The sequence below is a fragment of the Arthrobacter sp. MYb23 genome (assembly GCF_002979775.1).
GTDB lineage: Bacteria > Actinomycetota > Actinomycetes > Actinomycetales > Micrococcaceae > Arthrobacter.
In genome coordinates this window covers 57,254-113,384 of the sequence record NZ_PCPR01000012.1, presented here as the reverse complement: position 1 = coordinate 113,384, position 56,131 = coordinate 57,254, and the positions used below count along the sequence as shown (strand labels likewise).

Here is a 56,131-nt window from a genome sequence, read left to right as displayed (position 1 = left end):
GGGCCGAACACCTGGTCCTGACCCCCGCAACCCCGCTCAAGGTGGGCCAGCAGTTTTCCCTCGAGATCCGCTACGACGGCAACCCCCAGCCGCGCCGCGGCCTGTGGGGCGATGTGGGCTGGGAGGAACTGAACGACGGCGTCCTGGTGGCCGGACAGCCCAACGGAGCGGCGTCCTGGTTCCCCTGCAATGATCATCCCCGCTACAAATCCAGCTTCCTCATCTCCGTGACCACTGACGACAACTACCGTCCGGTGTGCAACGGGCGCCTCGTGTCGCACTCCCGCAAGTCGAGCAGGGAGACGTGGGTCTACGAACAGGCCGAGCCCATGGCCACCTACCTCGCCACGGTTCAGATCGGCAGGTACACCAAGGTTCCCCTGCACGTTGACGATACCCACCACAGGGTGCCCCAGTTCGTTGCAGTCACGCCCGAGATGGCGGTGGACGCCCTCCAAGGCCTCCGCCGGCAGCCGGACATGATGCGCACCTTTGAGGATTGTTTCGGCCCGTACCCGTTCGCCGACTACACCTCTGTGGTGACCGAGGACGAGCTGGAAATTCCCCTCGAAGCCCAGACAGTCTCGATCTTCGGCCGAAACCATATGCGTGATGCCTGGGATGCTCAGCGCCTGATCGCCCATGAGCTTTCCCACCAGTGGTTTGGTAATTCCCTGACAGTCACCAGCTGGAAAGATATCTGGCTACACGAAGGCTTTGCCTGCTACGCGGAGTGGTTGTGGTCCGAGGAATCCCGCACCATGACGGTTTCTGCGCGGGCAACGGCCGCGTGGAAAAGGCTCGACGCCGGGCCACAGGACTTGCTGGTGGGTGATCCCGGCCCTGAGCTGATGTTCGACGACCGCGTCTACAAACGGGGAGCCCTTGCTGTGCATGCCTTGAGGGTGGCCGCCGGCGACGAAGCGTTCTTCGGATTCCTTCAGCATTGGACGGCCGCTAACCGTCACGGCTCGGTCTCGACCAGGACGTTCGTCGAGGCTGCGGATTCGTTCATTCCCGGGCTGGATGCTGCGTCGATTCTCCGGCCGTGGCTGTACGAAGCGTCGCTTCCGCCGCTCCCTTCGGTGCGTTAGCCGAGGGCCAAGGCGGCAACGAGGCCTTCCGGTAGATCACGATTTCTGACAGTGTTCACGTCCTGTAAGCCCGGACGGTCCAACGCACCCACCTCCGCTGGGTTCCTTCGCAGACCCTCGCCCGTCATCTTCAGCCAGGCTTCTTTGCGCGCCCACAGGCGGGCGCGTTGGCTTGCTTGATCTTGTTCCGGGACGGAGGCCAGAAAGTCCTTCTCGGCTGCGGTCAAGGCGACGTCGTCGAAGCCCTCAAAGACAACCCCGCTTATCGATTCAAGGTCCACACCCAGCCGCAGGCCTTCCGCTGGATTTACGACGGCGGCCAGCAGCACCCAGCCCGACGCCCGGGACGCGCTGAGCACCAAAGGTGCGGGGACGCCGTCGAGCAGGAAACCGGGGCGACCGTGGTCCTGCCCCGGGCCGCACTGCGGGCAGCGATAGTCCGGCACGAGGCGCGTGGGATCGACATCGAGCAGCGAAGCGGCGAAGTGCCACAGCGCGATCCGACCGGCAACGAACTCATCTCGATCCTCGGGTTTGGCCAAGCCGTTGGCACGCTCGAGGGCGGGCAGGCCGAGTTGTTGAAGCGGACCGCCTGCGCCGGGCGCGTCACTGAGCTTCCGCAGCTCAAGCACCGGACGATCCATCTCGGCCTTCCTTGCACTTTTGCTCGTGAGTTGAAGCCAGCATTCTCCATGAACAGCTGATCGGGCGCCTTGCCACCCAGCTAAACGTCGCCGGTCAGCCCGCTTCTTCGGCGGTTCATCACGTGCCGGCCCACGACGGACCCAACCACGACGATGACCGCCATAACGAGGCTGATTCCGAGACTGTAAGGTGCAGTGAGAACAACCTGATAAATGAACTGTCCTACGAGGAATGCAGCGCCGGCGATGAGTCCGGCTTTGACCTTCGAGTACTTCATCAGAACTCCTTTCACGCTGCCCATCAGACTATTGGCGGGCCCAAGCAGGACGCCACATGTAAAAGAGTTGGTGGAGCACCAACTCCGAGCACTACTGTAGCCCTCCTATACGACGTTCCACGCCGCGTTGCTGTCTGTAGCGGATGAATCTGAGTCCTACATTCCAGTTTTGACCAAGCGCGTACGTGCCAACTTGACCGTCACTCGCCTCACACAGCAGTGTTCCCCGCAACCATGAAGACGCTGCGGGGAACACTGCTTTTTGGCTTAACTCACCCCTGCTACTTCACCGACGTCAGGTAGTTCGCCAGCGTGGGAGTGATGCGGGTGCCGGAGTTGGAGCTGCCACCGTTGGTGTGGATGGCAACGATCGTGTTGGAGCTGTTGTAGACAGGGGCGCCACTCTGGCCCCCATAGGTGTCCATCTTGTAGAAGACCTTCTCTGTCTGCGTACTCTCGATGGGGCCGGTCATGGACCACATGGTGCCGAATGCCTTGTCTCCCGGATATCCGCGCACCGTGGTGCTGGTGCCATTCAGGCTGGCAGTGGTACCGATGTAGTTGAGCCAGCCCGTGGTGTTGCCGATGGTGCAGTCGAGCTTAATGACGCCCCAGTCAGCATTGGTGTTCGCCGAGTCGATCCAGCGCTGGTCCGTGAAAATCTCCGTTGCACCGCATGTGCCGTAGGGGTCGGTTGAGCCATTGCGGCCCGGCGCTACTTTCACGCCCCAGGAGTAGTCGGCCGTTGAACCCGTGCCGCCCTCGTGCACGCAGTGCCCGGCAGTCAGTACGGTGTCATCGGAAATCAGGGCACCGGAGCAGATGTAGCCGCCGTTGAATTCGATCTGAACGATGGACTTGTTCGGTGCCGCCGTGGTGTTGGTGATCCGAACGCGGCCATCAGCGCCGATGACTGAGTCCGTGGAGGCGCCGCCGTTCTTGGTGGGGGCGGCGATGGTGTACTTATCGGCCAGAGGAGATGCTGCCGAGCCCGACGTCTGCGTCTTGTCCACCAGATGCGATACGGGCTGAACCTCGGCAGCGGCTGCTTGGGGCGTCGACTCTGACGCCACTGCAGCTCCACCAAGTGAGGACGTCAAAGCCATTACTGCAGCCCCGACAAGCAAAGCAACGTTCTGCTTCTTCATGGGTACCTTTCAAAGGACGGCTCTCATGGAACCGTGCGAGGGATGTGATACACATGTTTCACATGTGCATGACAAAACTGTCATACATGTGTGAATAGTCTGTCAAGATGCTGGGAGCTCAATCTCGATAAAAGAAAATCCCCGGAACCAACAGGTCCCGGGGATTTACTCGAACAAGGCGCTTAGCGCTGGACTGCTCCGAAGCGCTCGGCCGTAACAGCAACAGCTGCGGCACGGGCTTCAGAAGCCTCATCCGCGGTCAGCGTGCGGTCGTCAGCACGGAAGCGGAGGCCGAAAGCCAGTGACTTCTTGCCTTCGTCGATCCCGGGACCCGCGTAGACGTCGAACAACGCGACGTCTTCCAGGAGTTCGCCTGCACCTTCACGCAGAGCGGCCAGAACCTGGTCCGCTGGCACGTCCTGCGGAACCACCAAGGCAACGTCCTGCGTCGCTACTGGGAATCCGGAGATGTGCTTGGCCACGATCACGTCAGCAGCAGCTTCGAACAACGCTTCCACGTTGACCTCCAGTGCCACGGAGCGTGCCGGCATGTCGTGCGCAGCCAGGAGCTTGGGGTGCAGCTCTCCGGCGTAGCCCACTACGTCGCCGCTGCGCAGCGCGAGCTGAGCTGCACGGCCAGGGTGGAACGCTTGGTGGCTTCCCTGGGTGACAACCAGCTCGACGCCCAAAACATCGGCGATCAGGCGTGCAACATCCACTGCATCTGCCCAATCCCAGGCCCGCGGCGTGTGCGTCGCTGCGGCCGGTGAATCATGTCCGGTCAGCACAGCGGCGATGTACAGCGGCTGGTGCGGAACGCCGTCGTACAGTGCGTCAAGAATCTCATCGGAGGGCTTCACTCCAAGCGGCGGAATGGAATCCGTGCCCAGCGTTTCGCCCGGGAGAAAGACCAAACCGGCCTCGTACACAGCCAAGTCGCGGAAACCGCGCGAGTGGTTGCGGCGGGCAACCTCGATCAGACCCGGCAGGATGGACGTCCGGAGGAAGCCGTTTTCCTCGCTGATGGGATTCGCCAGCTTCAAGGCAGGACGCGCTTCACCCTCGGCGGCAACACCGAAAGTATCGTTTGCTGCCTTGGAGACGAATGGGTAGGACAGCACCTCGGTGAGCCCTGCATCCGCCAGCGCCTGGACAACCCTGCGCTTCTGCTGCTGGCTGCGGCTCAGACCGCGGCCCGGAGGCGCCACCGGAAGCGTCGACGGGATGTTGTCGTAGCCGACCAACCGCGCGATTTCCTCGGAGAGGTCTTCCTTGGTTTCGAGGTCATTGCGCCAGCTCGGAGCCGTCACCACGTAACCCGACGACGTCTTCTCCACAGTTGCACCCAGGTCCACGAGGGACGTGGTGATCTGCTCGTCAGTGAAATCGATGCCGATACGGGCCGAGGCGAACTCTGCCGGCAGGTCAATGGTGACAGCGTCCGGGGCGGTTCCGACGTCGGTCCCGGCCTCGTCCGCCGTACCTCCGGCAAGTTCCACCAGGAGATCCACGACGCGCTGTGCGGCGATGTTGGCAACGTGCCAGTCAACGCCGCGCTCGAAGCGCTTGGAAGCTTCGGACGGCAGCTTGTGCCGGCGGCGGGAGCGGGCAATCGATACTTCATCGAAGTGCGCGGCTTCCACCAGGATGTTCGTGGTGGAATCGGACACCTCGGTGTGGGCACCACCCATGACGCCTGCAATGCCAATGGCACCCGAGTCATCCGTGATCAGGAGATCTTCGACGTCAAGCTTGCGCTCCTTGTCATCAAGAGTGGTGATCTTCTCTCCCGCCACGGCACGACGCACCACGATGTCGCCCGCGAGCTTATCGAGGTCGTAGCAGTGGTTCGGCTGGCCGAGCTCAAGCATCACGTAATTGGAGATATCAACCGGCAGTGAGATGGAGCGAACGCCGGCAAGGCGAAGACGCGAGGACATCCACGGCGGGGTGGGACGGGAAGCATCCACACCACGGACCGTGCGGGCCACGAAGCGGTCACAACCGGGCTTGCCGTAGATGGGGGCGTCGTCGTTGAGCTTGACGCCGTAGCCGCCCTGCAAGGTAGCCGGTGCGTTGACCTTCGACGCCGGGTCCACGAAGGTGGTTCCGGTAGCGTGGGCATACTCGCGGGCCACACCGCGGATGGAGAACGCATAACCGCGGTCCGGGGTGACGTTGATTTCCGCTGCTTGGTCATACAAACCAAGGAGTTCCATCGCGTCGGTGCCGATTTCCGGGTCCAGTCCGATGCGCGAGAGCACCAGGATGCCGTCGTGGTCATCGCCGATGCCCAGTTCACGGACCGAAGCGATCATGCCCGCGGAGAGGTGACCGTAGGTCTTGCGCGCCGAGATCTGGAAGTTTCCGGGCAGGACAGCTCCCGGCAGGGTGACAACCACTTTGTCGCCCTCAACAAAGTTGTGGGCGCCGCAAATGATGCCCTGCACGCCGGAGGGATCAATGCCCTCGCCGGTGAGGGTCTGTTCCTGACCCTCGGGAACGACGCGTACCTGGCACCAGTTGATGGTCTTGCCATTGGTTTGCGGTTCTTTGACCAGGCTCAAAACCTGGCCAACCACAACCGGACCCGTCAGCTCATCCGTGGGGCGGTGGACTTCTTCTTCTTCAAAGCCAACCTTGACCAGGTCAGCCATGACGTCTTCGGCCGTAGCATCGGCCGGAACCTGCGCGAATTCACGCAGCCAGGAAAGTGGGATACGCACTGTTAGATCTCCATCCCGAAGTGCTCGCTGAAACGTACGTCGCCTTCGATCATGTCGCGCATATCGCCGACCTCGTTGCGGAACATGAGCGTGCGCTCAATGCCCATACCGAAGGCAAAACCTGAATAGATGTCCGGATCGATCCCGGCTGCCCGGAGGACGTTGGGGTTGACCATGCCGCAGCCGCCCCACTCGATCCAGCGGGGACCGCCCTTGGCGCCCGGGTGCCAGATGTCCAGCTCCGCGGACGGCTCGGTGAACGGGAAGTAGTTGGGGCGCAGGCGGATGGAGGCTTCGTCACCGAACATCTGGCGGGCGAAGTGCTCCAGCGTGCCGCGGAGATCCGCCATGCTGAGGTTCTTGTCGATCGCCAGTCCCTCGAACTGGTGGAAGACAGGAGTGTGAGTGGCATCGAGTTCATCAGTGCGGAACACCTTGCCCGGGCACAGCACGTAGATGGGCACTTCGCGTTCCAGCATGGAACGGACCTGCACCGGCGACGTGTGCGTACGCATCAGCAGATGGGCTTCAGGCGGCTCCACGAAGAACGTGTCCTGCATTTCGCGGGCCGGGTGGTCCGGCTTGAAGTTCAGGGCATCAAAGTTGAACCACTCGGATTCCACCTCGGGGCCTTCAGCAATTTCCCACCCCATGCCAACAAAGATGTCCGAGACGCGGTCCTGCAGCGTGGACAGCGGGTGACGGGCACCAGCGCGCCGACGACGCGGACCCGCAGTGACATCCACGGTTTCCTCGATCAGGATGCGGGCGTCGTTCTCGGCTTCGAGAACCAGGGTCCTGGCTGCGAGCGCCTGGTTGACCCGGCCACGGGAAGAACCCATGAGCTTGCCGGCGGCAGCCTTGTGCTCCTTGGCGAGGCCACCGATTTCACGGTTGGCCAAGCTCAGCGGCGACTTCTCACCGGTGTGGGCGAGGCGGACAGCCTTGAGTTCATCAAGGGAGGAAGCAGCCTCAATAGCGGCAATGGCGTCCTCGACGGCGGCGGTGATGGCGGCTTCATCCAGCGGATTCGGGATGGCAGCGCCTGGCAAAGTGTCAGTCATCTACTGTTCTTAGCTACGAGTAGGGAACGGCCCGGCAAGGCAGGCCTGCAAAACGAAAGGGTAGTGCTCGCCGCGGACGGCAGACACTACCCTTCAGTCTAGTTGAACCTCACAGGCGGGATTGCCTAGGCGCCGGAGGCCGGCGGTGCCGACGGCGGCGGAGGTACCGGGCCGTCGTCGTGCGTTTGGTTGGGCGGCTGGTGGGTGCCCGGCGGTTGGGTGGGCTGCTGAGTCGGCGCTGTCGGTGCACCCGGCGTGTAGCCTTGCCCGGCCCAGTCTTGCTGGGGGCGCTGGGCAGGATGTTGGGGCTGGGACGGATAACCCTCATGGCCCGGCTGGGTTGCATTGCCTGGCTGGGCCGCATAGCCCGGCTGGACTGCATTGCCTGGCTGGGCCGCATAGCCCTGCTGGGCCTGATTACCCGGCTGGGCTGCATAGCCCGGCTGTCCGTACGGAGCTGCACCGGCGAGCGCCGGCTCCTGCCGGGACGACCTCTTTCGCAACAGGACGAACAGCAGGACCAGCGCGGCGGCAACGACGAGGACTGCTATGAGGATCCAGATGATCCACATCGGAATTCCGGCGTTGGCCTCGGCCTTGGCTTGGACCACTGACTCATTGACTGACAGCATGTCGAACGTGGCCGTGTTGCCATCAACTGTGGCGCCTTTGGCCTCTACTACTTTGCCCGGGAAGGTGAATTTCACGGACGCTTCGTCGAACATGGACTTCGCCATGGCTGAGGATGAGGAGTCGCCGCTTTCACCACCGGTCACTCCGCCCATGGAGATGACGTAGAAGTCCCCGTCCCTTTTCAGTTCGAACGGACTCTCGGAGCTGGACGACTCCGCAAGTTTGGCGGGGTCCAGGTTGGCAGCGGTGATCCGCTTGCCTTTGTACTTATCGTCCTCGTAGTCCACCACGGTGGCACCGTCGGGGATGTCCATCCCCTCGCTTCCGGTGCCGTTGGACTCCATGAATTCGTCGAAGGACTTGTCTCCCAGTACGGATTTTTGGATTGCGTAGACCACCTCGTAGTCCACGCTCTTTTCATTGTTGACCTTCACGGACATGTTGAGCTTGACGCAACCTGTCAAAGCCAGCATGAGTGCGAGCAATACACCGACGACGCCCAAGGCGCGTTTCGCGTTCATTTTCCCTCTTCCCCCAATGTGAGTGCGGCACCGGCGGGTGCCCGATCAGCGTATCGCCGCCACCCGTGCCGCGCCATACGCCCCGGGGCTAGCATTGCTTCATGACTCCCGCGCAACGCTTACGGCAGATCGCAAACGTCCTCAACCTGTCCACGCCACTGGGGTTGGTGGTGGCAGCGGCATCCGGGTGCGCCGTCTCTCACGGCCCGCGCGGGCTTCTGATCGCGGCCGGCTACCACTGGACACTCCCCCACGCTGGCGCTTTCACCCTGGGAAACGTCATCCTGTACCGGGCGCCGCAGGGCGTGGCCGGAACCAACACAGTGCTTTTGGGGCATGAGGAGCGGCACAGTACCCAATACGCGTACTGTCTCGGACTTCCTTTCCTTGCCCTCTACGGCATTGCCGCCGGTTGGTCCATGCTTCGAAGCGGAAATCCGGCGTCGAGGAATTTCTTTGAAAGGCAGGCCGGCCTCGTGGCCGGCGGCTACGTAGACACCCACCACCGCCGAACGGGCAGCCCTGCGGACCAGCGAATCGAGGCCACATCATGAACCGAACCATCACTGTTACCGGGACCGCGAGCGCAAAAGCTGTTCCGGACCTGGTGACGTTAACGCTCGGTGTGGAAACGCGCCGCGGTACAGCCGCCGAAGCCTATGACGACGCCGGCAAAGCGGCCAACGCTGTCGCGGCCAGTTTGCAGGAGGCTGGTGTTTCTGCCGTGGATCTTCGAACGAGCGGGTTGAACCTTCGCGCTGATCTGGTCTGGGTGGAGGGGCAAGGTCAGAAAGTGACAGCCTATGTGGCTTCCACCAATCTTCTGGTGGGCATCCGTTCCCAGGCGGACGCTCCGGCTGCGATTGCTGCCGCGGTTGCTGCCGGCGGAGATGACATCCGGATCAACGGGATCGAACAGGGCTTTGCGGATTCTTCCTCCGTCACTGCCCAGGCGCAGGAGGCTGCATGGCAGGACGCCGTGGCACGAGCCGAACAGTACGCTTCGCTGGCTTCCGCCCGGCTTGGGAAGGTGGTCTCCATCTCCCAGGAGCCGCTGCACGGCGGACCCATACCCTTGGGTGGAATGGTGAGGGCTTCCTTCGCCGCGGAGGCCATGCCCGTGGAAGCAGGCGAGTCCTCAGTTTCAGCGAGCATCCGGGTTGAATGGAAGCTGGTTTAGCGGATAGCCCCGGCTGAAAGTTTCACATCGGCCCGCGTGTGCAGGGCCGTCCTGACGATAACGGCGATTCCTTCCGCCATCGTCTCCAAGGGCATGGACGGCGTGCCGCTGCTTTCCGGCAGCTGTTCCGGCAGATAGGGGACGTGGACGAATCCGCCGCGGATGCCGGGTGCCGATGCCAGGGAGTGCATCAGCGCGTAGAAGATGTGATTGCACACGTAGGTGCCCGCAGATTGGGAGACTTCTCCCTTGATTCCCGCGATCTGGAGGTTTCGGAGCGCAGCCTTAATGGGCAAGCTGGAGAAGTACGCCGCAGGCCCGCCCGGGATGACTTCCTCATCGATGGGGCGTTGGCCCTTGTTATCCGGTATTCGAGCGTCATCGCAATTGATGGCGACGCGTTCCAGGGAAATCCTTCCACGGCCTCCGGCCAGGCCAGTGCAGACCACAATGTCCGGAGTGAGACGGGCTATGGCGTCGGTGAGAACCTTTGCCGACTCACCAAAGACGCACGGCAGCTCCACCGCTTCCACGGTGACGCCTTCAGCGGCGAGTAACTCCCCCGCCCGCGAGGCTGCCAGCCACGAAGGATTGACAGTGTCCTCGCCAAACGGTTCGAAGCCAGTCAGCAGAATCATGGGCCAACCCTAGCAACGTACGGCGCCGCAATCACCGGCCCCAGCTGGATGACCTTGACATTCATTCGAACATACCTTCGAATAGAGTTCATGAGATGGGACGCACAAGCACTTTCACCAACGCGTGGGCCGGCGTCAGAGACCAGTGGAATCAAGGCTCCGGGCCCTGCCCCGGCCTTGGATGCCTTGCTGCCACTTGCCGGACTTGTGCGTTCCATCTCAACACCCGAATTCTCCGGAGTCACCTTCCATGAGGTCACCGCAAAGTCAGTGCTCAACAAGGTGCCTTCCGGTTCCAACATGCCCTTTGAATGGACCGTCAATCCGTATCGCGGATGCAGCCATGCCTGCGTGTACTGCTTTGCCCGCAAGAGTCACACGTACTTGGAATTCGACGCCGGACGAGACTTCGACTCTCAAGTGGTAGTTAAGATCAACGCCGCGGAGGTACTCCGCAAAGAGCTGGCCAAGCCATCGTGGGAACGGCCCCAAGTTGCCCTCGGCACCAACACCGATCCCTATCAGCGCGCAGAAGGTCGCTACGCTCTCATGCCCGGAATCATCCGGGCCCTCGCCGATTCCGGCACCCCCTTCTCCATCTTGACCAAAGGCACACTGCTTTCCCGCGACATCCCTTTGCTCAAGCACGCCGCTACCCAGGTTCCCGTGGACCTTGGTATCTCGCTGGCCATGACCAATCAGGATCTTGCGGAGCTCATTGAACCTGGGACTCCATCCCCCAAGGCCCGCCTCAAGCTCATAGCACGGCTTCGTGATGCCGGATTAGGTTGCGGGGTCATGGCCATGCCCATCCTGCCGTGGCTCACGGACTCGGACGAAGCTCTCGATTCCCTGTTCACCGAACTGACCAAGGCGGGCGCCACAGGAGTCACTGCCGGCGCTTTGTACCTCAAGCCCGGAACACGAGAGTGGTACATGCAATGGCTGGCCGCACAGCACCCGGAACTGGTGGGCAAGTACCGGCGGCTCTATGGCCAAGGATCCTATGCCTCCAAGGAGTACCGCACCTGGCTCACTGGAAGGATCACCTTCTTTAAGGCGAAGTACGGCTTCACCGGGACGTCTGGATTCAGCCATAGGAATGCCCGCGGCGTTTCCGGGCCAACGGCGGCCCCCGCGGGAGTCACTTCTCCCCTCCCGGGGCAACAGCCGCTCTTCTAAGCGTTTGTTGTCACGCTGGAGCGGCAACCCGATCCAGCAGTGCACGGACTATCGGCAGGTCCGCCGGGATCCACGGAAGGCTCAGAGCCTGGTCATGGTCAGCCAACGACACCCAGCGCAGTTCATCGTGATCTTCCAGAGGCTGCGGCTCCCCCGCGGTCAGTTCGGCAAACCACACCCGCATGGCAGCACGCTCGTTGAGCGTCCACCCGGCAGTGTTGCCGGACTCAAGTTCCGGCCCCAGGTTCACGTGAACACCCAGTTCTTCAGCGAGTTCACGGTGCAAGGCAGCCTCCGCTGTTTCTCCGGTTTCCACCTTGCCGCCCGGAAATTCCCACATCCCCGCAAACTGGGGTGGTGCTGTGCGACGTGCGGCCAGCAGTCGGGTGGGGGCTTCCAAGGAGTCGACGACGGCGGCGCCCACGACGTTTATCAATGCAGTCACCGCAACAGTCTATGGTGGTCCGGGCCATGGGCATCGTCACAAACCGGCACCACGGCGCCGTCCCGGGACTAAGATTGTTATCGGATTTTCTCCGCAGTTCCCCGGCCCACAAGGCACCTTCAAGAAGCAGGCTTATGACTACCACCGTGTCCCCTTCCGCCACCGCGAAAGCAGCCAGGAACCACCTTGGCCTGGCCATCCTGGCGTTGGCCATGGGCGGGTTCGCCATCGGTACCACCGAGTTCGCCATGATGGGCCTGCTCAAGGAAATCGAGGAAGGGCTGGGCATCACCACCCCTGAGGCCGGGAACCTCATCTCCGCCTATGCCTTGGGCGTCGTTATCGGGGCCCCGGTCTTCGCCGCTTTCGGAGCAAAGCTCCCAAGAAAACACCTGGCCCTGGGCCTCATGCTGTTCCTGTCCTTGGCGAACCTGACATCCTTCATCGCGCCCGACTACGGCTTCATGCTGCTTTCCCGCTTTGCGTCAGGACTGCCCCACGGCGCATTCTTCGGAGTGGCAGCCGTCATTGCCGCCGGCCTCGTAGCCCCCACCAAGAGGGGCTGGGCAATCTCCATGGTGATGGCAGGCCTCACGGTCTCCAACGTCATTGGCGTCCCTGCAGCTACCTGGGTGGGCCAGACCTTCGGCTGGCGTCTCCTCTTCGTCATCGTGGGAGCCATCGGGTTGCTGACCGTTGCCATGGTGTGGAAGTTCGTCCCGTTCGAGGCAGCCCACCCCGAGGCGAGTATCCGGCGCGAACTGGGCGCCCTCAAGCGACTCCAGGTATGGCTGGCGCTTCTGATCGGCATCATTGGGTTCGGCGGCTTCTTCGCCGTCTACACCTACATCGCCCACACCATGACCTCCGTGGCAGGGATCCCGGAAAACCTGATCCCCGCCGTTGTGGCCCTCTACGGACTGGGAATGGTGGTGGGCAACATCTTCGGTGGACGCCTTGCTGATAAGTCCGTGATGGGCACCATCTATTGGGTCATGCCCGGAATCGCCGTGGCCCTGGTGGTCTACGCCATTGCCGCGCACTGGGCGTGGGCTGCTTTCATCATGGCGTTCGTGGTGGGCGGCGTGGGCTCCATGTTGACGCCTGCGCTGCAGACCCGGCTCTTGGACGCCGCACCGGGCGCTGCCTCACTGGCCTCCTCGCTGAATCATTCAGCCCTCAACATCGCCAACGCCCTCGGAGCCTTCCTCGGCGGGACCGTGATTGCCTGGGGTTGGGGCTACGTTGCTCCTGCCTTGGTAGGGGCGGTGCTGGCCATTCTGGGCCTCGGAGTAGCCTTGCTCAGCGGCCTGCTGGAGCGCAAAAGGCCACTGGCCAGCTGATCGCCCCAAGCACCACGAAACAGCTGCGCCGCCGGACGCTGTAGCGCGGTAGAGCTGGACAGGACAGCCAGCAACGAGACACCTGGAACAGAGACGGGCTCCGCCGCAGCGGAGCCCATCTTTGTTCTGTCAGTTTTGCGTGCTTTACCTGTAGGACCTACGTGCTCAGGAACCTAAAGCTGCGTTGCCTGAACGCGCTCGATGTCGGGTTCGAGGTAGATGACCCGCGCAATGGGGACGGCTGCCCGGATACGCTGCTCGGCGTCGTCGATTCCCCTGGCGATCTCTTCCCCCGTCTCGGAGGCTCCCATGGAGATTTTTGCGGCCACCAGAAGCTCTTCCGGACCCAAGTGCAGGGTCTTGAGGTGGATGATGCGCGTGCCGCCGGCTTCCAGGGCGGACCTGATGCGCTGGACGTCTTCCTTCGTGGCAGACTCCCCCAAGAGCAATGACTTGGTTTCGAGCGCCAGGATCACTGCGATGGCCACCAACAAGAGGCCGATCATGGCGGTACCCATGGCATCCCAGACACCATTCCCTGTCACCAGGGTCATGCTGACGCCGAAGAGTGCGAAGACCAGACCAAGCAAGGCGCCGAAGTCTTCCAGGAGAATGACCGGCAGTTCAGGCTGTTTGGCGTTGCGGACAAATTTGACCCATGATTGCTTGCCGCGGGTGTGGTTCGACTCGATGATCGCGGTGCGGAACGAGAAGGACTCAGCAATTATGGCACCAACCAGTACCGCGAGCGGAACCCACCAGAAGGCTCCCTCAATACCGTGCGGGTGCTGGAATTTCTCCCAGGCCTCATACAAGGCGAACAGACCACCAACACTGAACAGCACGATGGAAACGATGAAAGCGTAGATGTACCGCTCGCGGCCGTAGCCGAACGGGTGCTCCGGGCTTGCGGCCTTCTTGGCGCGCTTACCACCCACAAGCAACAGGATTTGGTTGCCGGAGTCAGCCACCGAGTGGATGGCTTCGGCGAGCATGGACGATGACGCCGTCAGGAAGAACGCTACAAACTTCAACACAGCGATGGTCAAGTTGGCAGCGAGAGCCGCCACAATCGCTTTGGTACCGCCACCTGCAGCCACGAAAGCTTCACCTCTTCGGGTTTGGGAACGTCTGGAATTGGCCAAGAAGAGTCGTCATCGTCTGATCTTGCAAGCAATACCGTACCCGTGGACGCACTGTTTACGCATTCCCCACTCTGGCGCCTTGCTGGGAACGCGCACTGGCGTAGAGGCAAACAGTAGCTGCCGTGCCCAGGTTCAGGCTCTCGGCTGCCCCGTAGACCGGCACTGCCACCCTGTGATCAGCCAGCGCAAGCTCAGCCTCCGACAAACCCTGCGCCTCATTGCCGAACAGCCACGCTGTTGGAGACTCAAGGGCATAGGTAGAGGTCACTGAGTCATTCCCCAGTCTCCGCGCAGCGTTCTCGTCCTGGAGTTTGTCCAGGTTGACAGTTCCGTAGCCGTCCGCGGCCAGGACACCGATGCCGCGCTCGCTGCACCGCGCAACAAGCTCCTCAACATCGGCACCCAGCACAACCGGGAGGTGGAAGAGGGAGCCGGCCGTGGAACGGACAGCTTTAGGGTTGTAGATGTCAACGCTGGAGCCGGTGAGGACAACGGCATCGGCACCGGCGGCATCGGCCGCACGCAGCACCGTACCGGCATTACCGGGGTCACGCACTTGGCACATGACCGCAATCAGGCGGGGACCGGCGTCGAGCACCGAATCAAGGCTGACGTCCACGAAGCTGCACACAGCCACGATCCCCTGCGGATTGACGGTGTCCGCCATGGCGGCAAGGACTTCGTCACTGGCCAGCCGGAGCAACGTTGCCTGCGCGAGGTCGGCAAGCTCAGGAAGACGCTCCAGGCACGCTTCGCTGGCAAAAACTTCATGTACGACGGCGGGACCTCCCGCCGCCATGCGCTCACGGTGCAGGGTCAACGCCTCACGGACCGCTTGCGGACCCTCTGCAAGAAAGCGTCCGCGCTTTAAACGGGCCGGGCGCCCGGCAAGCTTGGCGACGTCCCTCACCCGATCAGCTCGGGGGTTGGTCATCGGAAAGTCTTGCGGGCGCCCGGTTTCGTTCATATAAAGAACTTTAGTGGCAGTTGCGACTAGTTCTTGATCTGCTGGCGGGCTTCGCCGCCTGCAGGCTCAAAGCCAGCAGCCTTTGCAGCCTCAACGGTGGAGAACCAGTACTCAGCAGCGGTGGTGTTGTACCAGGTGGAACCCGGAACGTGGTACTTCTTGGACTCGGCGTTGCCCTTGATGGCGTAGCCTTCCGGAGCTTCGTCGCCGTTAGCAGCGACCGCACCGTCGATAGCCGGCTTCTCGGAGACTACAGCCTGGACAGCCGTTGCGGTGGCAGCGGCCGGAGCAACCTTGGCAGCCTTCGGAGCAGCAGCCTTGGGAGCTGCAGCAGCCGGAGCGGAGGTGTCAGCCGGAAGTGCAGCCTTGGCGATGTTCACCAGAGCGGCGAAAGCGTTGGCGTCGGAGACGGCCAGCTCGGCCAGCATGCGGCGGTCAACCTCAACCTCAGCGGCCTTGAGGCCCTGGATCAGACGGTTGTAGGTGAGGCCGTTGGCGCGGGATGCAGCGTTGATGCGCTGGATCCAGAGGCGACGGAAGTCGCCCTTCTTCTTGCGGCGGTCACCGTAGCTGTACACAAACGAGTGCAGCAGCTGCTCTTTGGCCTTGCGGTACAGGCGCGAACGCTGTCCGCGGTAACCCTTTGCGCGTTCGAGGACAACCCGGCGCTTCTTGTGGGCGTTTACCGCCCGCTTCACACGTGCCACGTGCGTACTCCTTCAGAAATCTTTATCCCAAGCTGCTACTGCCGGAAACCCGGCCGGCCTGAGAAGGCTTTTGGTGTAGTCGGTCCCTGCCGGATGGCAGTAACCAAAGAACTTGGAACTTAGACGCCGAGCATCTTCTTGATGACCTTGGCATCGCCCTTGAAGACGAGCTTGTCACCGGCGAGGCGACGGGTCAGCCTGGAGGACTTGTGCTCCAGGTAGTGACGGCGGTTGGCCTGCTGACGCTTCAGCTTGCCGGTACCGGTCAGCTTGAAGCGCTTCTTAGCACCGCTGTGGGTCTTCATCTTCGGCATGGGAACCGATCTCCTTACGTATCCACGGACAAGTCCGCGATTCTTTCGCGCAGCCGGCCTACGAGGGCCAGCATGCTGGTTGCTTGCCGATGGAGGCGGGGCCTCCACGGCGTTGAACTAGTTGGTCTTGCGTGATGCAGGCTTGGGCGCAGCCTTGGGGGCTGCGGGCCGAGCTGCCGGCTTGGGAGCTGCCGGCTTGGCGACGGGCTTCGGAGCCGAAGGAACTGCAGGCTTCGGGGCAGCTGCCGGAACAACTGGCTTCGGAGCTGCTTCTGCTGGTGCAGCCTTGGCTGCAGGTGCCGCCTTCGCCGGAGCCGGTGCTGCCTTAGCGGGAGCTGCCTTAGCCGGTGCCGGTGCTGCCTTGGCTGCAGGAGCCTCGACCACGGGAGCTTTCTCAACAACCGGAGCAGGTGCTTCTTCAACAACCGGAGCTTCTTCAGCCACGGGAGCTTCTTCAGCCACGGGAGCTTCTTCAGCAGCCGGAGCCTCTTCGGCAACCGTGGCTTCCTCAGCAACCGGTGCCTGAGCCTCGGGGGCTTCAGCAGTTTCCTGCTTGGTCTCCTCTTCAGTGACCTTGAAACCCTCGGGAAGAAGGTCAGCAAGGCTCTGCGTCAGCGGAGCCTGCTCGCCCGTGGTGTCAACGCGTCCGGATGCCTTGGCCTCGTTCTGTGCCTTGGCTTCAGCACGCTGCGTAGCGCGGCGGGCTTCAGCCTTGGCTTCAGCCTTGTTCTTCAGCGGGCCGATCACCATGACCATGTTGCGGCCATCGATGCGCGGGCTGGACTCGATGATGCCAACCTCGGCAACATCTTCAGCGAAACGCTGCAGCAAGCGGATGCCCATCTCGGGACGCTGCTGCTCACGGCCACGGAACTGGATCATGGCCTTGACTTTGTCGCCGGCGCCCAGGAACCGAAGTGCGTGTCCGCGCTTGGTTTCGTAGTCGTGCTTGTCGATCTTAAGGCGGAAGCGGATTTCCTTAAGAACCGTGTTTGTCTGGTTCTTGCGGGCCTCGCGGGCCTTCACTGCTGCTTCGTACTTGTACTTACCGAAGTCCATCAACTTGCAAACAGGAGGCTTAGCCTGCGGGGCAACTTCAACGAGATCGAGATCGGACTCAGCAGCAAGACGCAGAGCGTCCTCGATGCGGACAATTCCTACCTGTTCGCCGGCAGGACCGACCAACCGCACCTCGGGGACGCGGATACGCTCATTGATTCTTGGCTCGCTAATGTTAAAGCTCCTGTGGTTGTGGTGATGTCACCGGCAAATAGAGAAGGCCCCCAATTGCTGGTGCAATCGAAGGCCTCGAAGATCGGCTGTACTTCCTCAAGGAAGCACGCACTTCCGGAAGCCATACTTCCACAAGTGTCCGACCAGGTACCCGGCAACCTCTTGTCCCGAAAGGGATCCTGTCCCCTAAGGGAACGGCTGACGCGGGTGGGAGAGAACTCCGCTTGCAAACTGAAAGATAATTCTACAGAAACATCCCGCCAAGCGCACATTGCGGAAGGCGGGAACGTTGACTGCGGTTATTAACCGTGAATAACGACTTCCAGTCGGTCTGTGACAAGCTTACCAGTATGAGCACTGAAGACAGCAATTCCCGCAACTCCTACAGCGAAAACGCCGCCCCGGCCGCCGATGCCGGCGTATCCCAGCAGATCCGCGACATCGCTGAAGTTCCGGCTGTGGAAGTCATTACCACCGGCGCCGTTCACCTCATGAGTGCGGCAGCCGTCAAGGTAGGCCTGGCCGATGACCCCAATGCCGAGGACCTCAAGGACCTGGACGAAGCCCGCAAGCTGATCACGGCCCTCGCCGGCCTGGTCTCCGCAGCCGCGCCGGAGATTGGTTCACAGCACGCCGGCCCGTTGCGCGATGGTTTGCGCTCCCTGCAGCTGGCCTTCCGCGAAGCTTCACTTATTCCCGACGCGCCGGGCAAGGGTCCGGGTGAAAAGTTCACCGGACCGGTGAACTAGCCCCAACTACGGCAAGAACCAACGACGGCGGGTCGACCACAAGTGGTCGACCCGCCGTCGTTGTTATCTGAGCTTTTCAGACCCGCGCTGCCCGGCGGCGCATGGACGTCAGGATGAGTCCGGTAGCGCAGAGCACGACGCCGGCGATTCCTACGGCTGCGAACCCACCGGAAGGACCCACGGAGTCAATGAAGACCCCTGCCAGAGGTGCGCCGAGTGCGACTCCAGCTGTCAGTGCGGAGCCGTACCAGCCCATGGCTTCACCCCGGCGCTCCTCCTCTACGAGGTCAGCCACCTTCTCGGAAGAGGCCGATAGGACCGGAGCGCACAGCAGGCCCGGCAGGAGTGACAGGAACGCCAGCGTCCAGGTGTCCTGCGCAAAGCCCATCGGAATGGTGAGTGCGGCCATGCCCAGCAGCAGGAGCATGGGCGAGATGGACCGCTTCATTGACCCGTAGATGAGGCCACCAACCACCGACGCTGCGCACCAGAAGAAGAACACGATGCCAATTTCGTTCTCGTGCCCACCACGTTCCAAGAGTCCTACGATGCTGACATCGGAACCGCTCAGAACCATGCCGGATCCGGCGGCCACCACGAAAAGTGCCGCAACAGAGACCGTGAACCAGGTGAAGTTCCTGGCGACGCGACTCCGCAGAGCTGCCGTTCGGGACGTCGAGGACGCCATTTCCGACGCCGCTTCCTGGACGTGGGCCGGTGCTGACGCCACCATGGCAGCCTCAGCAGCAGCAAGATCGGCTGCAGCCCGGTCCGCGGACTCCTGCGGGGTGCACACCGCTTCGCTGCGGGTGGGCGGGTTGAACCACATGAGGAACAGCCCGGCCACGGAGACGGAAACGCCCACGGCCGTGAGTCCAATTGCCGAGAAACCGCTGGTGGCGACGATTGCGCCCACAGCCGGCCCAATCATGAACACCAGCTCGGTAGCGATGGAATCGAGGGCGAACGCCGAACGCCGCTGCTCGCCGTCGACCATGACGCCCAGCGACTGGCGGACAACACTGAAGATCGGCAGCGTGAAAAGGCCGCCGACGAACACCAGCGGCAGCAGCCACTCATACGAAACGTGCGGGACTATTGACCAGATGACAGTCTCAGAGACAACCGAAGGAATCAATGCCTTCCGCAGGCCCACCATGTCTACCCGGCGGCCACGCCACGGGGCTCCCAGCGCAATGCCAATGGTCATGACGGCAGCTGCTGCGCCCGCGGCCGCGTATCCCTGGCCGAGGGTCAACACGATGTGCAGGGTGAGCAGCACGCCTGCTGCCGAGTGTGGAATGCGGGCAATCATGCCCACTACGAGCAGACGCCGGACAGGGCGTATGGACAGCATCTCTTTGTAGAGAGCAAAGTTCACTGGCTAATTCCTCTTGTTCCCCAGGGCAGCCCCGGGAACCGGCACCGCCATTAATGCCGCGCGGGCTCCTGTGCGGCGCGCTGCAGTTTTACTTCCATGGAATCAACGCCTTCGGCAAAGGAATCCATCCGTGCCCAGGCATCGTTCAGTTGAGCAACGAGCGTCTGCACAGCCACGGCGTCGAGTCCATCTTCAAGGAAGAGCACCACACGCAGTTCCGGCCCTGCACCGCCCCCGGACACCTGGCGACCGTCAGCTGTCAGCGACGCAACGCCTCCACCGGGCTGCGTCTCAAGGCGACGGACCGTCCGAAATGACGAGACCGTTGAAGCGAGAGCTGTCTCCAGTTGATCATCAAGGTATGACGGCGTCCAGTTCTTCTGCTGGGCCAGGGCCCACATCGCAGGGCGCCGCACCACGAATGCGAAGTCGGAGCCAGGGTCCATGACCAACAGCTGCGCGCCCTCCGAAACCGCGGATAGGGCCGCACGCGCGGCGTAAACGGCCACGGGACGCGCCTCCGCATGCCATGCCTCAAGGGCGGCAGCGGACGAAAAGACCGGCATGGCCGTGCGGCCATCAGGAGCTTTGAGTGTGACCAATGCCATATCGGCTTGCTTGTCAGCGTGCAGTCCGTCGACGCCTTCTGCTTCCTCCGCCAGCTGGGCAACGACCGGAACGAACACCCGTGCTGTAGCCAGGGAAGCTACAACGCCAGCCTCGCTGCCCGTCCCCTCGATCAGCGCCTCAATGGCGGCAACATAGCCAGGATCCGCCGAGCCATCGTCGTCTTCGAAGTTATGAATCTTGGCGTCATCACCGCTGAGGCTTCTACCGGACCACGGCTGGCCGGCAGAGTCAGCCGCTCCCCCGGCACCGGCCAATGCGGCCGCGATGTGGCCGGGAAGCTCGCGCCTCGCATGGCCTCGATCCTCCTGCTGATGACCTTCGTCGTGATGCATCAGCGGCGGCCGGCAACGTCCAGCGCTTCGGGCAGTGTGAAGGCGCCGGCGTAGAGAGCCTTGCCAACGATCGCGCCTTCAACACCCAGCGGCACCAGTTCACGGAGAGCACGGAGGTCTTCCAGGCTGGAGATACCGCCGGAGGCGACCACCGGCTTGCCGGTCTTCTCCACCATCTGCCGGAGTAGTTCCACGTTCGGGCCCTGAAGCGTGCCGTCCTTGGTGACGTCGGTGACAACGTAGCGGGCACAGCCTGCATCTTCAAGGCGTGCCAGAACCTCCCAGAGGTCGCCGCCTTCTTTGGTCCAACCGCGTCCGGCAAGCGTTGTGCCGCGGACATCAAGGCCGACGGCGATTTTGTCACCGAAGCGGTCGATTGCCCTACGGGTCCACTCCGGGTTCTCCAACGCTGCCGTGCCGAGGTTCACGCGCGCGACGCCCAGTTCCAGTGCACGCTCCAGGGACTCGTCGTCCCGCAAACCGCCGGAGAGCTCCACCTTAACGCTGAGCTGCGACACGACATCGCTGATCAGCGCGGCGTTGTTTCCACGCCCGAAAGCGGCGTCGAGGTCCACCATGTGAACCCATTCCGCACCGGCGTTCTGCCAGTTCAATGCTGCTTCCAGCGGTGTCCCGTAGCTGGTTTCCGAGCCGGCTTCTCCCTGCAGGAGGCGGACCGCTTGGCCGTCAACAATGTCAACGGCGGGCAGGAGTTCCAGAACGGACTGGGCGGAGGAGGTCATGTGTGTCCTTGGAGTTTGAAAGGTGACGCGGGCTTGTTGAGCGCCTGGTTCAGTTACCCAGCGTCAGGAGATAAGCGGCCAGCAGGGACATCCCTGCCAGCACGTAGAAAGAAATGGAAACCCACCGCGGCTTTTTCTGCTGGTGGAAGGAAATACCCCCACCCACCAGCAAGCCCGCGAGGCCCATAAGTATTACAGACCACCACATTTAGGCTGCACCGCTTCCGGATGCTTCCTGAGCGGGCTTGCGGAGGCTGTCCACCCAATTCCGCAGGAGCTGTGCTCCGGCGTCGCCTGACTTCTCCGGGTGGAACTGTGTGGCGCAGAGGGGGCCGTTCTCCACTGCGGCAATGAAGCGTGCACCGTGCTCTGACCACGTCACCATGGGAGGAGCCATCCGGGGCTGAACGACGTCGAAATTCCATTCTTGAACACCGTAGGAGTGCACAAAGTAGAAACGTTCCTGTTCAACTCCGGCAAAGAGCTTGGAGCCTTCCGGGACGTCCACGGTGTTCCAGCCCATGTGCGGAACCACGGGAGCGGGAAGGAGCTCAACCTTGCCGGGCCATTCGGCCATACCTTCGGATTCGGTGCCATGCTCAACACCGGCTTCGAAGAGGACCTGCAAGCCTACGCAGATGGCCAGTACAGGACGACCACCGGCAACCCTGCGTCCGATCATACGGATGGCATCAACGGACTTAAGTTCCTTCATCACAGTCTCGTAAGCACCGACTCCGGGCACCACCAGACCATCAGCATTGAGGACGTCCTCAGGCTTTGAACTGAGCACCACGTGGGCGCCGGCGCGTTCAAGAGCGCGCACAGCGGACCTCACGTTGCCCGATCCATAGTCGAGGACGGTGACAGTGGGCTTGCCCTCAGGCGACTCCGGCTTTACGGACGCTATGGCGTCGGCCACAGCTCCGTTGTTCAGAATCTGGCCGCTCACAGCGCGCCTTTGGTGGACGGAATGCCCTCCACACGGGGATCGGACTCAACAGCTGCACGCAGCGCGCGGGCAAAGGCCTTGAACTGGGCCTCAACGATGTGGTGGGGGTCGCGGCCAGCCAGCACATTCATGTGGAGACAGATGCCGGCGTGCAGCGTGATGGCTTCAAAGACGTGTCGCGTCAACGATCCCGTGAAGTGTCCGCCGATCAGGTGGTATTCCTGTCCGGCCGGCTCGCCACCGTGCACCAGGTAGGGACGTCCGGAGACATCGACGACGGCGTGCGCCAAGGCTTCGTCCAAAGGAACCGTTGCTTCACCGAAGCGACGAATGCCGGCCTTGTTGCCCAAGGCTGTGCGAAGGACCTCGCCAAAGGTGATGGCAACGTCTTCCACGGTGTGGTGCGCGTCAATGTGGGTGTCCCCAGTGGCCTTGACGGTCATGTCAATCAGGGAGTGCTTGCACAGGGCCGTCAGCATGTGGTCATAGAACGGAACCGAGGTGCTGATATCCGAGACACCTGAACCGTCCAGGTTAATCTCCACCAGGACCGACGATTCACTGGTGGTGCGCTCCATGCGCGCGGTGCGGGCAGCGGTCGGCATGGCGCCGGTTTCGCTCATTGGGACGTCCTTATACACGAAGGGTGGGTTGGGTCTAGGAACAAGTTTAGGCGCGGTGTGGCGTGGCGCCGTCCAGTAGGGTTTCCAAAGCCTCCAGGAAGGCAGTGGTTTCCGGCTCCGTTCCTGCGGTGACACGCAAATGCCCGGGGATGCCGACATCTCGAATCAGCACACCGGCCTCGAGCAGGCCCTGCCAGATGGCGTGCGGCTCCTCCAGTCCGCCGAAGAAGACATAGTTGGAGTCGGAAGCAGCAGGCTTGAGGCCCATGCGAAGCAGTTCAGTAACAATCCTGTCGCGTTGGACCTTGATGTCTTCGACGTCGGCCATGAGGGCTTCGCGGTGGTTCAGCGCAGCGAGGGCGGTTGCCTGGGTAACAGCAGACAGGTGGTACGGAAGGCGAACCAACCGAATAGCATCGGTGACTTCAGGAGCCGCCGCCATGTACCCGAGCCTGGCACCGGCAAGGGCGAAGGCCTTACTCATGGTGCGCGAGACAATCAGCCGCTCACGTCCGGGCAGCAGGGTCAGGGCGCTCGGCGTATTGTCGTGCGCGAACTCGTGGTAGGCCTCGTCCACGATCACTATGGCCTGGCTGGCTTCGCCGGCCTCGTAAACGGCCTCGACGACGTCCAATCCCAAGCCCGTGCCCGTGGGGTTGTTGGGCGAGCACAGGAAAACAATGTTGGCACCCGTTTCGCGGACCTGGGCAGCGGCCGATTCGGCGTCCAGCCCGTAATCGTCCGCGCGGACTCCGGAGACATACTCAGTGTCAGTGCCACTCGCTAGCAGGGGGTACATGGAGTACGTGGGAGGGAACCCCAAGGCTTTGCGGCCAGGTCCACCAAAGGCCTGGAGGATCTGCTGCAGAACTTCATTGGAGCCATTGGCGGCCCAGATGTTATCCGGAGAGAGTCCGTGGCCCAAGTATTCGGCAAGGGCTTGGCGGAGTTCAGTGAATTCTCGATCCGGGTAACGGTTGAGTCCCGTGGCCGCGGCGGCGACGGCCTCAGTGATAGCGGCCTGGACGTCGGCAGGGACACCATGAGTGTTCTCGTTGACGTTGAGCAGGACGGGGACATCAAGCTGCGGTGCGCCGTAGGGGCTCAGTCCACGCAGGTTGGTCCGAAGGGGAAGTCGGTCAAGTCGCTCAAGCTGGTCACTCACCAACCCAGTTTAAGGGGCGGCCGGGACTGCCGACTAACTGTGACGCCCGACCATCGGTTTTCGAAGACGCTGAGCGGATCAGTTTGCAGGGACGAACAGCTGCTGGCCGGGCAGGATACGGCCGCCCCGGAGGTCGTTCAGCTGGATGATCTCGGCGATGACATCACGGGGGTCCCGCTCCGGGGCAGCCGCGCCTGCGATGCCCCACAGTGACTGGCCCGGCTGGACCGTGACCGTGACCGCAACAGGCGGACGCAGTTGAGACTGCGAGTCTGCGGCCTTTGCCGGGGAGTTGATAAAACCGGCAAGACTCAGCAACGCCGCCACCAACAGCATGGCTGGGATGCCGAAGAAGACGATCCGTCCACGGCGGGTGAGGCGCAGGCGAGCTGGCGCCTGAGTAGTGCGGAAATCAGCGAACGTAGTGACTGCGGACATGAGCTGAGCCCTTCTGAGCTATTGCCAGGCTCCGGAGTGCCCGGTGCTTGGCTGCCAATTCTTGGTGTTCCCCTGCCGTGACCCCCGATGTTCGAACGCTTTGTTCGAACATCCGGCTTCAGCATCAGGTTTATAGAACACATATTCGAACCTTGCTATGACATTTTTAGCACTTATCAACGAACGGTGTCGAGACTCGCTAGAACAAATGTTTGATAAACGCCTGTGCCTGCCCTACGTTTGAGTGAAGAAACAGCACTGTTTCAGTGGAACAGGAGGGTCTGACATTTTTTTCAGACCCGACAACCCCGGGCACTCATCGGGGCGGAATGGAAAGGCATTGGCGAACATGGCAGCGAAAGCCACAGGCGGCGGGGCACCCCTGCGGAGCCAACAGCCTCAAAAGAGTCCCAAAAGCCTGACTGTCCGGCAGAAAAAGATCCTGGAGACCATCCAGCGATCGGTCAATGACAACGGCTACCCGCCCAGCATGCGTGAAATCGGCGACACCGTGGGTCTGGCCAGTTTGTCCAGCGTCACGCACCAGCTGTCCCAGCTGGAGAAGCTCGGTTACCTCCGCAGGGATCCCAAGCGCCCACGCGCCATGGAAGTTCTGATGCCCCTCACCCTCGATGGCGGATCCATTCCCGGCGTCGACGCTCCTGCTACCCTTCGCAGCGCCGGCGGACTTGCCGTCACTGAACTCGCCAGCGCCAGTGATACCGCCATGGTCCCGTTGGTGGGACGCATCGCAGCCGGTGGCCCGATCCTGGCTGACCAGACGGTGGAAGACGTCCTGGCACTCCCCCGGCAACTTGTGGGGCATGGCGAACTGTTCATGCTGAAGGTAGCCGGCGATTCCATGATTGACGCCGCCATCTGTGATGGCGACTGGGTAGTGGTCCGGCGCCAGAACGATGCCATCAACGGCGACATCGTTGCCGCCCTGCTGGATGACGAAGCAACAGTGAAGACATTCCGGCAGCGGGATGGCCACACCTGGCTGCTCCCGCAGAATACCCAGTACGAGCCCATCCTCGGAGATCAAGCCACCATCATGGGCAAGGTCGTTTCCGTACTGCGCTCCCTCTAAGCGCGCCCGGCGGGCTTAGCTGCAGGCCTTGCTCACGGGGTCTTAGCCGAGCCCAGACGCTCCAAGACACCACGCACCACTGTCCGGTCCGTCGTAGCCCAGAACGGCGGCAGGGCAGCGCGCAGGAAGCCCCCATAGCGCTCCGTCGACAGCCGCGAGTCGAGTACCGCCACAACCCCTTTGTCTCCCGTAGAGCGGATAAGCCGGCCTGCGCCCTGAGCCAGGCGAATGGCAGCGTGAGTGGCTGACACAGCCATGAAACCGTTCCCGCCCGATTGGGCCACTGCCCTGGAACGTGCGGTCATCAGGGGATCATCAGGACGTGGGAAGGGTATGCGGTCAATGACCACCAGACGGCATGAGCCACCGGGAACGTCGACGCCTTGCCATAGTGACATGGTTCCGAAGAGGCACGTGTCAGGCTCGTCCGCGAACTGCTTCACCAGGGCCGCCATGGTGGATTCGCCTTGGCAGAGGATATCCACGTCCAACCGGAGCCGCATGGCATCGGCGGCTTCTTCGGCTGCACGCCGTGAAGAGAACAGGCAAAGCGCTCCGCCGCCGGATGCGCGGATGAGGTCTTCCAACTCGTCCAGCGCCTCAGGCGAGGTGCCGCGGCCCGGCTTGGGCAGGTGCTTTGCGACGTATAAGACACCTTGCTTGGGATAGTCAAAGGGCGAACCGACATCGATTCCGGTCCAGCTCGGTGCACCGTCGCCAATCAGGCCAAGACCACCAGCCGCTGGTTCGAAGGCCGAGCCAATGGCCAGCGTGGCGGAGGTCAGCACCACGGTGTGGCCGGCAAAGAGGCCCTCCCGAAGCCGCCCTGCGACACTGAGCGGGGCGATATTGATGAGAGCCGGAGCTGTCTCGTCCGGTGGCGAGTAGCCCTGCTGGGGGTCGAACGTGCTGTTCCGCGAGAACCAGACCACTTCGCGGTTCTCTTTGGCGGCCAGCATCCGCTCGCACAATTCCAGGATGAGCATAAGCCGTGATCGGGCGAGTTGCCGTCCACCGTCCACAGCGTTAGAGGAATCGGTCTTCGAATCCGAGAGCGCCGCGCGTGTGGCGTCGCGCAATTGGTCCAGGCAATCGAGTTGTTCGTCGTTGAGGCCATTGGGCAACAAACCGTTGGGCACGCCGGCTATGGCCATGTCCAAGCTGTCCGCAGCGGCGTTGAGGGCATCCACAGTGATGGCCGTGTGTTTACGGGCACTGGATGCTGCCGCGTGGACCATGGCAACGGACAGCTGCCCTGAAACGGCACCTGTTACCCGGTCCTGAAGCTCATGCGCCTCATCAACCACCACCACGTCATACTCGGGCAATACAGCCAAGCCTTCGAAGGCGCTGACAGCCAGCATGGCGTGGTTGGTGACCACGACGTCGGCCTCTCCCGCCCTTGAGCGGGCCAGCTCGCTGAAGCACTCTTCCGCCACGGGGCACTTCTGGGCACCCAGGCACTCCATGGACGTCACGGATACTTGCCGCCAGGCTCTGTCAGTGACACCAGGCATGAGTTCGTCGCGGTCTCCGGTGGTGGTCTTCTCCGCCCATTCCCGGAGGCGGACCACTTCCTTACCCAACTGGGATTGCGGGCCGCCCATAGACGCGGCGAAGTGCGGGACGCTGGTGTCCTCCCCCAGGGAGAACAGCTGTCCTTCGGAGGGCTCCTCGCTGGGGAACCCGCCTTCGAGTTTCTGCAGGCACACGTAATTGGCCCTGCCTTTGACCAGCGCCACATTGACCGGTCGCTCAAGGGCAGGGTTGATGGTCTCCAGCAGCCGGGGAAGGTCCCGGCCCACGATCTGGGTCTGGAGTGCCAAGGTGGCGGTGGACACCAGGGTCGGTTTGTCGCTGTCCATGGAATGAGCGATCAACGGAATCAGGTAAGCCAGTGACTTACCCGTTCCGGTTCCCGCCTGCACCAGTAGATGCTCCCCGGTCTCTATGGCCCGGGTGACATGCTTGGCCATTTCGTGCTGGCCGGCACGGCTTTGTCCGCCCATACCTGCAACAGCCCGGTCCAACAACTCGAGGGTGGCCTTCTCCCCCTCCGACTTGACGGCATCCGCCGCCACCTTCTCAACCATTGCTGACGAATGACTCCAGCTCGGCGGCCAGACCTTCGCGCACCATGACAACTACGCGGGTCCCGTTCTCCTCATGCTCGAGGCTAAGGATTTCCGAGTCGGAGTTGTGCAACTTGTTGATCATTTCCCCGCGCTCGTAGGGAATGAGCAGTTCAAGGCGCACACCAGGCCGGGGAATGGACCTGCTGATGTCTTCGAGCAGTTCCGCGATGCCCTGCCCCGTGCGGGTGGACACCACAGCATGGCGGGGTTCTTTCTGCTTAAGACGCTCCACCACGAAGGGATCAGCTACATCAACCTTGTTGAGGACGATGATCTCGGGAACCTTACGGGCATCCACTTCGGTGAAAACGGACCTGACCGCTGCAATCTGCCCCTCAGGATCGGGGTGCGATGCATCCACGACGTGGAGGATCAGATCCGAGTCCGCAACTTCTTCCAACGTTGACCGGAAGGCCTCAATCAGCTGGGTAGGCAACGAGCGAACGAAGCCGACGGTGTCTGCGAGGGTGTACCCGATGCCGTCCGGCGTTTGCGCCTTACGGACCGTGGGATCAAGGGTGGCGAACAGGGCGTTCTCCACCAGGACACCGGCGTCAGTGAGGCGGTTGAGGAGGGAGGACTTGCCAGCGTTCGTGTACCCGGCAATAGCTACTGACGGGACAGCGTTACGACGGCGGTTGGCCCGCTTGGTCTCCCGCGCAGGCTTCATTGCGGCGATTTCACGACGCAGCTTGGCCATACGGGTACGGATTCGCCGCCGATCAAGTTCGATCTTGGTTTCACCAGGACCACGGGAGCCCATGCCGGCGCCCGCTCCACCCACCTGGCCACCAGCCTGGCGGGACATGGAGTCACCCCAACCACGAAGCCTCGGGAGCAGGTACTCGAGCTGCGCGAGCTCAACCTGCGCCTTGCCTTCGCGGCTCTTGGCGTGCTGGGCAAAGATGTCAAGGATCAACGTGGTGCGGTCAACTACCTTGACCTTCACGATGTCCTCAAGTCCACGTCGCTGAGACGGCGCAAGCTCGGTATCAACCACCACGGTGTCGGCGCCGGTGGCTGCGACGATGTCCTTAAGCTCCTGGGCCTTACCGGAACCAAGGAACGTCCCGGGGTCCGGCTTCTGTCGGCGCTGAACCAGGCCGTCCAGCACCTCGGATCCAGCCGTCTCGGCAAGTGCGGCAAGCTCACGCAGACTGTTCTCCGCATCCGCGAGGGTCCCCTCGGTCCACAGGCCCGCCAGTACAACGCGCTCGAGGCGCAGCTGCCGGTATTCGACCTCGGTGACGTCCTCAAGTTCGGTGGACAGTCCCGCGGTACGCCGGAGGGCGCGGCGTTCAGCCAGGTCTTCCTGGTCGCCGTCGTAGATGCTGTGTTCCTGGTCCAGCGTGGAAATCGCCTGCGCCTTGCCGAACACACCATTGGCGTCGTTGTCGTCGGATGCCTGCGCAGGTACATCCTTGGAAAGAATCCGGTCGATGACGGCCTGGATTTGTTCAGGACTCATGTCCTGGGCGTCGGAATCGGATCCGGAGTGCTTCTGGGTGGTCATGGTCTCCTTAGACTGTTCGGCAATTCCAGAATAGTGCTGTTTGGTGCTCGATGGGGCGCTATTCGCGCTGGGCTGACGGGCATCGGCCAAAAGGGCCTCCTGTGTGCTGAACGGCAACCTCCCGTCAGGGAGGCGGCTGCTGTAACAATGGCGTGGTGGAATCCGCGGGGAGGGTCCTTGGGCCGAGGTGAGGATTCTTTGCCGGTGGCAACGCAGGGGGCCACGTACAACATGGCGGTTCACTGCGAATGAGCGGACGGGATCTTCAGAGTGTCCGGCTCCACTACGAGGAGCTATGGACAGAGCCTTCGGGACCTGCCGGGCGGAAGGGCCGGGCCGGGCTAAATGCCAAACCGGGCCCGCGTCGCGGGCGGTGCCATTAAACGCCTGATGACTCAGGCATTTCGGCTGATTACTCAAAGATCAAGAACATGCGCTCCACTTTAGCAGCCGCTGTCAAACAGGCGGCGGAAGGAGGCGGTTTCCCTTGCTGACGATAGCCAACTAATCTGGCAAATTATGGAGTCTGCACACTATTTCACCGCCCAACCGGCCGGACCGTTCACCCGCAAGCCACTGACAGTGGAACTTGCTGGAGCCACGCGCCGGCTGCAGACCTCGTCGGGTATCTTCAGCCCCGACGGCGTGGACAAAGGTACCGCGGTTCTCTTCGCCGAAGTTCCCCCGCCGTCGCCGAAGGGGCACTTGCTGGACATCGGCTGCGGCTGGGGTCCGATTGCCCTCACTTTGGGCTTGATGGCACCACATGCTCATGTTCACGCCGTTGACGTCAATGAGCGATGCATCACGTTGACCAACGAGAACGCTGCTGCGCTCGGCCTCACGAACGTCACCGCCAGCCTCCCGCACGAGGTGGATCCCGCCGTCGAATTCGACACGATCTGGTCCAACCCGCCTATCCGCATCGGCAAGGACGAACTTCACTCTCTGCTGCTGACGTGGCTGCCCCGGCTGGCGCCAGGCGGCAGCGCTTGGTTGGTCGTTCAGAAAAACCTGGGCTCGGACTCGCTCCAACGGTGGCTAGCGACAGAACTGGACAGTACTTACACGGTCTCCCGTGAAAGTACCTCCAAGACGTTCAGGATCATCAGGGTCCGGAAAGCGTCCCTGTAGCCACGATGACTGCGGGACCGCTGAGTTCCACATGCTCGCGTCCGCCTGCGCCGGGGATGAACTTCACGGCCACCACACCGCCCGGTACGTTGACGTGCCAGTCGTTGGGAGCCGAGTCGCCGGCCCAGTGACGAATGGCGACGGCGGCGGCGCACGCGCCGGTGCCACAGGACTGCGTCTCCCCCACACCTCGCTCGTGCACGCGCATGGTGATGGTTCCTACGCCGTCCGCCACCAGCGGCTCTGCGGGAACCACGAACTCGACGTTGGTTCCGTTGACAGGCTTGGGATCCACCACGGGGACTTTGAAAAGCTGCGTGGCCGTGAGCTCGCTGAGTTCGGCCAGTGCAACCACCGTGTGAGGATTACCCATGCTCACCGAGAGGCCGGGCCGGGCAACTTCCAAGCCGTCTGCGCTGACCAAGGCATCCATGGCCTTGCTCTTGGCCTCATCCGGGAAGATGAACTCCCACGGGCCCATATCCACGGCATAGCCATTGGCTGTCCGTACCACCTTCTTGACTCCACCGCGGGTGCCAATTGCAAGTGTCTGCCCGGGTCCCAGGTCCACCAAACCCTCGGCAATGAGGAAATGGACGAAGACACGCACTCCATTGCCACACATTTCCGAGAGTGAACCGTCACCGTTGCGGTAATCCATGAACCACTCCGCCTCGGGATCCTGTTCCAGGGCAACGCGGCCTTCAGGGAGGAAGCGGGACGGCACCGCCCGAATAAGGCCGTCGCCACCGATGCCTACATGGCGGTCGCACAACTGCGCCACGTGCTCGGCGGTGATCTCGTGGGCGTCACCGGGATCAGCAATCAGGACAAAGTCGTTGCCCGTTCCGTGGCCCTTTGAAAAAGCCAGACCTGCAAGGCTGGAAAGTGTCACCGGAGCATCCGCATTTGCGGGCTGCCGGGCGGGAACTGCGGCGGTTTCATCCATGGATCTAGGCTACCCGCCACGCGTGTTCGGCCAGAAATTGCCCCGGCTACTTTCCGGCCGCCAGAGTTGCCTCGACCGCCTTGGCCACGAGCTCCGGATCCTGCCAATCGAGCCAGGTGATGCGTGGGTCTGCCCTGAACCACGTCAGCTGGCGCCTCGCAAACTGCCGGGTAGCCACGATGGTTTCCTCGGCGGCAGCATCGACGGTCATCACGCCGTCCAGAACTTTCAGGAATTGGGCGTAACCCAAAGCGCGCGACGCCGTCTTGCCCCTGCGCAATCCGATGGCGTCAAGCCGCGCAACTTCCTCTTGGAGACCTTCCTCCACCATCCGGTGCACCCGCAGTGCCAGACGTTCCCGCAGTTGTTCACGATCCACCTCCAGCCCGATCTGAAGAGCGGGCTGAAAATACTCGCGCTGTGGCATGAACGAACTGAAAGGACGACCGGTCAGACCGTGCACCTCCAGAGCCCGGATCACGCGCCGGGCATCGCCGAGGCGGGCCGCGGACACGGGATCCACTTCTTCAAGCCGGGCACGCAACGGCGCAAGCCCTTGCACTTGGAACTCTTCTTCCAGGCGCTTACGGAGTTCGGGATCTGTTCCAGGAAATTCCAGAACGTCCAGGGCGGCGCGAACATAGAGACCGGAACCGCCCACAAGGATGGCACGCTTTCCCCGCGAGTGAATATCACTAATGGCCGAGCGGCATTCACGTTGGAAGTCCGCCACGCTGGCTTCCTGGGTGACCTCCATGATGTCCAGCAAATGGTGCGGCACACCGCGTTGTTCATCCCTGGTGATCTTGGCGGTTCCAATGTCCATGCCCCGGTAAAACTGCAGGGCGTCGGCATTGATGACTTCACCGTTCAAGGCCAGGGCAAGGTTGACGCCCAGATCCGATTTACCTGAACCCGTGGGACCAACAACGGCAATGACAGGCTGCGGAAGTTCCTGGCTGAAGTGCGACATAGGATCCTGTGGTCCGCCCTTAGGCGCGACGAACAGGCAGCGACGGCATGCCCAACGACACACCTGTCTTCCCTGAAGCAGCTCCTGCTGCGGGGACTCCACAGGAATCAGCCTGTGACCGATCCCAGGCATCGCCTGCACGGGAGCGGCGCAGGACGTAATCCTCCGGAGTTCCCGGATCAGCTACCAGGTGGAACGCAGCGGCCTCGGTAATGGTGACCGTGACGAAGTCGCCCGGCCGCGGAGTCCCGGCACCGGCAGGTACGGAGAAGTGCACCAGCCTTTGGTCCTTGGACCGACCGGACAGCCTGTGTGTCTCTCCTGCTTTCCGTCCTGACTGCGCCGTGACCAGGACCTCCACTTGACGGCCCAGCTGCTTGGCGTTCTCCTCAGCAGCTATGCGGTCCTGCAACGCCGTGAGACGCTCGTAGCGCTCCTGCACCACGGCCTTGGGAAGTTGCTCCGGAAGGTCAGCAGCCGGGGTGCCTGGCCGCTTTGAGTACTGGAACGTGAAGGCGGAGGCAAACCGCGATTTCTCCACGACATCCAGGGTTGCCTGGAAATCTTCCTCGGTTTCGCCCGGGAAGCCAACGATGATGTCCGTAGTGATGGCGGCATGGGGAATGCGTTCACGCACCTTGTCCAGGATCCCCAGGAACTTGCTGGAACGGTAGGAACGGCGCATGTCCTTCAGCACCTTGTCCGAGCCGGACTGCAGCGGCATGTGCAATTGAGGCATGGCGTTAGGTGTCTCAGCCATCGCATCAATGACGTCGTCGGTGAATGCTGCGGGATGCGGGCTGGTGAAACGAACGCGTTCCAACCCTTCAATTGCACCGCAGGCACGCAGGAGTTTGGAGAATGCCTGACGGTCACCGAATTCCACACCGTACGAATTCACGTTCTGGCCGAGCAACGTGACTTCAACAGCGCCGTCATCAACGAGCGCCTGGATTTCGGCCAGGATCTCCCCCGGACGCCGGTCTTTCTCCTTGCCACGAAGCGAAGGCACAATGCAGAACGTGCAGGTGTTATTGCAGCCCACGGAGATGGAAACCCACCCGGCATACACGGAGTCACGCTTGGTGGGCAGTGTAGACGGAAACACGTCCAAGGATTCGAGAATCTCCAGTTGTGCCTCATTGTTATGCCGTGCGCGCTTGAGCAGGGCTGGCAGTGCCCCCACATTGTGGGTTCCAAACACGGCGTCGACCCACGGCGCCTTCTTCACGATGGTTTCGCGGTCCTTCTGGGCCAGGCAACCGCCAACAGCAATCTGCATGGAGGGGTTCGCCTCTTTGACCTGCCGCAGCTGGCCGAGGTTTCCGTAGAGTTTGTTGTCTGCGTTCTCACGGACAGCACAGGTGTTGAAGACCACCACATCCGCAACCTCCCCGTCAGCGGGCACGTAGCCGGCTTCTTCGAGAAGTCCAGCCATGCGCTCTGAATCATGGACGTTCATCTGGCAGCCGAAAGTCCGAACCTGATAGGTCCTGGGCTCTGTACCAGTACTGGGCTCCACGGAAGGAGAGATGGCAGCTGATGGGGAGGGAATGGTCAAACTCACTACTCAAGGGTACCGGCTTCAGCCAGCACCTCACCGACGATTCTGAAGGCCATGGAAGGGGCGTAGCCTTTGCGTGCAAGCATCGAGGCCAGCCGGCGGGTGTACTTGTCCCGCTCTGCCCGACCGCTTAGATCCATACTGGGCCGCAGCTTGCGCCGAACCAGCTCCCGGGCAGCCAATTCCTCATCTTGGTCGCTGAGCTGCGATAGTGCTTCTTCAGCCGCATCCAGCTCGATGCCTTTGTCTGCCAGTTCGCGACGGATGGCGCCCTTCGCAAGCTTTTTGCTTTGCGAGCGGCTTCTGACCCACATCCTGGCAAACTCGGCATCATCGATCAGCTGAACTTCTTCGAAGCGATCCAAGACTGCCTCGGCCACGTCCTCGGGAACGTTCCGCTCCGCGAGCTTCCGGGACAACTGCAGCCGGCTCCGCGGCGCCATCGTCAACTGCCTCAAGACGATGGCACGCGCCACGGATTCGGGATCAGGTTCAGGATCGGCCGCTACGGAAGAATCCGGATCCGGCCGTCTTCTAGCCGTCAACGGCCTTCAGCTTCGGGGAATCTTCTTCAACCTTGGCGACGCCCACGCCGAGCTTTTCCTTGATCAGGCGCTCCAGCTCCTGGGCGAGCTCAGGGTTGTCGCGCAGGAAGCGACGCGAGTTCTCCATGCCCTGGCCCAGTTGATCGCCATCGTAGGTGAACCACGAACCCGATTTCTTGATGATGCCGTGCTCCACACCCATGTCAATGATGCCGCCCTCGCGGGAGATGCCCTGACCGTAGATGATGTCGAACTCGGCGATCTTGAAGGGCGGTGCCATCTTGTTCTTGACGATCTTTGCCTTGGTGCGGTTACCGACGGAGTCCGCGCCTTCCTTCAGGGTCTGAATGCGGCGAACATCGATTCGTACTGACGCATAGAACTTCAGCGCCTTACCACCCGTGGTGGTTTCCGGAGATCCGAAGAACACGCCGATCTTTTCACGCAGCTGGTTGATGAAGATGGCGGTGGTCTTGGTCTGGCTCAAGCGACCGGTGATCTTACGCAGTGCCTGGCTCATGAGCCTGGCCTGGAGGCCAACGTGGGAGTCGCCCATTTCGCCTTCGATTTCAGCGCGGGGTACCAAGGCAGCCACGGAGTCGATGACCACGATGTCCAGCGAGCCGGAACCCACCAGCATGTCCATGATTTCGAGGGCTTGCTCGCCGGTGTCCGGCTGGGAGACCAAGAGTGCATCCGTGTCCACGCCGAGCTTGGCGGCGTAGTCCGGGTCAAGCGCGTGTTCGGCGTCGATGAAGGCCGCGATGCCGCCGGCGCGCTGTGCATTGGCTACGGCGTGAAGTGCCACGGTGGTTTTACCCGAGGATTCCGGACCGTAGATTTCCACGACGCGGCCACGTGGCAGGCCACCAATGCCAAGGGCGACATCCAGTGCAATGGAGCCGGTGGGAATGACCTCAATCGGTGCCCGGGTGTCATCACCCAGACGCATGATAGAGCCTTTACCGAACTGCTTGTCGATCTGGGCAAGCGCTGCTTCGAGCGCCTTCTCACGATCCGGGGCTGCCGCCATGGTTCACACCTCTGATGCTTTCTCGCTGTGGAGTGGCCTGAAAGGCCGCTTTCCTGTCATGTCAGACGCTATTACGGCGCCCTGACATTTTTACAAGCCAACCCCTGCTATGTGGATAAACAGGAGTGTCGGCATGCCCCGGACGCGTCGTTCAGGATCAATTTTCCTCTTTCAGGAGCATATCCCCATCCGAACAGATATTCGAATGACGGGCACGGTGTGTCTTCCGGGGCCCTTTACCCCAGCGAGACACATGTGGTCAGTTTGAGGCCGGCTTGATGTCCTTGCCCAGCCTTCGCTCGGGAGGGACATCCTGAACCTCGCACACAGCCAACCACACCTCGCGGGGTTGGTAGCCGGAGGCCAACGCCTCTTCGGCGGTCCGTCCACCCACACCGGCGAGTACCAGGGAGCTGGCCAGGACCCGGGAGTAGCCTGCCCCGAATTCGTCGTCCATTAGTCGCCAAAAGTCACTTGCCCTCACCGATAGAGTCTCTCATGGCGCCGGACTCTAGAATGGTTGCCATGAGCAATCCTCTCCAGAGCACGCCCGGTCCGGCCGTGCCAGGCGACGCCGTGGACGACGCCCTCCAGCAGGTGGAACACCAGCTGAGCCTGCTCTGGCGCCGCGCCCGTTCGATCTCCCATCAGTTGTCACGCCAAGTCCACCCGGACATGGAACCTGCTGCCTACGGGCTCCTTACGGTCATCCGCAGGGAAGGGCCCATCCGGCTCACGGACCTTGCCACCTGCATTGGGGTTGGCAAGCCGTCTGTGAGCCGTCAGATCGCCTTCCTGGAGAGCATCGGCCTCGTCTACAAGGAGGCAGACCCGCAGGACGGCAGGGCCCAATCCATCCGGTTGACGGACAAGGGTGAGGAGAAGATGCACCAGGTCCAGGACGCACGGAGGCAGGTATTCCGTGAACGACTCGGCGAATGGCCGCTGGAGGACGTCCAAACCTTGGCTGACTATATGGGCCGCCTTAACGCCATTTACGGTGATGGCGTCCTCAACGTCAAGGATTCAGGGCTCGACGTCGAGGACAAAACCGAGGCCGTTTGAGCAGCACCCGCCCCAACGGACATTCCGCGCATTCGACGAAAAAGGTCCCCAGCCTCAGGCTGGGGACCTTCTCCATGACTATGGTGGAACGGTTACCGGGCTCCGGAGAGCATTCCCTGCGGGAAATCGTCCGTGAGGTCCAGATCGCGACCATAACGCTGGGAGAATTCCTGCGGAACAGTGTCCGGAACTGCAACACCTTCTGCGACGGCCACGCGATCGCTGACTTCGCGAAGCATGTGGGACAGCGGAACATCCAGGGCTGTGCAGATAGAAGACAGGAGCTCGGAAGAAGCCTCCTTTTGGCCGCGTTCAACTTCACTCAAGTAGCCGAGTGAAACGCGGGCGCTGTGCGAAACCTCGCGGAGGGTACGGCCCTGACGCTGGCGGACATCGCGCAGTACATCACCGATCTCGTGGCGTAGTACAACCATTTTGCGCTCCTTCTGCTCGCTCTGTGTCTGATCAGCCAAGCCCACATCCTTCCAGCGGACAACGCCGTTTACGGATACGGGCTGCTTTACCATCTGTATCGCCTTGCTCCCTCAGTCATCCGGTTCGCTGGCTGGCGGACCGGGTTGGTTTTTACATCCTAGGCGCCCCGGCTCTTCCGAAGCGACACAATGACACAACTATTGGCAATCAGTTTTTGTTCCCGACTACTTTACGAACGGTAACCAACGTCACTCAGGGCAGCAAGCAGACGCGCCACGGCGGCCTCGCAGGCTTGTTCTCTGATGGAATGCCTGTCCCCCGAGAAACGGTATTCAAACGACTCGGTTCCGGTTTTTCCGGCGATTCCGATGAACACAGTTCCTACTGCTTTGCCGTCGTGCGCCTCGGGTCCCGCCACACCCGTGGTGGAAATCCCGAGGTCGGCGCCGCAGACCCGCCGCGCGCCGTCGGCCATTGCTTCGGCCACCTGGCCGTCAACGGAGCCAGCTGCTGCAAGCAGTTCCTGCGACACGCCCAGGACGCCGGCCTTCACCGAGTTCTGGTAGGCAATCACTCCGCCCTGCAGCATCCCGGACGCGCCCGGCGTGTTGGCCAGCATTGCGGCCACCATTCCGGCTGTCAGCGACTCTGCCGTGGCCACGGTGAGTTTGTTCCCGATAGCCATGGCGACCGCAGCCGTGGCTGTCTGCGCAGCGGAGGATGCACCTTCTCGGAACGTCATGCACGCCGCCCTGCCGCCCGTAGCTTCAGTGCCTGGACCACATATTCCACTCCGGTCCACAGAGTGATGGCAAGGGCCGCCATCATGACCCAGAATGCGACGTCACCCAGCCAGGGAGCGATTGCTTTCAGCGGAAGTAGGTAGAGGAAGATGGCCACGGTTTGGACCACTGTTTTCAGCTTGCCGCCCCGTGAAGCCGGCATGACACCGTAGCGGATAACGACAAACCGAAGCGCAGTAATCCCCCACTCCCGCACGAGGATCAGGATGGTCACCCACCACGGCAACTCCCCCAGGATGGACAGGAGAACCAGCGCGGAACCGATCAGCAGCTTGTCGGCAATGGGATCGGCGATCTTGCCGAAGTTGGTGATCAGGCCCCGCGCCCTGGCGATGTCGCCGTCGAGCTTGTCCGTGTAGATGGCAACGGCGAAAGCCACAACGGCCGCCCAACGCCAGATCCCGTACTCGCCGTCGTCGGCCACAAGGAACCAAACGAAGAACGGAACCAGGGCGATGCGGAGCATGGTGAGGATGTTGGGCAGGTTCCAGACGTCGGAACTGCTGGAAGTCGCGTTATCACCCTCGGCTTTAGTCACCCCACAAGGCTACCCTCTTTGGGCTACCGTCCCGTGAGCGACCAAGCGTCCTCGCCGCCCTCTTCGTCATCATTTGGACCGTCGGCGCCGTCGTAATATTCAATGGCCTGCGTCCGGTTATCCAGGTCCGCCTGAACAAGGTCTTCGGCATAACCGCCGACGGCGATGTTCGAGTTCGCGTTATCGCTCAGTGCCGCCGTGTGGGCGTCGGGTGCAGCGGGTGACTCCTGTCCCTTCATCGCCGCCAGAACGGCAGCGAGGTCATCAGGCTTTACCAGGACATCGCGCGCCTTCGAACCCTCCGAGGGGCCCACCACTCCGCGGGATTCCAGCAGGTCCATGAGACGGCCGGCCTTGGCAAAGCCCACTCGAAGCTTTCGCTGAAGCATGGACGTTGAACCGAACTGTGTGGTCACCACAAGCTCCGTTGCCTGGAGCAGGACTTCGAGGTCGTCTCCGATGTCGTCGTCGATCTGCTTCTTGGGCGCCTCTGCAGCGACGTCGTCGCGGTAGACGGCCTGCAGCTGCCCCTTAACGTGCTCCACAACCTTATGGATCTCCGATTCCGTGACCCAGGCGCCCTGGACACGCATGGCCTTGGAAGCACCCATCGGAAGGAACAGCGCGTCGCCTTGTCCGATCAGCTTCTCGGCGCCCGGCTGATCCAACACAACACGGGAGTCCGTGACGGACGATGTGGCAAACGCCATACGGGATGGAACGTTCGCCTTGATCAGGCCAGTGACAACATCCACGGATGGACGCTGGGTTGCCAGCACCAAGTGGATGCCGGCGGCACGTGCGAGCTGGGTGATGCGGACAATCGAGTCTTCGACGTCGCGTGGGGCAACCATCATGAGGTCGGCGAGCTCGTCAACGATCACCAGCAGGTACGGGTAAGGCTTGATGATGCGCTTGGAGTCCACCGGCGGCACAACCTTGCCGGCCCTGACCGCTTTGTTGAAGTCGTCAATGTGCTTGTAGCCGTAGTTGGCGAGGTCGTCGTAACGGGCGTCCATCTCACGAACCACCCACTGTAGGGCCTCGGCGGCCTTCTTGGGGTTGGTGATGATGGGCGTGATGAGGTGCGGGACGCCCTCGTAGGCCGTGAGTTCCACGCGCTTGGGATCCACCATGACCATCCGCACCTCATCCGGCGTGGCGCGCATGAGGATGGAGGTGATCATGGAGTTCACAAAGCTCGACTTACCAGCACCGGTGGCACCGGCGACGAGCAAGTGGGGCATCTTGGCGAGGTTGGCTACAACGTAACCACCCTCGACGTCCTTGCCCACACCCATGACCATCGGGTGGTCCGTCCGGCGCGCATTCTGGCTCCGCAGCACATCGCCAAGCGACACCGTTTCGCGGTCCGTGTTGGGGATCTCGATGCCAATGGCCGATTTGCCCGGGATGGGGCTCAGGATCCGCACATCACTCGACGCCACGGCATAGGAGATGTTCTTGGACAGGGCAGTGACGCGCTCCACCTTGGTGCCCGGTGACAGTTCAATCTCATAGCGCGTCACAGTAGGGCCGCGGCTGAAGCCCGTCACAGCGGCTTCGACGTTGAACTGCGTAAGGGTGTCCGTCAGGGCGGCGACGACGGCGTCATTGGCTTCCGTCCGCTCCTTCGGGATGGAGCCCGGTGTCAGGTAGTCCGAAGCCGGCAAGGTGTAGGTGACGTCGCCTGCCAGGGACAGTTGCTCTGTGCGTTGCGGGATGGGCGTCTGCGGGAGGGGTGCTCCTGCAGGCTTCGCCGGAACCTGCGCAACTGGAGGTGCGGGTGCGGCCATCTCCGGGGTAAGGATCGGGATGGCTTCGGTGGGGTTCTCGATTCCCGGGGTGGCGCCCAGGCCTTGGGCAGCCTTGATCTTCCCGACGGCGATTTCCGCCTGTGTGGGGCGACGCACCCCCGGCGGAACCCGTGGTGCAGACGTATCTGGATTTTCGTCGTCGTCGACGATTGCGTGCTCGAAGGCCTCGTCCCCGACGTAGCCTTCCAAGGTGGTGTCCGCTTCCTCGTCCTTACCGAAGAAGCGCATGCGCTTTTTCTTCCTGGGCTTGGTAGCGGCCTCATTTTCGTAGAGGTAGCTGCGGTCATGGGCGTCCTTGCCGGACTCGTCCATGAGGTCCACGCCCATGAGGTGCTCGTAAGCACCGCGGATGCGGGAGGGGATGGCACCAAAGGGCGTGGCGGTGACGATCAACAGGGAAACGAAAGCCAGCAATCCGTAGAGAACAACGGGAACAGCCGCGTGGATGGCGGCTAAAGGAGCGGCCGCCAGGAAGCCCAGCATTCCGCCCGCCTTGCGCAAGCCATCGAACCCGTCTGCAACCGTGGGCAGGCCACCAATGACGTGGGCCAGGCCGGAGCCCGCCAGGGTCATGATCATGAAGCCAATGCCTACCCGGTTGTTGCCCCGCCCGTCCTGGGGCTTGCGGAAGAGGCGGAAAGCGCAGACGAACAGCATGAACGGCAGGACCAGGGACATCCAACCGAAAGTGCCATTGACGACGCTGTAGACCATATCCGGAAGCCAACCGGTCAAACCCCACCAGGCAAAGGTGGCGATCGCGACGCCCAACACCAAATTGAACAGCGCCGCACCATCCCGGCGGTCGGCGGGGTCGAGATCGCTGACGTCATAGCCGATGCGCCGGACACCGGCGCCTACAACATGGCCGATCCCCTGCCAGAAACCTGACAGCATGCGCAGCGGCAGCGGCGCTTGGGGCTCGACGGCGGCCCCCTGCTTGGTGCGGGCAGTGCTGCCACGCCCGCTCTTGCTCGCGGCGGCGCTGGTTTTGGATGCAGCTCCGCTGGTTTTGGATGCGGCTGTGCTCCGGCCTGTGCCGCCGGATTTGCTGCTGGAGCTGCCTCGTGGCGTGGAGGTAGTACGGGTCGCCATAAGTGCCACGCTACCGCAAGGGGGCCCGAAATCCGCGGATTTCGGGCCCCCTTGGGCATTCATGTTGCTGGACGGCTAAGCCTCCAGGACCACCGGAATGATCATCGGGCGGCGGCGCAGCTTGCGGTTAACCCAGGTGCCAATGATCCTGCGGACCACCTGCTGCAACTGGTGGTTGGTGTGATCTGCGTGGTTAAGCACAGCGTCTTCGAGCGCGGCGTTGATCTTGGGAATGATCTCGTCGAACACGGAGTCATCCTCGGCTACGCCACGGGCGTGGATCTCCGGGCCGGACACGATCTTGCCAGTAGTGCGGCTGATGACCGTGATAATGGAAATGAAGCCCTCGTCCCCCAGGACCCGGCGGTCCTTGAGATCGGCGTCGGTAATTTCACCCACGCTGGAACCGTCTACGTAGACGAAGCCGACCTCCACTTGGCCGACGATGTTCGCCATGTGGTCCTTGAGGTCAATAACCGTGCCGTTGTCGCTCAGGATGATGCTGTCCGAAGGAACTCCGGACTCAGCGGCTATGTTTCCGTTCGCTATCAAGTGCCGGGTTTCACCATGGACCGGCATCGCATTGAGCGGCTCGAGGATGTTGTAGCAGTAAAGCAACTCGCCGGCTGCTGCGTGTCCGGAGACGTGAACCTTTGCAGTGCCTTTGTGGATCACGTCGGCGCCGAGCTTGAGAAGGCCATTGATGATACGGAAAACGGCGTTCTCATTGCCCGGGATGAGGCTGGAGGCCAGGATGACGGTATCGCCCTTGCCAACGATCACCCGGTGGTCACCGTTGGCCATACGGGAGAGCGCAGCCATCGGCTCACCCTGCGAGCCGGTGGACATGAGAACCACGCGGTCGTCCGGCATGTTGTCGATGTTCTTGATGTCCACCAGGATGCCTTGCGGGACATCGAGGTACCCGAGCTTCGCTGCGATAGCCATGTTCCGGACCATTGAACGGCCAACAAAGGCCACCTTGCGGTTATGTTTGGCTGCGGCATCCAGAACTTGCTGGACACGGTGAACGTGGGACGAGAACGACGCCACGATGATGCGCTTCTTGGCCTGTCCGAACAGCCGGTCCAACGTGGGGCCGATTTCCTTCTCGGCAGTGGTGAAGCCCGGTACATCCGCGTTGGTGGAGTCTGCCATGAAGAGGTCTACGCCCTCTTCACCAAGGCGCGCGAAGTGCCGAAGGTCCGTGATACGGCCATCCAGCGGCAACTGATCCATCTTGAAGTCGCCTGTGTGAAGGACAGTACCGCCCTCGGTGCGGATGAAAACTGCCAACGCGTCCGGAATGGAGTGGTTGACTGCAACGAATTCGCACTCGAACGGGCCGAACTGCTCCACCTGCCCCTCCGTGACGGTCAGCGTGTACGGCTTGATCCGATGTTCCTGAAGCTTGGCCTCCACCAGGGCAAGGGTCAGCTGGGACCCGATCAGGGGGATGTCAGCCTTGAGGCGGAGCAGGTAGGGAACGGCACCAATGTGGTCCTCGTGACCATGGGTCAGGACGACGCCTACGATGTCCTGCAGCCGGTCCTCAATGTAGGAGAAATCAGGCAGGATCAAGTCGACGCCGGGCTGGGTCTCTTCGGGGAAGAGCACGCCGCAGTCAACCACCAGCAGTTTGCCGTCGATTTCGAAGACCGCCATGTTGCGGCCAATCTCTCCCAGTCCACCGAGCGGGACAATCCGCAACGTGCCTTTCGGCAGTTTTGGCGGAGTAACCAGTCCGGGAAGGGCGGTTTGGGTCATGTTTTGCTACTTTCCGGCGGAACCGTCCTGGACGTCGAAGTCCATTCCGGCTTCCGCCAAATCCCCGCGGATGATTTCGATCTCGGTCGCGTCCGGCTCCACGAGGGGCAAACGGACAACCGAGTTGGGCAGGACTCCCTGCCACTTGAGAATCTGTTTGGCGGCTACTGCGCCTTGGACCCGCGTCATGGTTGCGCGTATGACGGGTTCCAGTTCAAAATTGATGGCCCTTGCCGTAGCTAGGTCGCTGGCGTTGACAGCATCGATCAGCTCACGGAAGCGGCGCGTGGCTACATGGGTGGTGACGCCCACCAGGCCGACAGCGCCGAGCGCCATCCACTGCAGCGTCAATCCGTCATCACCGGAGTAGAAGACCAGGTCGGTTTCAGCCATCACGCGTGTGGCGGCGGCGAAGTCCGCTTTTGCGTCCTTCACGGCCACGATGTTCTGGTGCTTCGCCAGCGCAATCATGGTCTCGGGTGCGATCGCAATGGAGGATCGGCCCGGAATGTCGTAGAGCATGACGGGCAGGTCCGTGGCGGACGCAATGGTCTCAAAGTGTGCACGAACGCCCGCTTGGCTGGGCTTGTTGTAGTAAGGGGTGACGATCAGGAGACCATCGACGCCGACTTCTGCGGCGCGCTGCGAGAGGTGCACGGAGTGGGCGGTGTCGTTGGTGCCGGTCCCGGCGATGATGGCGGCCTTGCCACCGACGGCCTCTTTGACCGCCCGGAACATACCAAGGTTTTCGTCGTCCGTAAGGGTTGAGGTCTCTCCAGTGGTGCCTGTGACCACGAGTCCGTCGCAACCATCCTGGACGAGCTTTTCTGCCAGCGCCGCGGCTTGGTCATAGTCAACCTTGCCGTCCTCAGTGAACGGGGTGACCATGGCGGTCAGGAGGGTACCAAGGGCGGGAACGTTAGCGCGCAAGTCAGACATATGAAAAACGTTACCCTGTGACAGGCTTGTTGGAATAATGGGTCCCGCCTGATGGGCCTCATTCACCTTGGTTACCTGTAGTGATTGAGGCGTGACAGCTCCAACTCTGCCATGACAATTTCCGTTCCGATGCCTTTCACCTGGACCATCGACGCGCCATCAGGGCCCCACGCGCCGCTGAGCCCGCACGAAGTGCCCAACGGGGTTTCTCCACCCAGGTTTGCCAGGAGCCCGAACAGCCTGTGGTCCATTGACCGGGCACCCAAATGTAAGCCAAGGCGAAGTTCCTCACCATGCGTATACAGGGCGGAAACTGCATATACGTCCGCTTGGGCGGCCGCCGCGGCCGCAGCGTGTGAGGGATACGCGGCGTCGGCGCAGACTGCGAGCGCTATCCGCCAGCCGTCAACAGTGATCATGCCGGGTCCCGTCCCAGCAACGAACAGCTCGCCTTCCGCTCCGTGCAGGTGGGTCTTGAAAACGGGACGAATTGTCCTGTCAGGTCCGATGACGAGAGAAGCCAACCGGGGTGTGAGGTCTGCCTCCCGCCACGGTGCCCCCACGACTGCCGTTGTTTGGGTTCGGGCGCAAACGTCCTGAAGAGGCTGCAACCTTGCATCATGTTCCGTCAGCCAGGGACTTGGATGATCTGGCGATTCGGCTGCGGCAAGCGCACTCAGTTCATAGCCTGTCAGCGAGAGCTCGGGAAACAGCACGAAGCGCGCCCCTTCCGCCCGGGCACGCTCCACTAACCCAACGTGGGCTGAGACGTTTGCTGCGACAGCCTCCCCCACGGATTCAGCAGGTAGTGCTTCGTACTGCACGACGGCGGCCAGCAAATCGGCCGGGGTCCGCGTTTCTTCGCCTGATGGTGTGTGGAAGCGGCTTTGCGGCGCTTGCGATGCGTAGGTCACGGTGCCATCCTAATCGGCGACCATCACGCTGGTTTGGGTGCCCGCACCGGCTCCTCCGCACAATAGTGCGCCACGGCCCGCTCCTTGAGTTGCTCCGCCCATGCCACCAGGCGCTGGGAAGCGCGAACATACTCAAAGAGTTCAAGGGGGGTCAACGACGCCAGGTCTGTCTCGGACAAGCGTCGGGCGAGCTCTGCGCCCGGCAGCTGCTCGGCCAAGGCAGTACCTTCGCGGTGCCACTGGGTATCTTCCGGAGGCTCGCCGGCAACGAGTTGCCTGAAAAGGAAATCGACCACTCCGGGGCTCATCGCCTTCATGGGTCCTTGGAGGCCCTCAGGCGGCTTGGGATCATCACTCATGCAGCAATGCTATTCGAACATATATTCGAAGACAAGGGCTGGTTGTCCAGCAAGCGGGTCAGCCGGTGGCTACCGCGGCCAGGCGCGGCCCCAGCCTCTCAGCCATCAGCCGGTAGCCCTCGTTGTTGGGATGCAACGTATCGGGCATCAAAGCAACGGCTTCCTCCGGCGTGAAGACGCTGGCACCGTCGAGCAGGTGAACGTTTGCATCCCCGCGTTCCCGGACCGTCCGGACGACGTCGGCTACTGCTTTCCTGTAGTCGGCCAGCGTCCAGCCCGCAGAGTTGGGCACATCTTCCCGGGGAACCGACAACACCGGAGAAATGACCGCGATGGGCACGCCCGGGTGCGCCCGACGAACATTGCTGACAAACCCCAGGACCTGGCTTGCGAACGTCCTTCCCGAGAAGGCGGCGACGTTGTAACTGTTGATGCCCAAGCACAGGGAAATAACATCTGCCGGAAGTTGGGAGATCGTGCTCTCGGCCGCAGGGTCCAGTTGGCACTCGCCCCCGAAGCCCAGCGACTGCAATCGCCAGCCGAGTTCCCTGGCCACCAACGCCGGCCATGCCTCGGAGGGACCATGTGCTGTCCGGCATTGAGTGATGGAACTTCCGTAGGCGACCCACCTCTTACCCGTTTCCGCGGCAACCTTCACGTCCTGGCCTTTCAGGGAAACCTCCAGCACCCTCAGGAAACCATAGTGCGGCAGCCACACCTGGACTCTGGAGTGAGGCGGTATGTCACCAAGGTCAAGGTCATGACTGACACGTCCAGCCCCAGGGAGCCGATGCCGAAGGACTCCGTTTACCAGGACGTCGAAGGGCGATCCATCCTCCGGGCCTTCGGCTTCGATCACCACATGCCCCGATGTTGCCGTCCACGTCGCGTGGATTCCGGCGCACATCCTGGCACGTTCCTCCAGCCCATCTGTGGCTGGAGGCATGAACAGCGCCGAATCAAGGCGCCTGAACTGCTGCCAGCCATCGGAGTCGTAGACGACCTCGAAAGCTCCGGCCCACTGGGCGTTCACAGATTCCATGTCATGGAACTCTACCGTCGGCACGCGGTTGATTATGAGACGATCGCTGCATGACTTCGCAAGAGACGGCGCCTCCGCGGAAAGCCCCCGGCAAACGCACGGTCTCCTCGCGGCTCACTGGAATCGATGCCGCCAGGGGTGCGGCATTACTGGGGATGATGGCTACGCATTTGATGCCCACGTTCGGGCCTTCCCCGCAGTGGGAGCCAACATTTGTAGGGTTGGTCTTCTCAGGCCGTTCCGCAGCCCTCTTCGCGGTGCTGGCCGGCATCGGATTGGCGCTCAGCACAGGCAAGCAGGAGCCCCGCAGCGGCCCGGAACTGTGGGCTTCCCGGCGCGGAGTTGCCATGCGCGCCCTGGTGATCGCCGTGGTCGGACTGATGCTGGGAGGCCTTGACGTCAACGTCGCCATTATCCTGGTTCACTACGCAGTCCTCTTCCTGTGCATCCTGCCGTTCCTTGGCCTCCGGCTCAAGGCACTCTGCTTCTGGGCATTCGGATGGGTGCTGCTATCCCCGCTGCTGGCATATCTTGTCCGCCCCCTCCTGTTGGACGCCACACCTCCCCTGCAGTTGGGCCATAACCCCAACTGGGAGGATCTGGGGACCCCGGCACGGCTCCTGGGAGACCTCTTCTTTACCGGCTACTACCCCGTGTTCCAGTGGATCTCGTACCTGCTGATCGGGCTGGTCATTGGCCGGTTGGCGCTGACGACGGCGAAAGTTCAGCTGCTGCTGGTGACGTGCGGGATTGCTGTAGCCGGTCTGGCAAAAGTCGTCGGGATCGTGGCCATGGAGGTGTGGGGTGGACGGGCTGCTTTGTCTGTCCTCCCGGGCACCAGGGGGTATCCGTTGGAAAGCATGCTCCAGGTGAACGTCACCGGCCTGGAACAGACGGGCTCCTGGTGGTGGCTGGCCACGGCAGCCCCGCATGCCGGGACAACCTTGGACCTGCTCCACAGCGGCGGCGTTGCTGCGGCGGTAGTGGGTTTGTTCCTGCTGCTTGGCACCCTGGCGGAGCGGATCAAGGTCAACTTCCTGGTGCTGTTGAGCGGGCCGGGGGCCATGACCCTAAGCCTCTACTCTGCTCACGTCTGGGTGGTGTCCGGCTTCACCAACCAGCCTCTGCCTTCGGGGTGGACTGACGAAGGCATGTATTGGGCCCAAGCACTCACCGCCATTGCCATAGGGATCCTTTTCGCACTGCTCCGGCGCCGGGGACCACTGGAATGGGTCGCCCACACTGCATCCAGCCTGGGTAGTCACCGGCCTGCAGCAGTGGGCTGAGAACGGAAGAGTTTCACGGCGTCACGCATGGCAGCGCGGGCACGTTTGCGATCCCCTGAGGCATCATAAGCGCAGCTCAGACGGAACCAGGAACGCCAATCCCCGGGAGCGGCCTCGGCCTCAACGCGGTACTTCTCAAACTCGGCGTCAGCGGCCGCGCGGACAATGCGGCCGCCCGGTGTGCGCGGAAGGTCGTCCACCGGCAACCCGCCCTCGACCTCAAGGACCTTGGCCATTTGCTCGGTCCGGGCGCCAAAGAGCAGCTCACGGATCAGCGCCCACGCTCCAACGACGGGCAGGACCAAATAGGCCGCCCCGATCCCCTTGGCAACCAGGTTGGGGTCGCCGAGCAAAAGGAACGAGCGCTGTACGGAAACCACCAGGTAGAGCACCAACAGCAGGGTGATGGCCCCTACCCAGATTTTGGTGCGGTTTCGCTTAAATGACGTCCAGAAATTACCCATGGTCTTAGAGCCCCAAGTCCAGGTAGCCGTCCAAGCCCACGGTGAGGCCGGGGTTGGCTGCAACTTTGCGAAGCCCCAGCAGGACACCTGGCATGAAGGAGGCGCGGTCGAAGGAGTCGTGCCGCAACGTCAGCTGCTCGCCGGGACCACCGAAAAGCACTTCCTGGTGGGCCACCAGGCCACGGAGGCGGACGCTGTGGACACGGACACCGTCCACGTCGCAGCCACGGGCACCGTCCAGGGATGTTTCAGTGGCGTCCGGGCTTGCCGGGACTCCGGCGTCCTGGCGGGCTTGTGCGATCAGCTGCGCTGTTCGCACAGCGGTACCGGAGGGAGCATCCACCTTGTTGGGGTGGTGCAGTTCGATGATTTCCACGGACTCGAAGTATTGCGAGGCCTTCGCCGCGAAGGCGGACGCGAGCACCGAACCGAGGGCGAAGTTCGGGGCTATCAGGACACCCGTGGCCGGATTCTGTTCCAGAAGGTCACGCAAGGATTCAAGACGTTGGGCATTCCAACCAGTGGTACCTACCACTGCGTGGATGCCGTGCTCGACGGCGAACCGGACGTTGGTCTCGGTGGTGTCCGGAACGGTCAGGTCAACAACGTACTGTGCACCGGCGTCGAGCAGTTTCTCCAAGGAATCGCCGCGTCCCAAAGCGGCCACCAGCTTCATGTCTTCGGCTGCGTCAACAGCCTTAACAGCTTCCATTCCCATACGCCCGTGGGCGCCCAGCACTGCAACAGCAAGTTGTTCGGTCATGCCGTTAACCCTACCGCCGGGCCGGAGCCCGGCAGGAACCGTTACTCCGGCCTACTCCCCTGCTCCGACCCATTCCACGGTGCCATCCGTGAAGAACTGTTCCTTCCAAATGGGTACCTGTTCCTTGACCCGGTCCACGAGCTCGGCGCACACAGCGAACGCCTGGCCGCGGTGGGCAGCAGCCACCGCGCACACCAGTGCAGGGTCCCCGATCTCCAGCATGCCGATCCTGTGCGCTGCCCAGATCCTCACAGGTTGAGCAGCTTCTCCGGAGTGCGCGGCCACCAGCTGCGCAACGACGTCTGACATCACCTGATGCGCGGTGGGATGCGCACTGTAGCTCAGCCGGTCCACAGCCTTGCCGCCGTCGTGATTCCGGACGACGCCGCTGAAGCTGACAACCGCACCCGCAGTCTCCGATTCGACCGCGTTGATGGCTTGGTCCACGGAGATGGGCTCGGCGCTCAGAACCGCGCTGATCACTTCAAAGTTTGTTTCAGTGCCCATGGTTTCCTTCCAATTGCTCACAGAGATGCCCGATCAAAGGATCCAGGACAGCCAACCCGTCCATGACGCCTTTCGGGGATCCGGGCAGGTTGATGATGAACGTCTTGCCGGCCGCCCCGGCGTGGCCACGGCTCAGCATGGCCATGGGTGTTTTGGCAGCGCCAGCGCGCCGTATGCCCTCCATGATGCCCGGGATCTCGCGTTCGAGGAGCGGCAGGGTCATTTCGGGCGTGCGGTCATCCGGGCTAAGGCCCGTTCCTCCGCTGGTGATCACCACGGCGGGCTCCTGTGTCAGGAGTGCCCTCAGGGCAGCACCAACGGGCTCACCGTCGGGCACCACCATGACGGGGAATGTGTCGAAGCCGTGTTCATTGAGCCAGTCGAGGATGATCGGGCCCGTCTCGTCGGCGTAAACTCCTGCAGCTGCGCGGGTGGACGCGATCACGACGCCGGCCTTCCTTGGCGCATTCGGCTCGCAGGCACTCATGCGCCCGCCTCCGCGGCAGCTGATGGCGCGGAGACGTCCCAGTCGCCGCTTTTTCCGCCACTCTTGGCCAGTACACGAATATCGCTCAGTACCGCATGTTTGTCCACGGCCTTGATCATGTCGTAGACGCTCAAGGCGGCAACCGAAGCCGCCGTCAGGGCTTCCATTTCGACGCCGGTCACGCCCTTGGTCTTGACCGTTGCCAGGATGTTGACCGAGTCGGTGCCCAACTCAAAGTCCACGGTGACCTTGGAGATCGGCAACGGATGACACAACGGAATCAGATCGGAGGTCTTCTTTGCCGCCATGATCCCTGCGACGCGCGCTACGGCGAGGGCGTCGCCCTTGGGCAGCTCACCGGCGCCCAGCAGGGCCAGTACTGTGGGCGTGCTGCGGACAGTGGCGGTAGCAGTAGCAACACGTGTAGTGACGGCTTTTTGAGAGACGTCCACCATCTGTGCGGTGCCGTCCTGCCTGAGATGGGTCAAGCCAGTAGCGGGTTCTGTGGTCCCGGAGGTTTCATTCACAGCATCCATACTTCCACTTCGTCCCCTTCGGCGAGTTCCGTGACGTCGCCAGGAATCTGTACCAGTGCGTTGGCCTTTGCCAAGGAGTGGACCAGGTGCGAACCTGCCCCACCTTCCATCCGGACCGTTCCATCCGCGGCCACGGTCCCCCGACGGACCTGGTGCTTGCCTTCCGGGGAAGTCAGCGGTTGGGCAAGGCGTGCCCTGAGCACCTGTCGCGGTGCCGGGGTTCCCAGCACCAGCGAAAGGGCCGGCCGGAGAAACATCTCGAAGGAGACCAGGCAGCTGACAGGGTTTCCCGGAAAGCCGAGGAAGGGAACGCCCTCAAAGCTACCCAATCCCTGGGGTCCTCCCGGCTGCATGGCCACCGGAAGGAAATCCACCGGTTGATCAGCCATGGCTTGCCGGACTACTTCGTAGGCTCCCTTGCTCACTCCCCCGGTGGTGACGATGAGATCCACGCGGGTGTCCCCCGGTCCGGTGTGGTGGCGGAGGACTGCAAGCAGCTTTGCGGGCTCGTCGTCGGAAATCCCGGTGCGAACCACCTCCAGGCCTGCCTGTCGCATGGACGCTTCGAGCAGTGTTCCGTTGGAGTCGAAGATCTTGCCGGACGTGAGTTCAGCCCCCGGTTCCACCACCTCATCGCCGGTGGTGACCAGAAGGACGCGGCACGGCTGCCGAACGTCAACGGTCGTCAGGCCCAGAGCTGCCAACAAGCCCAGTTGAGCCGGTCCCATCCGGGTACCTGCGGCCAGCGCCAAGGTACCCTTGGCGATGTCGCTGCCGCTGTCCCGGATATAGGTGCCTGGAGCCACCGGAGGTAGTTCCACAACAGCTTCTTCCGCGGCGGGGTCCGGGAAAGTGCCCGGCGTCGCCTTTTCAATGGGCACGACGGCGTCGGCCCCCTCGGGGATCATGGCCCCGGTCATGATGGGGGCGGCGAAGCCGGGCTTGAGGGCTGTTGGCGCAGCACCTGCCGGAACCGGCGCCGCGACCCGGAGCTCCGCACCGCCGTCGGGGATATCTGCTGAGCGGACGGCAAATCCGTCCATTTGGGAGTTGGCGAACGGAGGCAAGGAAAGTGGCGCGTAGACGTCCACGGCGAGCGCCTTACCCAGTGCTTCCAGCAAAGGCAGCGTGATGTTGCCCTTGCCCGCAAGGACGCCGGTCAGCAGTTCCACCACTGCCTGGCGGTGGGCTGCAACAGATTTGGGCACGGACAACCTCCTGTGGGACACACTGGCTTCCGGTGAATTCTCCGGACGTACCCAGACTAGGGCCTCAGCTCACTTTGACGTTGATGGTGTGATAGCCCGTGGCCCCGTCCGGAGCCACCGGTGCCTTGTCTTCGGTCTGTGGGACACCGGTGGAGTCGGTGGCGCGGACCTGCACTTCGTAGTCGCCTGGGGTGAGGTCGAGACCCAGTTGCCACTGATACCAGGTATCGGTGGAGATCGCTCCGGCCAGCGTTGCCTGCTGCCATGGTCCGCGGTTGACACGGAGCTCTACGCGGTTGATGCCCCTATGCTGGGCCCAAGCCACACCGCCGAATTGCACCTTGCCGGATTGGACTGTCCGGCCGCTTCGGGGAACGTCGATGCGCGACTGCGTCTTGATGGGTCCGTGATCACTCCAGCCCCGGGGTGTCCAGTACGCGGTGTCGTCGGCGAAGCGTGTGACTTTCAGTTCCGTCAACCATTTAGTGGCTGAGACGAAGCCGTAGAGTCCCGGCACGATCATCCGCACAGGGAATCCGTGTTCGAGCGGGAGCGGCTCACCGTTCATGCCGACGGCCAGGAGCGCGTCGCGGTCATCGGTGAGGGCCTCCAAGGGAGTGCTGGCCGTCCAGCCGTCATTACTAGTGGACAGCACCATATCCGCACCGGCTTTGGGTCCTGCCATGGCCAGCAGTTCGCGGACCGGCCACCCCAGCCACAGGGCGTTGCCAATGAGATCGCCACCTACGTTGTTGGACACACAGGCGATGGTGATGTGGCGTTCGGTCATGGGCTTGGCCAGGAGGGTGGCAAAGTCGATTTCCACCTCACGTTCCACCATGCCGGTGACCCTCAGCTTCCAGGCAGGAGGATCGATGGCGGGGACCGTCAAAGCGGTATCTATTCTGTAGAAGTCCGGATTCGGGGTCACCAAAGGACTGATGCCGTCCACGGACAGTGATGCTCCAGCCGGGATGGTTTGCGCCGGCGTGGCGGGTTCCGGGAGCGTCATGGAGCCACGGAAACCGGAGGCAACCGCCGTGGCCCTGGTGAGGACAGTGGTCACCGTTCCGGCCACGACGGCGGCAAGCGAGGTCCCGGCCAAGGCGTTCAGGAAACTTCGCCGGGCCAGTGGCGATCGCTCCGGCCCCTGGGCGTCTTGCGATGGAGCCCAGGTTGCGAGTCGTCGCACGAGCATTCGCAGCAGCAGCATAGTGACAACTGCGGCGACGATCGGTGCGAGGGCTGCTTGGGGACTCGATTGGGCACGGGTCACGACGGCGGTCAGTCCCGCCGCGCCAGCCAGTCCAGCCAGTGCCAGGCCCCAACCGGGCCGGCGGCGTTGCAGGAGACCAGCGAGTGCTGCCAGAATTCCTGCGACGCCCACAATGCAGGCCACCAGCACGATCTTGTCAGCGGTGCCGAATAACTGCACCGCGAGATCCTTGACTCCCGGAGGCACGGCATCGATCACCGCGCCGCCAAGGGCCGTCACGGGCGAAACCAGCGGGCTCAGGAGTCCGGCTGTCAGTTCACCTGCGGCGATCCCGGCAGCGCCTGCTGCCACGCCGGCGGCTGCCGCCCACAGCGCAGGCTTGCCCATGATGCGCCGATGCTGGGTTGTATCGGGCGCGAGCGTACTCATGAGATGCCTCCAGGGTGGTTGTCACTGTTGATGGGTTGATGGGCAGCGGTCATTGATGTCCCCGAGGTCATCAATGACTCCGGTGAGTGCGCCCCGGCCGGAAGTGACAACGCAAAGCGGCACCCGCCGTCGACGTTGTCCACGCTCACCCACCCCCCGTGTGCCTTGACGATGCCCGCCACCATGCTGAGGCCGATGCCGGCGCCGCTGTAGCTGCCGTGCAGTTCTTCGGTGGTGCGACGGGCGGGGTCTTTCTGCCAGCCCGTTTCGAACAAGTGCGGCAGGTCTTCTTCCGGGATTCCGCCGCAGCGGTCTTCAACGGCGATCACGGCGTTTCCGCTGGAGAGTCCGGCGCCGTCCCCACCAAAACCGTCCCGTCCCACACTGATGTGGACCTCACTGTCCGGCGTGCTGTAGATGATGGCGTTGAGCACTATGTTCCGCACGGCCCTGGCGAGGCTGGGGCCATCAGCGACTGCCATGCACTCCCGGTCCCCGCCGCCGTCGAGCCTGATGCCACGTTTGGCCGCCAGCGGCGCCAGGTCCGAGATCGCGTCGCTGACGAGGTCATAGAGGTCCAGCGGTTCAGCCCGCAGGCGGAGAGTGCCCGCTTGGATCTTGGACAGTTCCAGGAGGTCGTTGACCATGGCCGTCATCTGCTCTGTCTGCCCGATGATCTTCCGGTAGTAGCCCTGCACATCTGATGCCATTCCGTCTTCAAGGGCCTCGGTCATGGCGCGCATACTGGCCAAAGGTGTCCGGAGGTCATGGGATATCCACGACACAAGCTCGCGACGGGCCGTCTCAATGGCGGCTTCACGGCGACGCGATTCGTCCAGGCTGCGGCTGCTGGCCTCAAGTTCCTGGGCAAGTTCAGCGAGCTCGGACGTCATGGCGGGAGCACTCCCCCGGCCCTCTGCACCGGTGTGTTCCAGAGTTTCGCCACGCCCAAGGCGTCGCGCCGCGTCAACCAGGCGTGCCGCGTTCCGGGAGACGCCGGCACCGAGCATCAGCGACAGCCCCACGGCCACAGCTGAGGCAGTGGCGAGGATGTACCACATGACTTCGAGGTCCCTGGCGGAAATGAACATCGCGTTGAAGGCACTGACCATTCCTGCCACCAGCACGGCTACTGTGGCCACCACTATCAAACAGATCTGGATGAGTACCGATGCCCGGCGAAGCAGCCTGAGCAGCACCCAGGTGGCGGCCCCGATGAGAACGGCCCAAAACAAGACCCACGCCAGGATGGTCCACAGCTCACTGCCTTCCATGGTCACCCTCTCCCATGTCCACAGGAACGTCACTGTCCACCCGAACGTCGCTGTCCACCCGAACGCTGCTGTCCGGGCGCACGTTGTCCGCCTCAGACCGCTTGCCATCGAAGCGGTAGCCAACACCCCAAACGGTCTTAAGTAGTTCGGGTTTGGTGGGATTGGCTTCGATCTTCTCCCGCAGGCGCCGGACGTGGACGGTGACAGTGGACAAATCACCGAAGTCCCAGCCCCATACCGCCTTGATGAGTTCTTCCCTGCTGAAGACCTGGTGGGGCCTTCGCATCAGGAAGGCCAGGAGGTCGAACTCGCGGACCGTCAACGCCAAAGGAACTCCGCGGTGCGTCACTGTCCGGGAGGCAGGATCAAGTTCGAATCCCGCAGCCTCAACAGGAGGTTCCGGAGTGAACTCCTTGATACTCCGGCGCAGCACCGACTTCACCCGGAGGACCAGTTCCCGTGGGGAAAAGGGTTTGGTGACGTAGTCGTCCGCGCCCATCTCCAAGCCCAGAATCCGGTCATCCTCGGTTCCCAGAGCGGTGACCATGATGACCGGGACGCTCATGCTTTGACGGAGTCGGCGGCAGACCTCAACACCGTCCAGTCCCGGGAGCATACGGTCCAGAATCACAAGATCGGGTTGCCGGGACGCTGCAAGCTCGAGGGCGGTAAAGCCGTCCCCCGCCATATCCACCTGGAATCCCGCCTTCAGCAGGTAGTCACGGACGACGTCCGCTATGGTCTGTTCATCCTCTACCAGCAGGATCCTGCGATTCCCGGGCTCCGCTGATGATGCCGAATTTGTGGTCACGCTTTCAGCATAGGTTTGCTGACTGTGGGTAGCACCCGATCCGGACCCCAAGGGCACAAGTGTATGGAATCCGTAAGAACTGTGCGCCTCAGGAACTCTGTGACTGTAACCGGTGTCACTGATCCAGCCATGGTGGCGTAGCCTGAATTTATGAGTGTTCAGCTAGGCATGCCGGTGCCCCCTTCGGGCGGTGCCACAGGCAGCACGGAAAGCGGCGTGGCAAGTCCGCCTCCACGTCCAGCAGGCACGCCCACCGGACTGTGGGACCGCTATGGCAGGCGAGCAACGGATATGCGTCTGTCCCTGACGGACAAGTGCAACCTTCGCTGCACTTACTGCATGCCTGCCGAGGGACTGGAATGGCTCTCGAAACAAGCCGTGATGACCAAGGACGAGATTGTGCGCCTCGTCCGCATCGGCGTCAATTCCCTGGGCGTACGGGAGCTCCGGCTCACCGGCGGTGAGCCCTTGGTACGCGCTGACCTGGTGGACATTATTTCCGGTATCCGGGCCGATCACCCGGACCTCCCCATCTCCATGACCACCAATGGTGTGGGGCTGGATAAGAAGGCCGCAGCCCTGAAGGCCGCCGGCCTCACCCGGATCAACGTCTCGCTCGATTCCCTCCACGAGGAGACCTTCACCAAGCTCACCCGCCGTCCCTTCCTGAACCGCGTCCTGGCCGGCGTGGATGCCGCTTGGGCAGCCGGGCTGGGCCCGGTGAAACTGAACGCAGTGCTCATGCGCGGCATCAACGACGCCGAATCACCGGATCTGCTGGAGTGGGCACTGGGCCGTGGCTACGAACTTCGTTTCATAGAACAAATGCCCCTCGACGCGGACCACGGGTGGACCCGGCGGAACATGATCACGGCCGCCGAGATTCGTGAACTGCTCTCCCGCGACTTTGTGTTGGGCACGGACCCGCGCGAGAGGGACGGCGCCCCCGCCGAACGTTTTGAAGTACGACGCCGTGACACGGCAACCGGGGATGCCACCGGCCCGGTCCTCGGTACAGTCGGCATCATCGCCTCAGTCACGGAGCCGTTCTGCTCGGATTGCCGCCGCACCCGCATTACTGCGGAGGGCAAGATCATGAGCTGTCTCTTCTCCCGCGAAGAGTTCGATCTCCTGGGACTCCTTCGTGAAGGTGCCACGGATG

The 56,131-nt window shown here is 62.4% G+C and carries 58 protein-coding genes (2 of these 58 cut by a window edge); 11 read left to right on the top strand and 47 right to left on the bottom strand.

Annotated features, from left to right (window positions below):
- Nucleotides 1–1,094 carry the 3' portion of a M1 family metallopeptidase gene (locus CQ020_RS13845; RefSeq protein WP_105692366.1) on the top strand. Its footprint begins 250 nt before the window's first position, so only the last 1,094 of its 1,344 coding nucleotides appear in the window; the start codon falls outside the window, past its left edge; it ends in the stop codon at nt 1,092–1,094.
- On the opposite strand, the gene CQ020_RS13840 is transcribed toward CQ020_RS13845, so the two are convergent.
- From CQ020_RS13840 to CQ020_RS13815, 6 genes are all read right to left on the bottom strand, one after another.
- Nucleotides 1,091–1,738, bottom strand: coding sequence for a 4'-phosphopantetheinyl transferase superfamily protein (locus CQ020_RS13840; RefSeq protein ID WP_105692365.1), 648 nt, complete (start codon nt 1,736–1,738; stop codon nt 1,091–1,093). The two genes, CQ020_RS13845 and CQ020_RS13840, sit on opposite strands and share 4 nt — an antisense overlap.
- Nucleotides 1,739–1,818: 80 nt before the next feature.
- Nucleotides 1,819–2,016 carry a hypothetical protein gene (locus CQ020_RS13835; RefSeq protein WP_105692364.1) on the bottom strand — a complete coding sequence of 66 codons (198 nt, stop codon included), beginning with the start codon at nt 2,014–2,016 and terminating at the stop codon, nt 1,819–1,821.
- Nucleotides 2,017–2,297: 281 nt separating this feature from the next.
- Nucleotides 2,298–3,164 carry a serine protease gene (locus CQ020_RS13830; RefSeq protein WP_105692363.1) on the bottom strand — a complete coding sequence of 289 codons (867 nt, stop codon included), beginning with the start codon at nt 3,162–3,164 and terminating at the stop codon, nt 2,298–2,300.
- Between the two features lie 182 nt (nt 3,165–3,346).
- Complete coding sequence (pheT, locus tag CQ020_RS13825; protein WP_105692362.1) at nt 3,347–5,890, bottom strand: phenylalanine--tRNA ligase subunit beta; 2,544 nt, start codon at nt 5,888–5,890, stop codon at nt 3,347–3,349.
- Between the two features lie 2 nt (nt 5,891–5,892).
- The gene (pheS, locus tag CQ020_RS13820; RefSeq protein WP_105692361.1) at nt 5,893–6,954 is read right to left on the bottom strand and encodes a phenylalanine--tRNA ligase subunit alpha; all 1,062 of its coding nucleotides are present in this window, start codon (nt 6,952–6,954) and stop codon (nt 5,893–5,895) included.
- Between the two features lie 125 nt (nt 6,955–7,079).
- Nucleotides 7,080–8,108 (bottom strand): LppM family (lipo)protein, encoded by a 1,029-nt coding sequence (locus tag CQ020_RS13815; protein ID WP_105692360.1) that lies wholly within the window; start codon nt 8,106–8,108, stop codon nt 7,080–7,082.
- A 101-nt stretch (nt 8,109–8,209) separates the two neighbouring features.
- Here CQ020_RS13815 and CQ020_RS13810 point away from each other — a divergent pair, with 101 nt between their 5' ends.
- Both CQ020_RS13810 and CQ020_RS13805 read left to right on the top strand, forming a co-directional pair.
- Nucleotides 8,210–8,662, top strand: coding sequence for a hypothetical protein (locus tag CQ020_RS13810; RefSeq protein ID WP_105692359.1), 453 nt, complete (start codon nt 8,210–8,212; stop codon nt 8,660–8,662).
- A complete protein-coding gene (locus CQ020_RS13805; RefSeq protein ID WP_105692358.1) occupies nt 8,659–9,288 on the top strand; it encodes an SIMPL domain-containing protein in 630 nt (209 codons plus the stop codon). Before CQ020_RS13810 ends, CQ020_RS13805 begins: the two co-directional genes overlap by 4 nt.
- On the opposite strand, the gene pcp is transcribed toward CQ020_RS13805, so the two are convergent.
- Nucleotides 9,285–9,926, bottom strand: a complete 642-nt coding sequence (pcp, locus tag CQ020_RS13800; RefSeq protein ID WP_105692357.1) for a pyroglutamyl-peptidase I — start codon at nt 9,924–9,926, stop codon at nt 9,285–9,287. The genes CQ020_RS13805 and pcp overlap by 4 nt on opposite strands.
- Before the next feature lie 90 nt (nt 9,927–10,016).
- On the opposite strand from pcp, the gene CQ020_RS13795 reads away from it, so the two are divergent.
- Nucleotides 10,017–11,108 carry an Rv2578c family radical SAM protein gene (locus CQ020_RS13795; RefSeq protein ID WP_105692356.1) on the top strand — a complete coding sequence of 364 codons (1,092 nt, stop codon included), beginning with the start codon at nt 10,017–10,019 and terminating at the stop codon, nt 11,106–11,108.
- Nucleotides 11,109–11,118: 10 nt separating this feature from the next.
- Here CQ020_RS13795 and CQ020_RS13790 read toward each other — a convergent pair whose 3' ends face one another.
- Nucleotides 11,119–11,553: a (deoxy)nucleoside triphosphate pyrophosphohydrolase gene (locus tag CQ020_RS13790; protein ID WP_105692355.1), complete on the bottom strand. Its 435-nt coding sequence runs from the start codon at nt 11,551–11,553 to the stop codon at nt 11,119–11,121.
- Nucleotides 11,554–11,687: 134 nt separating this feature from the next.
- Here CQ020_RS13790 and CQ020_RS13785 point away from each other — a divergent pair, with 134 nt between their 5' ends.
- Nucleotides 11,688–12,896, top strand: coding sequence for an MFS transporter (locus CQ020_RS13785; RefSeq protein WP_105692354.1), 1,209 nt, complete (start codon nt 11,688–11,690; stop codon nt 12,894–12,896).
- A 173-nt stretch (nt 12,897–13,069) separates the two neighbouring features.
- On the opposite strand, the gene CQ020_RS13780 is transcribed toward CQ020_RS13785, so the two are convergent.
- From CQ020_RS13780 to infC, 5 genes are all read right to left on the bottom strand, one after another.
- Complete coding sequence (locus tag CQ020_RS13780; RefSeq protein ID WP_105692353.1) at nt 13,070–13,996, bottom strand: cation diffusion facilitator family transporter; 927 nt, start codon at nt 13,994–13,996, stop codon at nt 13,070–13,072.
- A 100-nt stretch (nt 13,997–14,096) separates the two neighbouring features.
- Nucleotides 14,097–15,008, bottom strand: coding sequence for an RNA methyltransferase (locus CQ020_RS13775; RefSeq protein WP_105692352.1), 912 nt, complete (start codon nt 15,006–15,008; stop codon nt 14,097–14,099).
- 26 nt (nt 15,009–15,034) lie between these two features.
- Nucleotides 15,035–15,715: a 50S ribosomal protein L20 gene (gene rplT, locus CQ020_RS13770; RefSeq protein WP_105692351.1), complete on the bottom strand. Its 681-nt coding sequence runs from the start codon at nt 15,713–15,715 to the stop codon at nt 15,035–15,037.
- A 119-nt stretch (nt 15,716–15,834) separates the two neighbouring features.
- Entirely contained in the window at nt 15,835–16,029 is a 195-nt protein-coding gene (gene rpmI, locus CQ020_RS13765; protein WP_011774324.1) for a 50S ribosomal protein L35, read from the bottom strand.
- A 117-nt stretch (nt 16,030–16,146) separates the two neighbouring features.
- A complete protein-coding gene (gene infC, locus CQ020_RS13760; protein WP_374955198.1) occupies nt 16,147–17,220 on the bottom strand; it encodes a translation initiation factor IF-3 in 1,074 nt (357 codons plus the stop codon).
- Nucleotides 17,221–17,612: 392 nt separating this feature from the next.
- Between infC and CQ020_RS13755 the strand changes: the two genes are divergently transcribed.
- The gene (locus CQ020_RS13755; RefSeq protein ID WP_105692384.1) at nt 17,613–18,011 is read left to right on the top strand and encodes a DUF1844 domain-containing protein; all 399 of its coding nucleotides are present in this window, start codon (nt 17,613–17,615) and stop codon (nt 18,009–18,011) included.
- A gap of 76 nt (nt 18,012–18,087) precedes the next feature.
- Here CQ020_RS13755 and CQ020_RS13750 read toward each other — a convergent pair whose 3' ends face one another.
- From CQ020_RS13750 to CQ020_RS13720, 8 genes are all read right to left on the bottom strand, one after another.
- Complete coding sequence (locus tag CQ020_RS13750; protein ID WP_105692349.1) at nt 18,088–19,392, bottom strand: MFS transporter; 1,305 nt, start codon at nt 19,390–19,392, stop codon at nt 18,088–18,090.
- Nucleotides 19,393–19,442: 50 nt separating this feature from the next.
- Nucleotides 19,443–20,354, bottom strand: a complete 912-nt coding sequence (locus tag CQ020_RS13745) for an SseB family protein (protein ID WP_105692348.1) — start codon at nt 20,352–20,354, stop codon at nt 19,443–19,445.
- Nucleotides 20,354–21,097, bottom strand: a complete 744-nt coding sequence (priA, locus tag CQ020_RS13740) for a bifunctional 1-(5-phosphoribosyl)-5-((5-phosphoribosylamino)methylideneamino)imidazole-4-carboxamide isomerase/phosphoribosylanthranilate isomerase PriA (protein ID WP_105692347.1) — start codon at nt 21,095–21,097, stop codon at nt 20,354–20,356. The genes CQ020_RS13745 and priA overlap by 1 nt, the downstream gene beginning before the upstream one ends.
- A 49-nt stretch (nt 21,098–21,146) precedes the next feature.
- A complete protein-coding gene (locus CQ020_RS24205) occupies nt 21,147–21,305 on the bottom strand; it encodes a hypothetical protein (protein WP_011774318.1) in 159 nt (52 codons plus the stop codon).
- On the bottom strand, nt 21,306–22,049 hold the full coding sequence (gene hisH / locus CQ020_RS13735) for an imidazole glycerol phosphate synthase subunit HisH (protein WP_105692346.1): 744 nt from the start codon (nt 22,047–22,049) through the stop codon (nt 21,306–21,308).
- Nucleotides 22,046–22,672 carry an imidazoleglycerol-phosphate dehydratase HisB gene (gene hisB / locus CQ020_RS13730; RefSeq protein ID WP_105692345.1) on the bottom strand — a complete coding sequence of 209 codons (627 nt, stop codon included), beginning with the start codon at nt 22,670–22,672 and terminating at the stop codon, nt 22,046–22,048. Before hisB ends, hisH begins: the two co-directional genes overlap by 4 nt.
- 46 nt (nt 22,673–22,718) lie before the next feature.
- On the bottom strand, nt 22,719–23,837 hold the full coding sequence (locus tag CQ020_RS13725; protein ID WP_105692383.1) for a histidinol-phosphate transaminase: 1,119 nt from the start codon (nt 23,835–23,837) through the stop codon (nt 22,719–22,721).
- Between the two features lie 78 nt (nt 23,838–23,915).
- Nucleotides 23,916–24,275 carry a LysM peptidoglycan-binding domain-containing protein gene (locus tag CQ020_RS13720; RefSeq protein WP_024820374.1) on the bottom strand — a complete coding sequence of 120 codons (360 nt, stop codon included), beginning with the start codon at nt 24,273–24,275 and terminating at the stop codon, nt 23,916–23,918.
- A gap of 349 nt (nt 24,276–24,624) precedes the next feature.
- Here CQ020_RS13720 and lexA point away from each other — a divergent pair, with 349 nt between their 5' ends.
- The gene (lexA, locus tag CQ020_RS13715; RefSeq protein WP_105692344.1) at nt 24,625–25,368 is read left to right on the top strand and encodes a transcriptional repressor LexA; all 744 of its coding nucleotides are present in this window, start codon (nt 24,625–24,627) and stop codon (nt 25,366–25,368) included.
- Between the two features lie 32 nt (nt 25,369–25,400).
- Here lexA and CQ020_RS13710 read toward each other — a convergent pair whose 3' ends face one another.
- Both CQ020_RS13710 and hflX read right to left on the bottom strand, forming a co-directional pair.
- On the bottom strand, nt 25,401–27,461 hold the full coding sequence (locus CQ020_RS13710) for an ATP-dependent DNA helicase (protein WP_105692343.1): 2,061 nt from the start codon (nt 27,459–27,461) through the stop codon (nt 25,401–25,403).
- Nucleotides 27,454–29,016, bottom strand: a complete 1,563-nt coding sequence (gene hflX / locus CQ020_RS13705) for a GTPase HflX (RefSeq protein ID WP_024820371.1) — start codon at nt 29,014–29,016, stop codon at nt 27,454–27,456. The genes CQ020_RS13710 and hflX overlap by 8 nt, the downstream gene beginning before the upstream one ends.
- Nucleotides 29,017–29,535: 519 nt before the next feature.
- Here hflX and CQ020_RS13700 point away from each other — a divergent pair.
- Complete coding sequence (locus CQ020_RS13700) at nt 29,536–30,150, top strand: class I SAM-dependent methyltransferase (protein ID WP_105692342.1); 615 nt, start codon at nt 29,536–29,538, stop codon at nt 30,148–30,150.
- On the opposite strand, the gene dapF is transcribed toward CQ020_RS13700, so the two are convergent.
- The 6 genes from dapF to CQ020_RS13670 all read right to left on the bottom strand — a co-directional run bounded on the left by dapF (nt 30,125) and on the right by CQ020_RS13670 (nt 35,671).
- Nucleotides 30,125–31,099, bottom strand: a complete 975-nt coding sequence (gene dapF, locus CQ020_RS13695; protein WP_105692341.1) for a diaminopimelate epimerase — start codon at nt 31,097–31,099, stop codon at nt 30,125–30,127. The genes CQ020_RS13700 and dapF overlap by 26 nt on opposite strands.
- A 46-nt stretch (nt 31,100–31,145) precedes the next feature.
- The gene (miaA, locus tag CQ020_RS13690) at nt 31,146–32,072 is read right to left on the bottom strand and encodes a tRNA (adenosine(37)-N6)-dimethylallyltransferase MiaA (protein ID WP_105692340.1); all 927 of its coding nucleotides are present in this window, start codon (nt 32,070–32,072) and stop codon (nt 31,146–31,148) included.
- Between the two features lie 19 nt (nt 32,073–32,091).
- Complete coding sequence (miaB, locus tag CQ020_RS13685; RefSeq protein WP_105692339.1) at nt 32,092–33,639, bottom strand: tRNA (N6-isopentenyl adenosine(37)-C2)-methylthiotransferase MiaB; 1,548 nt, start codon at nt 33,637–33,639, stop codon at nt 32,092–32,094.
- Entirely contained in the window at nt 33,639–34,181 is a 543-nt protein-coding gene (locus CQ020_RS13680) for a regulatory protein RecX (protein ID WP_105692338.1), read from the bottom strand. The genes miaB and CQ020_RS13680 overlap by 1 nt, the downstream gene beginning before the upstream one ends.
- Nucleotides 34,171–35,214: a recombinase RecA gene (gene recA, locus CQ020_RS13675; RefSeq protein WP_062067643.1), complete on the bottom strand. Its 1,044-nt coding sequence runs from the start codon at nt 35,212–35,214 to the stop codon at nt 34,171–34,173. Before recA ends, CQ020_RS13680 begins: the two co-directional genes overlap by 11 nt.
- A 259-nt stretch (nt 35,215–35,473) precedes the next feature.
- Nucleotides 35,474–35,671, bottom strand: coding sequence for a DUF3046 domain-containing protein (locus CQ020_RS13670; protein WP_258141885.1), 198 nt, complete (start codon nt 35,669–35,671; stop codon nt 35,474–35,476).
- Nucleotides 35,672–35,739: 68 nt separating this feature from the next.
- Here CQ020_RS13670 and CQ020_RS13665 point away from each other — a divergent pair, with 68 nt between their 5' ends.
- Nucleotides 35,740–36,279, top strand: a complete 540-nt coding sequence (locus CQ020_RS13665; RefSeq protein ID WP_181151880.1) for a MarR family winged helix-turn-helix transcriptional regulator — start codon at nt 35,740–35,742, stop codon at nt 36,277–36,279.
- A gap of 92 nt (nt 36,280–36,371) precedes the next feature.
- Here the strand turns inward: CQ020_RS13665 and CQ020_RS13660 are convergent, their stop codons facing one another.
- The 9 genes from CQ020_RS13660 to CQ020_RS13620 form a co-directional block, all read right to left on the bottom strand.
- Entirely contained in the window at nt 36,372–36,806 is a 435-nt protein-coding gene (locus tag CQ020_RS13660) for a helix-turn-helix domain-containing protein (protein WP_024820363.1), read from the bottom strand.
- Between the two features lie 137 nt (nt 36,807–36,943).
- Nucleotides 36,944–37,456 (bottom strand): CinA family protein, encoded by a 513-nt coding sequence (locus CQ020_RS13655; protein ID WP_105692335.1) that lies wholly within the window; start codon nt 37,454–37,456, stop codon nt 36,944–36,946.
- The gene (gene pgsA / locus CQ020_RS13650; protein ID WP_105692334.1) at nt 37,453–38,055 is read right to left on the bottom strand and encodes a CDP-diacylglycerol--glycerol-3-phosphate 3-phosphatidyltransferase; all 603 of its coding nucleotides are present in this window, start codon (nt 38,053–38,055) and stop codon (nt 37,453–37,455) included. The genes CQ020_RS13655 and pgsA overlap by 4 nt, the downstream gene beginning before the upstream one ends.
- 23 nt (nt 38,056–38,078) lie before the next feature.
- The gene (locus CQ020_RS13645; RefSeq protein ID WP_374955197.1) at nt 38,079–41,030 is read right to left on the bottom strand and encodes a DNA translocase FtsK; all 2,952 of its coding nucleotides are present in this window, start codon (nt 41,028–41,030) and stop codon (nt 38,079–38,081) included.
- 12 nt (nt 41,031–41,042) lie between these two features.
- Nucleotides 41,043–42,734: a ribonuclease J gene (locus tag CQ020_RS13640; protein WP_024820359.1), complete on the bottom strand. Its 1,692-nt coding sequence runs from the start codon at nt 42,732–42,734 to the stop codon at nt 41,043–41,045.
- A gap of 6 nt (nt 42,735–42,740) precedes the next feature.
- Nucleotides 42,741–43,673: a 4-hydroxy-tetrahydrodipicolinate synthase gene (dapA, locus tag CQ020_RS13635; protein ID WP_062067625.1), complete on the bottom strand. Its 933-nt coding sequence runs from the start codon at nt 43,671–43,673 to the stop codon at nt 42,741–42,743.
- Nucleotides 43,674–43,744: 71 nt separating this feature from the next.
- Nucleotides 43,745–44,587: a carbon-nitrogen hydrolase family protein gene (locus tag CQ020_RS13630; RefSeq protein ID WP_258141882.1), complete on the bottom strand. Its 843-nt coding sequence runs from the start codon at nt 44,585–44,587 to the stop codon at nt 43,745–43,747.
- A 23-nt stretch (nt 44,588–44,610) separates the two neighbouring features.
- A complete protein-coding gene (locus tag CQ020_RS13625) occupies nt 44,611–44,946 on the bottom strand; it encodes a hypothetical protein (protein ID WP_105692332.1) in 336 nt (111 codons plus the stop codon).
- Between the two features lie 58 nt (nt 44,947–45,004).
- A complete protein-coding gene (locus CQ020_RS13620; protein ID WP_105692331.1) occupies nt 45,005–45,988 on the bottom strand; it encodes a GDSL-type esterase/lipase family protein in 984 nt (327 codons plus the stop codon).
- 50 nt (nt 45,989–46,038) lie between these two features.
- On the opposite strand from CQ020_RS13620, the gene CQ020_RS13615 reads away from it, so the two are divergent.
- Complete coding sequence (locus CQ020_RS13615; protein ID WP_105692330.1) at nt 46,039–47,274, top strand: heparan-alpha-glucosaminide N-acetyltransferase domain-containing protein; 1,236 nt, start codon at nt 46,039–46,041, stop codon at nt 47,272–47,274.
- Here CQ020_RS13615 and CQ020_RS13610 read toward each other — a convergent pair.
- From CQ020_RS13610 to CQ020_RS13570, 9 genes are read right to left on the bottom strand one after another with little or no spacing between them, the layout of a single operon-like run.
- A complete protein-coding gene (locus CQ020_RS13610) occupies nt 47,250–47,738 on the bottom strand; it encodes a tetratricopeptide repeat protein (protein ID WP_105692329.1) in 489 nt (162 codons plus the stop codon). The genes CQ020_RS13615 and CQ020_RS13610 overlap by 25 nt on opposite strands.
- 4 nt (nt 47,739–47,742) lie before the next feature.
- Nucleotides 47,743–48,501 carry a 4-hydroxy-tetrahydrodipicolinate reductase gene (gene dapB / locus CQ020_RS13605; RefSeq protein WP_105692328.1) on the bottom strand — a complete coding sequence of 253 codons (759 nt, stop codon included), beginning with the start codon at nt 48,499–48,501 and terminating at the stop codon, nt 47,743–47,745.
- Nucleotides 48,502–48,552: 51 nt separating this feature from the next.
- The gene (locus CQ020_RS13600) at nt 48,553–49,008 is read right to left on the bottom strand and encodes a molybdenum cofactor biosynthesis protein MoaE (RefSeq protein WP_105692327.1); all 456 of its coding nucleotides are present in this window, start codon (nt 49,006–49,008) and stop codon (nt 48,553–48,555) included.
- The gene (locus CQ020_RS13595) at nt 48,998–49,495 is read right to left on the bottom strand and encodes a molybdenum cofactor biosynthesis protein B (protein WP_105692326.1); all 498 of its coding nucleotides are present in this window, start codon (nt 49,493–49,495) and stop codon (nt 48,998–49,000) included. Before CQ020_RS13595 ends, CQ020_RS13600 begins: the two co-directional genes overlap by 11 nt.
- Nucleotides 49,492–50,031, bottom strand: coding sequence for a cyclic pyranopterin monophosphate synthase MoaC (moaC, locus tag CQ020_RS13590; protein ID WP_105568147.1), 540 nt, complete (start codon nt 50,029–50,031; stop codon nt 49,492–49,494). The genes CQ020_RS13595 and moaC overlap by 4 nt, the downstream gene beginning before the upstream one ends.
- Nucleotides 50,019–51,245 (bottom strand): gephyrin-like molybdotransferase Glp, encoded by a 1,227-nt coding sequence (gene glp, locus CQ020_RS13585; RefSeq protein WP_105692325.1) that lies wholly within the window; start codon nt 51,243–51,245, stop codon nt 50,019–50,021. Before glp ends, moaC begins: the two co-directional genes overlap by 13 nt.
- A gap of 58 nt (nt 51,246–51,303) precedes the next feature.
- Entirely contained in the window at nt 51,304–52,884 is a 1,581-nt protein-coding gene (locus CQ020_RS13580) for a molybdopterin-dependent oxidoreductase (protein ID WP_105692324.1), read from the bottom strand.
- Nucleotides 52,881–54,158, bottom strand: a complete 1,278-nt coding sequence (locus tag CQ020_RS13575; RefSeq protein ID WP_105692323.1) for a cell wall metabolism sensor histidine kinase WalK — start codon at nt 54,156–54,158, stop codon at nt 52,881–52,883. The genes CQ020_RS13580 and CQ020_RS13575 overlap by 4 nt, the downstream gene beginning before the upstream one ends.
- A complete protein-coding gene (locus tag CQ020_RS13570; RefSeq protein WP_258141881.1) occupies nt 54,145–54,969 on the bottom strand; it encodes a response regulator transcription factor in 825 nt (274 codons plus the stop codon). The genes CQ020_RS13575 and CQ020_RS13570 overlap by 14 nt, the downstream gene beginning before the upstream one ends.
- 150 nt (nt 54,970–55,119) lie before the next feature.
- On the opposite strand from CQ020_RS13570, the gene moaA reads away from it, so the two are divergent.
- A protein-coding gene (gene moaA, locus CQ020_RS13565) for a GTP 3',8-cyclase MoaA (protein WP_105692322.1) crosses the window boundary here: on the top strand, nt 55,120–56,131 show its 5' portion. The gene runs 128 nt beyond the window's last position; only the first 1,012 of its 1,140 coding nucleotides appear in the window; the start codon lies at nt 55,120–55,122; the stop codon falls past the right edge of the window.

Coding starts and splice junctions, on each gene's coding strand:
- CQ020_RS13620 (WP_105692331.1), bottom strand. CDS start 45,988: ATGGAATCTGTGAACGCCCAGTGGGCCGGAGCTTTCGAGGTCGTCTAC.
- dapB (WP_105692328.1), bottom strand. CDS start 48,501: ATGACCGAACAACTTGCTGTTGCAGTGCTGGGCGCCCACGGGCGTATG.
- CQ020_RS24205 (WP_011774318.1), bottom strand. CDS start 21,305: ATGTGGTGGTCTGTAATACTTATGGGCCTCGCGGGCTTGCTGGTGGGT.
- CQ020_RS13655 (WP_105692335.1), bottom strand. CDS start 37,456: ATGACGTTCCGAGAAGGTGCATCCTCCGCTGCGCAGACAGCCACGGCT.
- CQ020_RS13755 (WP_105692384.1), top strand. CDS start 17,613: ATGAGCACTGAAGACAGCAATTCCCGCAACTCCTACAGCGAAAACGCC.
- CQ020_RS13795 (WP_105692356.1), top strand. CDS start 10,017: ATGAGATGGGACGCACAAGCACTTTCACCAACGCGTGGGCCGGCGTCA.
- CQ020_RS13775 (WP_105692352.1), bottom strand. CDS start 15,008: ATGAACGAAACCGGGCGCCCGCAAGACTTTCCGATGACCAACCCCCGA.
- CQ020_RS13720 (WP_024820374.1), bottom strand. CDS start 24,275: ATGTCCGCAGTCACTACGTTCGCTGATTTCCGCACTACTCAGGCGCCA.
- CQ020_RS13615 (WP_105692330.1), top strand. CDS start 46,039: ATGACTTCGCAAGAGACGGCGCCTCCGCGGAAAGCCCCCGGCAAACGC.
- CQ020_RS13665 (WP_181151880.1), top strand. CDS start 35,740: ATGAGCAATCCTCTCCAGAGCACGCCCGGTCCGGCCGTGCCAGGCGAC.
- CQ020_RS13660 (WP_024820363.1), bottom strand. CDS start 36,806: ATGGTAAAGCAGCCCGTATCCGTAAACGGCGTTGTCCGCTGGAAGGAT.
- moaC (WP_105568147.1), bottom strand. CDS start 50,031: ATGGATGCTGTGAATGAAACCTCCGGGACCACAGAACCCGCTACTGGC.
- CQ020_RS13600 (WP_105692327.1), bottom strand. CDS start 49,008: ATGGGCACTGAAACAAACTTTGAAGTGATCAGCGCGGTTCTGAGCGCC.
- CQ020_RS13610 (WP_105692329.1), bottom strand. CDS start 47,738: ATGGGTAATTTCTGGACGTCATTTAAGCGAAACCGCACCAAAATCTGG.
- priA (WP_105692347.1), bottom strand. CDS start 21,097: ATGACCTCCTCCGCCCAGTCCGTTCTGGAACTCCTGCCCGCCGTTGAC.
- hisB (WP_105692345.1), bottom strand. CDS start 22,672: ATGAGCGAAACCGGCGCCATGCCGACCGCTGCCCGCACCGCGCGCATG.
- CQ020_RS13815 (WP_105692360.1), bottom strand. CDS start 8,108: ATGAACGCGAAACGCGCCTTGGGCGTCGTCGGTGTATTGCTCGCACTC.
- CQ020_RS13745 (WP_105692348.1), bottom strand. CDS start 20,354: ATGCATCACGACGAAGGTCATCAGCAGGAGGATCGAGGCCATGCGAGG.
- CQ020_RS13640 (WP_024820359.1), bottom strand. CDS start 42,734: ATGACCCAAACCGCCCTTCCCGGACTGGTTACTCCGCCAAAACTGCCG.
- dapA (WP_062067625.1), bottom strand. CDS start 43,673: ATGTCTGACTTGCGCGCTAACGTTCCCGCCCTTGGTACCCTCCTGACC.
- CQ020_RS13625 (WP_105692332.1), bottom strand. CDS start 44,946: ATGAGTGATGATCCCAAGCCGCCTGAGGGCCTCCAAGGACCCATGAAG.
- rpmI (WP_011774324.1), bottom strand. CDS start 16,029: ATGCCGAAGATGAAGACCCACAGCGGTGCTAAGAAGCGCTTCAAGCTG.
- miaA (WP_105692340.1), bottom strand. CDS start 32,072: ATGTCGCACTTCAGCCAGGAACTTCCGCAGCCTGTCATTGCCGTTGTT.
- dapF (WP_105692341.1), bottom strand. CDS start 31,099: ATGGATGAAACCGCCGCAGTTCCCGCCCGGCAGCCCGCAAATGCGGAT.
- CQ020_RS13575 (WP_105692323.1), bottom strand. CDS start 54,158: ATGGAAGGCAGTGAGCTGTGGACCATCCTGGCGTGGGTCTTGTTTTGG.
- CQ020_RS13595 (WP_105692326.1), bottom strand. CDS start 49,495: ATGAGTGCCTGCGAGCCGAATGCGCCAAGGAAGGCCGGCGTCGTGATC.
- CQ020_RS13785 (WP_105692354.1), top strand. CDS start 11,688: ATGACTACCACCGTGTCCCCTTCCGCCACCGCGAAAGCAGCCAGGAAC.
- recA (WP_062067643.1), bottom strand. CDS start 35,214: ATGGCGGCAGCCCCGGATCGTGAGAAGGCGCTCGAAGCAGCGCTTGCC.
- pheS (WP_105692361.1), bottom strand. CDS start 6,954: ATGACTGACACTTTGCCAGGCGCTGCCATCCCGAATCCGCTGGATGAA.
- CQ020_RS13645 (WP_374955197.1), bottom strand. CDS start 41,030: ATGAATGCCCAAGGGGGCCCGAAATCCGCGGATTTCGGGCCCCCTTGC.
- CQ020_RS13580 (WP_105692324.1), bottom strand. CDS start 52,884: ATGAGTACGCTCGCGCCCGATACAACCCAGCATCGGCGCATCATGGGC.
- CQ020_RS13710 (WP_105692343.1), bottom strand. CDS start 27,461: ATGGTTGAGAAGGTGGCGGCGGATGCCGTCAAGTCGGAGGGGGAGAAG.
- CQ020_RS13830 (WP_105692363.1), bottom strand. CDS start 3,164: ATGAAGAAGCAGAACGTTGCTTTGCTTGTCGGGGCTGCAGTAATGGCT.
- CQ020_RS13670 (WP_258141885.1), bottom strand. CDS start 35,671: ATGGACGACGAATTCGGGGCAGGCTACTCCCGGGTCCTGGCCAGCTCC.
- CQ020_RS13805 (WP_105692358.1), top strand. CDS start 8,659: ATGAACCGAACCATCACTGTTACCGGGACCGCGAGCGCAAAAGCTGTT.
- pcp (WP_105692357.1), bottom strand. CDS start 9,926: ATGATTCTGCTGACTGGCTTCGAACCGTTTGGCGAGGACACTGTCAAT.
- CQ020_RS13810 (WP_105692359.1), top strand. CDS start 8,210: ATGACTCCCGCGCAACGCTTACGGCAGATCGCAAACGTCCTCAACCTG.
- lexA (WP_105692344.1), top strand. CDS start 24,625: ATGGCAGCGAAAGCCACAGGCGGCGGGGCACCCCTGCGGAGCCAACAG.
- hflX (WP_024820371.1), bottom strand. CDS start 29,016: ATGACCACCCAGAAGCACTCCGGATCCGATTCCGACGCCCAGGACATG.
- CQ020_RS13700 (WP_105692342.1), top strand. CDS start 29,536: ATGGAGTCTGCACACTATTTCACCGCCCAACCGGCCGGACCGTTCACC.
- CQ020_RS13835 (WP_105692364.1), bottom strand. CDS start 2,016: ATGAAGTACTCGAAGGTCAAAGCCGGACTCATCGCCGGCGCTGCATTC.
- CQ020_RS13840 (WP_105692365.1), bottom strand. CDS start 1,738: ATGGATCGTCCGGTGCTTGAGCTGCGGAAGCTCAGTGACGCGCCCGGC.